This window comes from Bacillus sp. CIS52, from assembly GCF_053545315.1.
In genome coordinates, this window is record NZ_JBIUFR010000003.1 from 226,362 (window position 1) to 281,927 (window position 55,566).

At 45.0% G+C, this 55,566-nt stretch carries 63 protein-coding genes, 1 other RNA gene and 2 pseudogenes (2 of these 66 running past the window's edge); 46 read left to right on the forward strand and 20 right to left on the reverse strand.

All coding sequences use genetic code 11. The features are described 5' to 3' along the window. The 8 genes from ACH32G_RS14025 to ACH32G_RS14060 form a co-directional block, all read left to right on the forward strand. On the forward strand, positions 1-306 hold the 3' end of the coding sequence (locus tag ACH32G_RS14025; RefSeq protein WP_188154153.1) for a CoA transferase subunit A. The gene continues 384 nt to the left of window position 1, outside the view; 306 of the gene's 690 nt are visible here — the last part of the coding sequence; the start codon falls outside the window, past its left edge; the stop codon is at positions 304-306. Continuing rightward, positions 291-986, forward strand: a complete 696-nt coding sequence (locus ACH32G_RS14030; protein ID WP_448814462.1) for a 3-oxoacid CoA-transferase subunit B — start codon at positions 291-293, stop codon at positions 984-986. The genes ACH32G_RS14025 and ACH32G_RS14030 overlap by 16 nt, the downstream gene beginning before the upstream one ends. After that, on the forward strand, positions 958-2,259 hold the full coding sequence (locus ACH32G_RS14035) for a peptidase (protein ID WP_448814463.1): 1,302 nt from the start codon (positions 958-960) through the stop codon (positions 2,257-2,259). Before ACH32G_RS14030 ends, ACH32G_RS14035 begins: the two co-directional genes overlap by 29 nt. After that, positions 2,237-3,079, forward strand: a complete 843-nt coding sequence (gene ablB / locus ACH32G_RS14040; RefSeq protein WP_448814483.1) for a putative beta-lysine N-acetyltransferase — start codon at positions 2,237-2,239, stop codon at positions 3,077-3,079. Before ACH32G_RS14035 ends, ablB begins: the two co-directional genes overlap by 23 nt. Positions 3,080-3,091: 12 nt before the next feature. Then, positions 3,092-4,513, forward strand: coding sequence for a lysine 2,3-aminomutase (kamA, locus tag ACH32G_RS14045; RefSeq protein ID WP_049628641.1), 1,422 nt, complete (start codon positions 3,092-3,094; stop codon positions 4,511-4,513). Beyond that, complete coding sequence (locus ACH32G_RS14050) at positions 4,510-4,788, forward strand: YokU family protein (RefSeq protein WP_016936641.1); 279 nt, start codon at positions 4,510-4,512, stop codon at positions 4,786-4,788. The genes kamA and ACH32G_RS14050 overlap by 4 nt, the downstream gene beginning before the upstream one ends. A 74-nt stretch (positions 4,789-4,862) precedes the next feature. Next, complete coding sequence (locus tag ACH32G_RS14055; protein ID WP_016936640.1) at positions 4,863-5,087, forward strand: YozE family protein; 225 nt, start codon at positions 4,863-4,865, stop codon at positions 5,085-5,087. Positions 5,088-5,234: 147 nt separating this feature from the next. Beyond that, the gene (locus ACH32G_RS14060; RefSeq protein WP_016936639.1) at positions 5,235-5,915 is read left to right on the forward strand and encodes a hypothetical protein; all 681 of its coding nucleotides are present in this window, start codon (positions 5,235-5,237) and stop codon (positions 5,913-5,915) included. Here the strand turns inward: ACH32G_RS14060 and ACH32G_RS14065 are convergent. Then, positions 5,912-6,055 carry a hypothetical protein gene (locus ACH32G_RS14065; protein WP_014418137.1) on the reverse strand — a complete coding sequence of 48 codons (144 nt, stop codon included), beginning with the start codon at positions 6,053-6,055 and terminating at the stop codon, positions 5,912-5,914. The two genes, ACH32G_RS14060 and ACH32G_RS14065, sit on opposite strands and share 4 nt — an antisense overlap. A 119-nt stretch (positions 6,056-6,174) precedes the next feature. Between ACH32G_RS14065 and ACH32G_RS14070 the strand changes: the two genes are divergently transcribed. The 3 genes from ACH32G_RS14070 (at position 6,175) to ACH32G_RS14080 (ending at position 7,414) form a co-directional block, all read left to right on the forward strand. Then, a complete protein-coding gene (locus ACH32G_RS14070) occupies positions 6,175-6,348 on the forward strand; it encodes a YozD family protein (RefSeq protein ID WP_013352563.1) in 174 nt (57 codons plus the stop codon). A 74-nt stretch (positions 6,349-6,422) separates the two neighbouring features. Next, complete coding sequence (locus ACH32G_RS14075; protein ID WP_095241682.1) at positions 6,423-7,034, forward strand: phosphatase PAP2 family protein; 612 nt, start codon at positions 6,423-6,425, stop codon at positions 7,032-7,034. 59 nt (positions 7,035-7,093) lie between these two features. Continuing rightward, positions 7,094-7,414, forward strand: a complete 321-nt coding sequence (locus tag ACH32G_RS14080; protein WP_064778110.1) for a YodL domain-containing protein — start codon at positions 7,094-7,096, stop codon at positions 7,412-7,414. Positions 7,415-7,454: 40 nt separating this feature from the next. Here ACH32G_RS14080 and ACH32G_RS14085 read toward each other — a convergent pair whose 3' ends face one another. Beyond that, positions 7,455-7,580, reverse strand: a complete 126-nt coding sequence (locus ACH32G_RS14085; RefSeq protein WP_003153701.1) for a hypothetical protein — start codon at positions 7,578-7,580, stop codon at positions 7,455-7,457. Between the two features lie 136 nt (positions 7,581-7,716). Here ACH32G_RS14085 and deoD point away from each other — a divergent pair, with 136 nt between their 5' ends. Both deoD and ACH32G_RS14095 read left to right on the forward strand, forming a co-directional pair. Further along, positions 7,717-8,415 carry a purine-nucleoside phosphorylase gene (gene deoD / locus ACH32G_RS14090; protein ID WP_016936636.1) on the forward strand — a complete coding sequence of 233 codons (699 nt, stop codon included), beginning with the start codon at positions 7,717-7,719 and terminating at the stop codon, positions 8,413-8,415. 83 nt (positions 8,416-8,498) lie between these two features. Next, positions 8,499-9,317, forward strand: a complete 819-nt coding sequence (locus ACH32G_RS14095) for a M15 family metallopeptidase (protein WP_045926154.1) — start codon at positions 8,499-8,501, stop codon at positions 9,315-9,317. 47 nt (positions 9,318-9,364) lie between these two features. Here the strand turns inward: ACH32G_RS14095 and ACH32G_RS14100 are convergent, their stop codons facing one another. Both ACH32G_RS14100 and ACH32G_RS14105 read right to left on the reverse strand, forming a co-directional pair. Continuing rightward, on the reverse strand, positions 9,365-9,619 hold the full coding sequence (locus ACH32G_RS14100; protein WP_016936634.1) for a hypothetical protein: 255 nt from the start codon (positions 9,617-9,619) through the stop codon (positions 9,365-9,367). Positions 9,620-9,711: 92 nt separating this feature from the next. Beyond that, entirely contained in the window at positions 9,712-10,413 is a 702-nt protein-coding gene (locus ACH32G_RS14105; RefSeq protein ID WP_366970904.1) for a class I SAM-dependent methyltransferase, read from the reverse strand. Between the two features lie 146 nt (positions 10,414-10,559). Between ACH32G_RS14105 and ctpA the strand changes: the two genes are divergently transcribed. Further along, positions 10,560-11,966 (forward strand): carboxy-terminal processing protease CtpA, encoded by a 1,407-nt coding sequence (gene ctpA / locus ACH32G_RS14110; protein WP_047474598.1) that lies wholly within the window; start codon positions 10,560-10,562, stop codon positions 11,964-11,966. 54 nt (positions 11,967-12,020) lie between these two features. Here ctpA and ACH32G_RS14115 read toward each other — a convergent pair whose 3' ends face one another. Continuing rightward, positions 12,021-12,746, reverse strand: coding sequence for a GntR family transcriptional regulator (locus ACH32G_RS14115; protein ID WP_016936631.1), 726 nt, complete (start codon positions 12,744-12,746; stop codon positions 12,021-12,023). Between the two features lie 241 nt (positions 12,747-12,987). On the opposite strand from ACH32G_RS14115, the gene bglA reads away from it, so the two are divergent. After that, a complete protein-coding gene (gene bglA / locus ACH32G_RS14120; protein ID WP_448814464.1) occupies positions 12,988-14,430 on the forward strand; it encodes a 6-phospho-beta-glucosidase BglA in 1,443 nt (480 codons plus the stop codon). 100 nt (positions 14,431-14,530) lie between these two features. Continuing rightward, entirely contained in the window at positions 14,531-16,009 is a 1,479-nt protein-coding gene (locus ACH32G_RS14125) for a glycoside hydrolase family 30 protein (RefSeq protein WP_448814465.1), read from the forward strand. 34 nt (positions 16,010-16,043) lie between these two features. Here ACH32G_RS14125 and ACH32G_RS14130 read toward each other — a convergent pair whose 3' ends face one another. Together ACH32G_RS14130 and ACH32G_RS14135 are read right to left on the reverse strand one after the other, a co-directional pair. Continuing rightward, positions 16,044-17,534 (reverse strand): sodium:solute symporter family protein, encoded by a 1,491-nt coding sequence (locus tag ACH32G_RS14130; RefSeq protein ID WP_448814466.1) that lies wholly within the window; start codon positions 17,532-17,534, stop codon positions 16,044-16,046. Then, a complete protein-coding gene (locus tag ACH32G_RS14135; RefSeq protein WP_003153716.1) occupies positions 17,534-17,734 on the reverse strand; it encodes a DUF3311 domain-containing protein in 201 nt (66 codons plus the stop codon). Before ACH32G_RS14135 ends, ACH32G_RS14130 begins: the two co-directional genes overlap by 1 nt. A gap of 185 nt (positions 17,735-17,919) precedes the next feature. On the opposite strand from ACH32G_RS14135, the gene ACH32G_RS14140 reads away from it, so the two are divergent. Beyond that, entirely contained in the window at positions 17,920-18,843 is a 924-nt protein-coding gene (locus tag ACH32G_RS14140; protein WP_448814467.1) for a ring-cleaving dioxygenase, read from the forward strand. A 2-nt stretch (positions 18,844-18,845) separates the two neighbouring features. Further along, on the forward strand, positions 18,846-19,448 hold the full coding sequence (locus tag ACH32G_RS14145; RefSeq protein WP_049628636.1) for an alpha/beta hydrolase: 603 nt from the start codon (positions 18,846-18,848) through the stop codon (positions 19,446-19,448). 44 nt (positions 19,449-19,492) lie between these two features. Here the strand turns inward: ACH32G_RS14145 and ACH32G_RS14150 are convergent, their stop codons facing one another. Continuing rightward, entirely contained in the window at positions 19,493-20,101 is a 609-nt protein-coding gene (locus ACH32G_RS14150; protein ID WP_448814468.1) for a nitroreductase family protein, read from the reverse strand. 129 nt (positions 20,102-20,230) lie between these two features. Between ACH32G_RS14150 and ACH32G_RS14155 the strand changes: the two genes are divergently transcribed. Next, on the forward strand, positions 20,231-20,575 hold the full coding sequence (locus tag ACH32G_RS14155) for a winged helix-turn-helix transcriptional regulator (RefSeq protein WP_016936623.1): 345 nt from the start codon (positions 20,231-20,233) through the stop codon (positions 20,573-20,575). A 38-nt stretch (positions 20,576-20,613) separates the two neighbouring features. Here the strand turns inward: ACH32G_RS14155 and ACH32G_RS14160 are convergent. Then, positions 20,614-20,949: pseudogene (locus ACH32G_RS14160) on the reverse strand (hypothetical protein); the annotation flags it as partial. A 103-nt stretch (positions 20,950-21,052) separates the two neighbouring features. On the opposite strand from ACH32G_RS14160, the gene ACH32G_RS14165 reads away from it, so the two are divergent. Continuing rightward, positions 21,053-21,289, forward strand: coding sequence for a hypothetical protein (locus tag ACH32G_RS14165; protein ID WP_049628635.1), 237 nt, complete (start codon positions 21,053-21,055; stop codon positions 21,287-21,289). A 34-nt stretch (positions 21,290-21,323) separates the two neighbouring features. Here the strand turns inward: ACH32G_RS14165 and ACH32G_RS14170 are convergent, their stop codons facing one another. Beyond that, positions 21,324-21,788 carry a hypothetical protein gene (locus tag ACH32G_RS14170; RefSeq protein ID WP_016936621.1) on the reverse strand — a complete coding sequence of 155 codons (465 nt, stop codon included), beginning with the start codon at positions 21,786-21,788 and terminating at the stop codon, positions 21,324-21,326. A 97-nt stretch (positions 21,789-21,885) separates the two neighbouring features. On the opposite strand from ACH32G_RS14170, the gene rarD reads away from it, so the two are divergent. The 4 genes from rarD to bshB2 all read left to right on the forward strand — a co-directional run bounded on the left by rarD (position 21,886) and on the right by bshB2 (position 24,158). Further along, on the forward strand, positions 21,886-22,782 hold the full coding sequence (rarD, locus tag ACH32G_RS14175) for an EamA family transporter RarD (RefSeq protein ID WP_095241680.1): 897 nt from the start codon (positions 21,886-21,888) through the stop codon (positions 22,780-22,782). A gap of 67 nt (positions 22,783-22,849) precedes the next feature. Beyond that, positions 22,850-23,128 carry a hypothetical protein gene (locus tag ACH32G_RS14180; protein WP_049628634.1) on the forward strand — a complete coding sequence of 93 codons (279 nt, stop codon included), beginning with the start codon at positions 22,850-22,852 and terminating at the stop codon, positions 23,126-23,128. Continuing rightward, positions 23,125-23,475, forward strand: a complete 351-nt coding sequence (locus ACH32G_RS14185) for a YojF family protein (RefSeq protein WP_016936618.1) — start codon at positions 23,125-23,127, stop codon at positions 23,473-23,475. Before ACH32G_RS14180 ends, ACH32G_RS14185 begins: the two co-directional genes overlap by 4 nt. Before the next feature lie 17 nt (positions 23,476-23,492). Then, positions 23,493-24,158, forward strand: coding sequence for a bacillithiol biosynthesis deacetylase BshB2 (gene bshB2 / locus ACH32G_RS14190; protein WP_015417637.1), 666 nt, complete (start codon positions 23,493-23,495; stop codon positions 24,156-24,158). 38 nt (positions 24,159-24,196) lie between these two features. Here the strand turns inward: bshB2 and ACH32G_RS14195 are convergent, their stop codons facing one another. Further along, a complete protein-coding gene (locus tag ACH32G_RS14195; protein WP_016936617.1) occupies positions 24,197-25,033 on the reverse strand; it encodes an STAS domain-containing protein in 837 nt (278 codons plus the stop codon). Positions 25,034-25,046: 13 nt separating this feature from the next. Continuing rightward, the gene (locus ACH32G_RS14200) at positions 25,047-26,408 is read right to left on the reverse strand and encodes an MATE family efflux transporter (protein ID WP_095241679.1); all 1,362 of its coding nucleotides are present in this window, start codon (positions 26,406-26,408) and stop codon (positions 25,047-25,049) included. 277 nt (positions 26,409-26,685) lie between these two features. Here ACH32G_RS14200 and cdaS point away from each other — a divergent pair, with 277 nt between their 5' ends. The 9 genes from cdaS to ACH32G_RS14245 all read left to right on the forward strand — a co-directional run bounded on the left by cdaS (position 26,686) and on the right by ACH32G_RS14245 (position 38,895). Then, on the forward strand, positions 26,686-27,312 hold the full coding sequence (gene cdaS / locus ACH32G_RS14205; RefSeq protein ID WP_016936614.1) for a sporulation-specific diadenylate cyclase CdaS: 627 nt from the start codon (positions 26,686-26,688) through the stop codon (positions 27,310-27,312). Between the two features lie 118 nt (positions 27,313-27,430). Further along, a complete protein-coding gene (locus ACH32G_RS14210; protein ID WP_415305320.1) occupies positions 27,431-28,642 on the forward strand; it encodes a macrolide family glycosyltransferase in 1,212 nt (403 codons plus the stop codon). 321 nt (positions 28,643-28,963) lie between these two features. Beyond that, a complete protein-coding gene (locus tag ACH32G_RS14215; RefSeq protein ID WP_188154147.1) occupies positions 28,964-30,205 on the forward strand; it encodes a C40 family peptidase in 1,242 nt (413 codons plus the stop codon). A gap of 79 nt (positions 30,206-30,284) precedes the next feature. Continuing rightward, positions 30,285-30,875: a superoxide dismutase family protein gene (locus tag ACH32G_RS14220; RefSeq protein ID WP_448814469.1), complete on the forward strand. Its 591-nt coding sequence runs from the start codon at positions 30,285-30,287 to the stop codon at positions 30,873-30,875. A 77-nt stretch (positions 30,876-30,952) separates the two neighbouring features. Beyond that, a complete protein-coding gene (locus tag ACH32G_RS14225; protein WP_016936610.1) occupies positions 30,953-31,843 on the forward strand; it encodes an AAA family ATPase in 891 nt (296 codons plus the stop codon). Between the two features lie 10 nt (positions 31,844-31,853). After that, positions 31,854-33,770: a vWA domain-containing protein gene (locus tag ACH32G_RS14230; RefSeq protein ID WP_415305318.1), complete on the forward strand. Its 1,917-nt coding sequence runs from the start codon at positions 31,854-31,856 to the stop codon at positions 33,768-33,770. A gap of 207 nt (positions 33,771-33,977) precedes the next feature. Next, the gene (gene sucA, locus ACH32G_RS14235) at positions 33,978-36,812 is read left to right on the forward strand and encodes a 2-oxoglutarate dehydrogenase E1 component (RefSeq protein WP_448814470.1); all 2,835 of its coding nucleotides are present in this window, start codon (positions 33,978-33,980) and stop codon (positions 36,810-36,812) included. A gap of 15 nt (positions 36,813-36,827) precedes the next feature. Beyond that, positions 36,828-38,075, forward strand: a complete 1,248-nt coding sequence (gene odhB, locus ACH32G_RS14240; protein ID WP_047474626.1) for a 2-oxoglutarate dehydrogenase complex dihydrolipoyllysine-residue succinyltransferase — start codon at positions 36,828-36,830, stop codon at positions 38,073-38,075. Between the two features lie 73 nt (positions 38,076-38,148). After that, the gene (locus ACH32G_RS14245) at positions 38,149-38,895 is read left to right on the forward strand and encodes an MBL fold metallo-hydrolase (protein ID WP_415273105.1); all 747 of its coding nucleotides are present in this window, start codon (positions 38,149-38,151) and stop codon (positions 38,893-38,895) included. A 26-nt stretch (positions 38,896-38,921) separates the two neighbouring features. Here ACH32G_RS14245 and ACH32G_RS14250 read toward each other — a convergent pair whose 3' ends face one another. Beyond that, positions 38,922-39,893 (reverse strand): bile acid:sodium symporter family transporter, encoded by a 972-nt coding sequence (locus tag ACH32G_RS14250; protein ID WP_448814471.1) that lies wholly within the window; start codon positions 39,891-39,893, stop codon positions 38,922-38,924. A gap of 204 nt (positions 39,894-40,097) precedes the next feature. Here ACH32G_RS14250 and ACH32G_RS14255 point away from each other — a divergent pair, with 204 nt between their 5' ends. Continuing rightward, complete coding sequence (locus ACH32G_RS14255) at positions 40,098-41,435, forward strand: sodium-dependent transporter (protein ID WP_047474630.1); 1,338 nt, start codon at positions 40,098-40,100, stop codon at positions 41,433-41,435. Positions 41,436-41,474: 39 nt separating this feature from the next. Here the strand turns inward: ACH32G_RS14255 and ACH32G_RS14260 are convergent, their stop codons facing one another. The 3 genes from ACH32G_RS14260 to ACH32G_RS14270 form a co-directional block, all read right to left on the reverse strand. Beyond that, on the reverse strand, positions 41,475-42,320 hold the full coding sequence (locus tag ACH32G_RS14260; protein ID WP_047474633.1) for a superoxide dismutase: 846 nt from the start codon (positions 42,318-42,320) through the stop codon (positions 41,475-41,477). Then, positions 42,317-44,200 carry a terpene cyclase/mutase family protein gene (locus ACH32G_RS14265; RefSeq protein WP_366970888.1) on the reverse strand — a complete coding sequence of 628 codons (1,884 nt, stop codon included), beginning with the start codon at positions 44,198-44,200 and terminating at the stop codon, positions 42,317-42,319. Before ACH32G_RS14265 ends, ACH32G_RS14260 begins: the two co-directional genes overlap by 4 nt. 95 nt (positions 44,201-44,295) lie before the next feature. Continuing rightward, positions 44,296-45,783, reverse strand: coding sequence for an aldehyde dehydrogenase family protein (locus ACH32G_RS14270; RefSeq protein ID WP_045926171.1), 1,488 nt, complete (start codon positions 45,781-45,783; stop codon positions 44,296-44,298). 182 nt (positions 45,784-45,965) lie between these two features. Here ACH32G_RS14270 and ACH32G_RS14275 point away from each other — a divergent pair, with 182 nt between their 5' ends. After that, entirely contained in the window at positions 45,966-46,169 is a 204-nt protein-coding gene (locus ACH32G_RS14275) for a DUF6501 family protein (protein WP_007407979.1), read from the forward strand. 379 nt (positions 46,170-46,548) lie between these two features. Next, on the forward strand, positions 46,549-46,893 hold the full coding sequence (locus tag ACH32G_RS14280; RefSeq protein ID WP_003153783.1) for a PH domain-containing protein: 345 nt from the start codon (positions 46,549-46,551) through the stop codon (positions 46,891-46,893). A 44-nt stretch (positions 46,894-46,937) separates the two neighbouring features. Here ACH32G_RS14280 and ACH32G_RS14285 read toward each other — a convergent pair whose 3' ends face one another. Both ACH32G_RS14285 and ACH32G_RS14290 read right to left on the reverse strand, forming a co-directional pair. Further along, positions 46,938-47,171 (reverse strand): hypothetical protein, encoded by a 234-nt coding sequence (locus ACH32G_RS14285; protein WP_003153785.1) that lies wholly within the window; start codon positions 47,169-47,171, stop codon positions 46,938-46,940. Then, the gene (locus ACH32G_RS14290) at positions 47,168-47,440 is read right to left on the reverse strand and encodes a hypothetical protein (protein WP_016936599.1); all 273 of its coding nucleotides are present in this window, start codon (positions 47,438-47,440) and stop codon (positions 47,168-47,170) included. Before ACH32G_RS14290 ends, ACH32G_RS14285 begins: the two co-directional genes overlap by 4 nt. A gap of 73 nt (positions 47,441-47,513) precedes the next feature. On the opposite strand from ACH32G_RS14290, the gene ACH32G_RS14295 reads away from it, so the two are divergent. Beyond that, a complete protein-coding gene (locus ACH32G_RS14295; protein ID WP_049628622.1) occupies positions 47,514-47,996 on the forward strand; it encodes an Hsp20/alpha crystallin family protein in 483 nt (160 codons plus the stop codon). On the opposite strand, the gene ACH32G_RS14300 is transcribed toward ACH32G_RS14295, so the two are convergent. Next, the gene (locus ACH32G_RS14300; protein WP_045926173.1) at positions 47,983-48,216 is read right to left on the reverse strand and encodes a hypothetical protein; all 234 of its coding nucleotides are present in this window, start codon (positions 48,214-48,216) and stop codon (positions 47,983-47,985) included. The genes ACH32G_RS14295 and ACH32G_RS14300 overlap by 14 nt on opposite strands. A 92-nt stretch (positions 48,217-48,308) precedes the next feature. Between ACH32G_RS14300 and ACH32G_RS14305 the strand changes: the two genes are divergently transcribed. The 7 genes from ACH32G_RS14305 (at position 48,309) to ACH32G_RS14335 (ending at position 53,988) form a co-directional block, all read left to right on the forward strand. After that, complete coding sequence (locus ACH32G_RS14305; protein ID WP_045926174.1) at positions 48,309-48,689, forward strand: hypothetical protein; 381 nt, start codon at positions 48,309-48,311, stop codon at positions 48,687-48,689. An 88-nt stretch (positions 48,690-48,777) separates the two neighbouring features. Beyond that, positions 48,778-49,269: a TraR/DksA family transcriptional regulator gene (locus ACH32G_RS14310; RefSeq protein ID WP_045926175.1), complete on the forward strand. Its 492-nt coding sequence runs from the start codon at positions 48,778-48,780 to the stop codon at positions 49,267-49,269. Positions 49,270-49,414: 145 nt separating this feature from the next. Next, positions 49,415-50,041: an FMN-dependent NADH-azoreductase gene (locus ACH32G_RS14315; RefSeq protein WP_003153791.1), complete on the forward strand. Its 627-nt coding sequence runs from the start codon at positions 49,415-49,417 to the stop codon at positions 50,039-50,041. A gap of 223 nt (positions 50,042-50,264) precedes the next feature. Further along, positions 50,265-50,450: non-coding RNA, 6S RNA (ssrS, locus tag ACH32G_RS14320), on the forward strand. A gap of 102 nt (positions 50,451-50,552) precedes the next feature. Beyond that, complete coding sequence (gene recQ / locus ACH32G_RS14325; RefSeq protein WP_448814472.1) at positions 50,553-52,331, forward strand: DNA helicase RecQ; 1,779 nt, start codon at positions 50,553-50,555, stop codon at positions 52,329-52,331. A 235-nt stretch (positions 52,332-52,566) separates the two neighbouring features. Then, positions 52,567-53,433 carry a 3D domain-containing protein gene (locus ACH32G_RS14330; protein WP_188154140.1) on the forward strand — a complete coding sequence of 289 codons (867 nt, stop codon included), beginning with the start codon at positions 52,567-52,569 and terminating at the stop codon, positions 53,431-53,433. 162 nt (positions 53,434-53,595) lie between these two features. After that, positions 53,596-53,988: a hypothetical protein gene (locus ACH32G_RS14335; protein WP_095241665.1), complete on the forward strand. Its 393-nt coding sequence runs from the start codon at positions 53,596-53,598 to the stop codon at positions 53,986-53,988. A gap of 33 nt (positions 53,989-54,021) precedes the next feature. On the opposite strand, the pseudogene ACH32G_RS14340 reads toward ACH32G_RS14335, so the two are convergent. Then, positions 54,022-54,207: pseudogene (locus ACH32G_RS14340) on the reverse strand (LD-carboxypeptidase); the annotation flags it as partial. Between the two features lie 230 nt (positions 54,208-54,437). On the opposite strand from ACH32G_RS14340, the gene ACH32G_RS14345 reads away from it, so the two are divergent. Together ACH32G_RS14345 and ACH32G_RS14350 are read left to right on the forward strand one after the other, a co-directional pair. Continuing rightward, positions 54,438-55,379 carry a DUF6973 domain-containing protein gene (locus tag ACH32G_RS14345; protein ID WP_095241664.1) on the forward strand — a complete coding sequence of 314 codons (942 nt, stop codon included), beginning with the start codon at positions 54,438-54,440 and terminating at the stop codon, positions 55,377-55,379. Positions 55,380-55,403: 24 nt separating this feature from the next. Continuing rightward, positions 55,404-55,566: the 5' portion of a hypothetical protein gene (locus ACH32G_RS14350; RefSeq protein ID WP_095241663.1), read on the forward strand. 104 nt of this gene lie beyond the right edge of the window; 163 of the gene's 267 nt are visible here — the first part of the coding sequence; its start codon is at positions 55,404-55,406; the stop codon falls past the right edge of the window.

The window sequence follows — 55,566 nt, forward strand, 5'->3', positions numbered from 1 at the left end:
ATCGTTTGCGAGAACAAAGAAACCGTAACGATTGACGGAAAGCCCTATTTAGTTGAAAAAGCACTGACGGCTGATTTTGCTTTTGTGTCGGCACATACTGCTGATGAATTCGGGAATCTGACATATGACAAAACGGCGCGCAACATGAATCCTCTGATGGCGGCTGCGGCTGAGAGAACCTTTGCTGAGGCGTCAGAGATTGTGCAGACCGGCGAACTTGACAGCGAGCATATTGTAACACCGGGCGTTTTTGTGGAGGGTGTCGTGCAAAGTGAAGGAGTGAAATGGAAATGGGCTTGGGAATAGCGGAAAGAGAGAGTATCGCAAGGCGGGCCGCCAGTGAAATTACCTCAGGCATGATTGTCAACCTGGGGATCGGCATTCCTTCTTTAGTGCCGAACTTTCTGCCGGCCGGCATGGAGGTGATGCTGCAGGCGGAAAACGGCGTTCTTGGGATAGGAGGAAGTCCCGAGCCCGGAGCAGAAGATGAACTCTTATGCAATGCCGCCGGATTTCCCGTCAGCACGGTAAAGGGAGCCTCATATTTTGATTCAGCTCTGTCTTTTGCCATGATCAGAAAAGGGCTGATTGATATTACCATTTTAGGCGCATTACAGGTCAGCCGGACAGGTGATCTCGCCAACTGGCTCGTCCCGGGGAAAAAAGTGCCGGGAATGGGCGGGGCAATGGAGCTTGCCCAAGGTGCGAAAAAAGTGGTTGTCGTCATGAGGCACACCGATCAGAAAGGCCGGCCGAAATTAGTCGAAACCTGTTCATTGCCGCTTACGGCCTCGGGCTGTGCAGACCTCATTATTACAGAGAAAGCCGTCATCAGCATAAAGGAAGGGACTTTTGTTCTTGAGGAACTGCTGAATGGTTCGACGATAGACGATGTCATCCAAACGACGGATGCCGAAATCAGATTGGGAGAATGTTTTCTGAAAAGGGGGCCTGTCCATGGAGCAATTAGAAAAGAAAATTACTGAGTGGGCGGAAGAAAATGCGGCAAAAGCGGTAAGTCTGCTGAAACGGCTGATCGGAGAAAAAAGCACGTTCGGACATGAATTTAACGCACAGGCAGTCGTTTTAGAAAAACTGAGACAGTTTGACATGGATATTGATGTGTGGGAACCGAATGTCAAACAATTGAAAGAGCATCCTTATTTTGTATCCGAACGCAAAGACTTTCATGAAAGCCCGAATATCACCGCCGTAAAGAAAGGAGCCGGCGGCGGAAGATCACTGATACTGAACGGACATATTGATGTTGTCCCGGAAGGAAATCCCGCCGCATGGACGTATGAACCGTTTACCGCTGTTGAAAAGGATGGCAAAATTTACGGCCGCGGTTCAACGGATATGAAAGGCGGCAATACAGCTCTCTTGTTTGCATTAGAAGCGCTTGAAGCCTGCGGGGTTACGTTAAAGGGAGATGTTCTGTTTCAAAGTGTCGTAGATGAAGAGTGCGGCGGCGCAGGAACGCTTTCGGCGGTTATGAGAGGCTATAAGGCTGACGGGGCGCTTATTCCGGAACCGACTAATTTAAAACTGTTTGTGAAGCAGCAAGGGTCTATGTGGTTCCGCATTACGGTAAGAGGATTGTCCGCACACGGCGGCACTCGCTATGAAGGGGTGAGCGCGATTGAAAAAAGCCTGCATGTCATCACAGCACTTAAAGAGCTGGAACACGTCCGCAACGCCCGCATCACTGACCCGCTCTACCGGGATGTTCCGATTCCGGTTCCCATTAATATCGGCACCGTCCAAGGCGGAACGTGGCCATCTTCGGTCGCTGACCGTGTCGTGATAGAAGGCAGGTGCGGGATAGCTCCGGATGAAACGCCTGAAGCCGTAAAAGAAGAGCTCGCAAGCTGGCTCAAAGATTTGGAGTACCGGGATGAGTGGTTTAAACATCATCCGGCGGAAGTTGAATGGTTTGGAGCTCAGTGGCTTCCGAACGATCTCCCGGATGACCATCCGCTGATTTCCGCTTTGGAATCATCTTTTGAGAAAATGAAAGGGGAAAAACCGATACGTGAAGCGTCTCCGTGGGGAACGGACGGGGGGCTTTTGCATCATGCGGGGCAGACGCCGGTCATTGTTTTCGGGCCGGGAGAAGTCAAAGCGGCGCACCAGGCAAATGAATATATTGAAGTCCGGGCGTTAATTGATGCCGTCAAAATCATTTCTCTTTTTATGATGGAATGGTGCGGGGTGGCAGATGGGGGTGGCAAAGCTGATAAAGGAACTGAGGGCTGAAAGCGGATCGGCCGAGATTGATGCAGACCGTTTCAACGAGCGGATCAGGGTCATTCGTTATGACGGGCAGCCCGAGGCGCTTATTCCGGCTGTTTTGGCAGAAGCGAAGCAAGAAGGGGCCCAAAAGGTGATTTTCTTTGCCAAGCGCGGTGATGAGCCGGAACTTGTCAAGCATCTCTTTATTCATGAGGGGGTTATAGACGGATATTACAATGGGCATGAGGCTGCTGTGATGGTGCGTTATTTATCAGAGAAACGGAGACAGTCAGATTCATATGTATCGGAAGATTCGACTGTTGACCGTTTATATGAAACACAACGGCGGAAACTGACCGAGACAGAAAGCAAGCTCATATTCAGAAAAGCGGATGAAGATGATGCAGACCGCTTATCGCACTTATATAAACATGTTTTTCTCACCTATCCGACTCCCGTCTTTAACCCCCTTTATATAAAAAAAACAATGAGAGAAAACACCATCTATTATGCAGCCTTCGATCAGGAACGTCTTATCGGCGCGGCAAGCGCGGATCTCAATCCCGTATTGGGGCACGCTGAAATGACCGATTGCGCAGTTCTGTCAGATTACAGAGGAAATTCCGTAACGGCACACCTGTTTAAAGCCTTGGAGCAGGAACTTTCGGGCCGGGGAATCATTCATCTTTTTTCCTTGGCCCGTGCAGCCTCTTACGGGATGAATGCCGTTTTGTATCATGCGGGATACGGCTACAGAGGCAGGCTTGTGAACAACTGCCGGATTTCAGAAGGGCTCGAAAATATGAATATATGGTGCAAGACATTACGTTTCAGCCATTCATAAGGAGGAATTCGTTTGACAAATAAGTGGTTTCAGCCGAAGCGTCATTGGAAGGAGATTGAATTATGGAAGGATGTGCCGGAAGAAAAGTGGAATGATTGGCTGTGGCAGCTCACTCATACTGTAAGAACCGTCGATGACCTGAAAAAAGTCATTCATTTGACCGAAGAGGAAGAAGAAGGCGTCAGAATGTCTGTAAAAACGATTCCTCTGAACATTACGCCTTATTATGCTTCCTTAATGGATCCCGATAACCCGAGATGTCCGATCCGTATGCAGTCCGTGCCGCTGTCAGAAGAAATGCACAAAACGAAATATGACCTCGAAGATCCGCTGTTTGAAGATGAAGATTCGCCGGTGCCCGGCCTTACGCACCGCTATCCCGACCGCGTTCTTTTTCTCGTGACAAACCAATGCTCGATGTACTGCCGGTATTGCACCAGAAGGCGCTTTTCCGGGCAGATCGGGATGGGCGTGCCGAAAAAACAGCTTGATGCGGCGATCGCTTATATTCGGGAAACGCCTGAAATACGTGACTGTCTCATTTCCGGCGGTGACGGGCTTTTAATTAACGATCAGATTCTCGAATATATTTTGAAAAACCTTCGCGACATTCCTCACCTCGAAATTATCCGGATCGGAACGAGAGCGCCTGTCGTTTTTCCGCAGCGGATAACGGATAACCTTTGTCAGATTCTGAAAAAATATCATCCGGTCTGGCTGAACACTCATTTTAATACGAGCATCGAGCTGACGGAAGAATCGGTTGAGGCGTGTGAAAAGCTTGTCAACGCAGGTGTTCCGGTCGGAAACCAGGCCGTTATTTTGGCGGGCATTAACGATTCGGTGCCGATTATGAAAAAGCTCATGCATGATTTAGTGAAAATCCGCGTCCGCCCGTACTATATTTATCAATGTGATTTGTCAGAGGGAATCGGCCATTTCAGAGCGCCTGTGTCAAAAGGGCTGGAAATCATTGAAGGGCTGAGAGGCCATACAACTGGCTTTGCCGTGCCGACTTTTGTCGTCGATGCCCCGGGCGGAGGCGGAAAAATTGCCCTGCAGCCGAACTATTTGCTCTCCCAAAGTCCGGAGAAAGTTGTGATCAGAAACTTTGAAGGGGTGATTACATCTTATCCCGAACCGGAAAACTATATCCCGAATCAAGCCGACGACTATTTTGAATCTGTTTTTCCGGGAACGATGGCAAAACGCGAACCGGTCGGACTAAGCGCTATTTTCGCGGATAAAGAGGTCTCTTTCACACCGGAAAATGTATCGAGAATCAGCAGGAGGAAAGCGTTTACGTCTAACCCTGATCATGAAACGCTGAAAGACCGGAGGGAAAAGAGAGATGAATTAAAAGAAAAGAAATTTATAGCACAGCAGAAGAAAGAGCAAAAAGAAGGCTCGGAAGTCGGAGGTGAATCGCCGTGAAGCCATGCGAGTGGTGCGGCAATCAGAAGGCGTCAGCTTGTCAGTCGGCTGTATACTGGGAGCTTCCTGACGGTACGAGGGCCATAGAAATTACAGACACACCCGCGTTCGCTTGTTCTTCCTGCGGGATGACGTATCAGGAGGAAGCGGTCATAGGCGAAATCGAAAATCAGCTTTTTTTAGTCGACGCCAAAAAATTACCGGAAACACTCACATATCAAGAGCTGATGCAGACAGAACGGATATTGAAACGGAATTATTTTGACTTCTCCTAGTCTTCTTTTGTTGTAATTTCACTTTTGAAATGTATAATAGTACAACAAAAGACAGTCATCAGGAGGGGAAACCCATGAAATCCTTTTACCACTATTTAATGAAATACAGGCATCCTAAGCCGCAGGACGCAATCAGCCGATTTGCGAATCAGGCATATGAAGACCATGGCTTTCCGAAAACGTCAAGCGATTATCATGAGCTCAGTTCGTATTTAGAACTGAGCGCCGATTATTTAGAAACGATGTCGACATTTGATGAGGCTTGGGAAAAATATGAGACCGAGGTGCATCACGCCTGACGAAAAACCGCACATGACATTGTGCGGTTTTTTTGACATGTTGAACAGGTGCAGAAATGGATATTTCCTGTGGTTTTCATGCCCATGCGAAATAATGACGGCCGGCATACGATAGCGTATGACAGTCCGCGGCAAGGGGGAGACAGCATGAAGCCAAATAAACCGAAATTTCAAGTGGGAGATATCGTGGTCGTCGTGATGTACGGAACCGTCGGCACCATTACGAAGGTTCATCAAATTGATAAACATTATCTTTACGAAGTCAATCATAATGAAGTGCTTTATTTTGAATCGTCTATCCAGCTTTATAAAGATTATGAGGGCGTAATTGTTGATATGGAAAAATTGGATATTGAATATGAGTTTCTGATCGGCGACGTCGTATATGTAAAGGACTACGGAAAAGAATTATTCCGTATCATCGGTCACAGAACTGAAATATGGAGATATTTAGAGGATGGCTGGGAGGATATTATTTATGAGCTGACTCGGCTGAAAGACGGAGAGTGGCTTGAAACGGAGGAAGAGGATCTCACGCTGGTTCTGAGAAAATATGAAATGGATCAGTTTGTGCATCAGCTGCTGTTTGTCCACTATGTTGGGGAAGCATCTCATGAGATCGGCGAGGATACCGCCGCGTCCGCTCTTCTTCAGTTTGAAGGCGATGCTGATGATCTTGATACTCTGCATGTGCTGGCGGTATCGATTGTAGATGAGCTCCTTGATATTTATAACGATTATAAGATTCTTTATGATATGTTCGGTGACGAAGAATATAAAGATATGATGAATTTTGTGCTGGAAAGCCTGCGGGAGCATTTCAGCTAGCCGGCAAAAAAACGGACGGTGACATATAAAAACCAGGGCAGACAGCCGGCAAAGATTACAAATGACATTCCTTTCAGCACTTTTTCCAATACGATATCAAATCCATCTCCGTCCAAAAAAGCCATCATTTTCGTCATCATCTTTTCTCCCTCCGGGGGCTTGTTTTTTAAAAAGTATATGAGCGGACAAAGCGTTTAGAACTTTCGGGTATAATTTGAAGGTTTTTTTCATAAAACATAAAAAAGGAGGCGGTGTTTGCATGAAAGAAATAGATCTTGTGATTGACACAGAAGAGATAGCCGATTTTTTTTACAGTCAGCTTGCTATGCGCGGGTACATACCGAGTGAAGAGGAGATCTTTGAAATAGCCGACATCACCTTTGATTATTTATTAGAAAAATGTATGATAGACGAAGAGCTTGATGAAGACTGAAACTGCGGAACCGAAGTGAAAAAAGCTTCGGTTTTTTCAATCGGCTCGGGAGAATGAAAAATGGGGGGAAAACGTTGTACAAGCCAGCAGGTCTTTTCGCATTGTTTATTCTGCTCGCAGCAGCCATCCGGATCGATGCTGTCCGGGTTTTTGACGAGAGGGTGATAGAAGCGGCGGTCAGGATCAGGGCTGCCTGGCTGAATGAATTGATGTTATGGATAACAGAGCTCGGCACGACTGCGGTGCTTTTACCGCTTCTTCTTTTGACGGGAGCGGCCCTGTATATGTACAAAAAAACGCCTGATGTTGTGTTTTTGCCGCTTCTCTTCCTCATTGAACGAATAATAAACATAAAAATAAAAGAATTGATCGAAAGAGCCAGACCCGCTTTTGAGCCGCTCGTCCATGAAACCTCATACAGCTTTCCGAGCGGCCACTCCATGAATTCGGCAGTGATGTATCCCGTCATCGCCTACTTTTTAATCAAGCACGTTTCTTTCTTCACGAAAAGAAAGCGGGCCGTCTCCGTTTTTACCGGAGTTCTCGTCATCCTGATCGGGCTCAGCAGAATTTATTTAGGCGCGCATTTTCCGACGGATGTTCTTGCCGGATTCAGTCTCGGACTTTGCCTCGTCTCTCTATTTGCGCTCTTTGACGAAAAGTATCACCCTTTTCGACAAAAATAGAGACAGGAAAAATGAGAAAAAACGCTAATACTATTAAGAAATAAGAGGGAGGGATCTTGATGCTGTTATCGCTGCCCGTGTTTAAAAAAAAGACTTGTGCCTATGATGTGACGATTTTTCAAACACCCCGCTACGGCGAGAAAAAGGGATACAGGGTCGTCTATCGGACAGAGCTGGCCGCTGACAATCATCAAGACGCACTGGAAAGGGCATTTTCTGTTTTTAATGTGCCTGATACGGTTCCAAACGACTATCGAGCCAGATTCATAGCGACCGGAGATGTCATACTCATAGACGAAGGAAGAAAAGGAAAGACCTATTACAGGCTTAACCCTGCGGGATGGAGCAAAATCAACCGTTTGCTCGTCCAGCCGAGGTAAGACGGAGCCGGCTGAATGTTCAGCCGGCTTCCGTTTTGTTTTAAGGCTTCCGTTTAGCAGCGGAATGCTCTTTTCCATGCGCTTCATCAGCCGCAATCACGTCTGAAACGGGTACGTGATTGTTCTTTTTCTGGCCGGTCACCCGGTTGCGCTGTTTTTTGCCCATTTATGCTCACTCCTTTTCCTTAGGCTGTCATCCCGCATATTCTGCCCAAGATCGCTCTGATCAATGCTGATGATTGTCTCTTACCGTTATTCAGTGTACAATGGGTGGGAGTTTGAATAGGCAGGAGGAAATGGAAATGAGTGTACATATAAACGCAGAAAAAGGTCAGATTGCGGATACAGTGCTTTTGCCGGGAGATCCGCTGAGAGCGAAATTTATTGCGGAAACTTACCTTGAAAATGTGGAATGCTATAATGAAGTCAGAGGAATGTACGGATTTACGGGTACATATAACGGTAAAAAAATATCAGTGCAAGGCACCGGCATGGGTGTTCCGTCTATCTCTATATATGTGAATGAACTGATTCAAAGCTATGATGTTCAAAATCTGATCAGAGTCGGTTCATGCGGAGCCATCCGTAATGACGTGAAGGTGCGCGACGTGATTTTGGCTATGACGTCTTCAACCGATTCACAGATGAATCGTGTCGCTTTCGGAAGTGTGGATTATGCGCCTTGCGCAGATTTCGACCTTCTTCATAAAGCGTACCAGGAAGCGCAAAAAAATAACCTTTCTGTAGCCGTCGGAAGCGTATTCACCGCCGATCAGTTTTACAATGAAGACTCGCAAATTGAAAAGCTTGCGAGATACGGCGTCCTCGGCGTAGAAATGGAAACGACTGCTTTATATACGCTTGCCGCAAAATACGGCAAAAAAGCGCTGTCTATCCTGACTGTAAGCGATCACGTGTTAACGGGAGAAGAGACAACCGCAGAAGAGCGTCAAACGACTTTTCATGATATGATAAAACTGGCGCTGCATACTGTATCGTAAACTTGAGATGAGGGTCATGCTGATAAAAGCAGCCCTCTTCTTTATGCACCGCTCTGATTCGAAAAAAGAAAGGTAAGGGTAAAATGAAGAAATCCACTAAATGGTTCTCGCTTGCTGCTGCTCTCAGCGTAACCGCAATCGTGGGCACCGGCTGCAGCATTTCAGGCGGCGACAGCCATAAGGACACAAAAACAACGGCTCAAACAAAACAATCAGATGACACATCAAGCAAAAAAACAACGAAGACAGAAGACAGCGATTTTGTATTGGAGAGCAAATATTTTAATGACATTAAAGAAGTGAACGGGCTTGAAACCATTCAAAACCCGACAAATACACTTGCGCTCGTGAATAAGACATACACGCTGCCGGGAGATTATAAACCGGAGGATCTCGTCATCCCGAAAGTTGAATTTTCTTTCACTGAGAAAATTGAGAAACGATATATCCGCAAACCTGCCGCCGATGCTTTGGCGGAATTGTTCAACGCGGGGAAAAAAGAAGGCTATGACCTGGTTGCGGTTTCAGGATACCGCTCTTATGACAGACAAAAAGTGATTTTCGATAATGAAGTCAGTCTGAAAGGTGAAAAGAAAGCGAAAGAAGCCGTCGCATACCCCGGGCAAAGCGAACACCAGACGGGGCTTGCCATGGATATTTCCAGCAAAAGCAACGGATATGAGCTGAATGAAGCGTTCGGAAACACGGCTGACGGCAAATGGGTGAAAGACCATGCGTATGAATACGGCTTTATCATCCGCTATCCTAAAGGCAAAGAAAATGTAACAAAGTATGAGTATGAACCATGGCATTTGCGTTATGTAGGCAAAAAAGCGGCAAAAGCCATCCATGACCATCAGTTAACACTTGAAGAATATTTTAATGAAGTAAAGAAAGTATAATAAGAAAAAGCCCGCTTTTAAAAAATAAATGTAGCGGGCTTTCTTTATTACCAGAAGAGCAAACCTCCAAGCGCAAATCCGGTAATTAAACCAAGGCCGATACCGTAGGCTGCTCCCCAGCCTCCCCAGCCTCCTCCCCAATAACCGAATCCGTACCCTCTGTGACGGCCGCCGACAGGGGCGATATACACTTTACTTTTTGTCACCCGTACGATTCTTCCGACGTGGACTCTGCCGTTTCGTTCTGTAATTCTTGCTACTTTTCCATGGTGCTGCCGGCAAAGATGATAATAGTTTTGCATCTTTTCTCCTCCTATCCAACCTATCTTTCTATGTCAGCTTATGATAGAGTGCGTAAAAAAGGTTGGACGAAAACAGGAGGACAATCGCCGTTTTACTTGTAAGCGACAAAAGCGCAGTGTCCCATATATTCACCGTACTTCTGCATAAGTTCGTAATGAGCCGTCAGCGTATCGTAGTGAATCGGCTGGATAACGGGCGATAAATCCATTTCTGTAGTCGGTTCCTGCGCATTGTTTTCATAGAAAGCGGGAATGAAATCCGCTTTTTGAAAGCCTTGCTGAAGCAATCTCTGCTTCCATGCCGCTTCATCCTGCAATACGGTAAAACCGTAGAAATCTTTTAACTGCGTGACAGCGTTTTCCGGCAGGGGTTTTTTCAAAGCTGCCTCAATGCCAATCAGCATGCCCCCGGGTTTAAGGACCCGCAGTATTTCAGACAGCGATGAATCAAGCTTTGAAAAGGTGAGAACTGATTCAGAGAGAACGGCAGAAAACTGATTTTCAGTAAACGGAAGCCGCTCAAGCTCCGCCAAATAGCTTTGAATGGTTAAGCCTTCAGCGGCAAATCGCTTTGCTGCCTTTTCAAGCATAAGGGGATCCTTATCAACACAGGTGACGGGATACAGCAGGTGGCTGAGATAAGCGGCCGTCTGTCCCGTTCCGCAGCCGGCGTCAAGGATCGGCTCGCCAGGAGGAGGAGCCGCTTTTGCGAGAACGGCTTTAGAAAAAGCGAGTCCGCCGGGGTGAGCCCCTCCGACTCCGAATAAGGACAGCATTTCTAAATATTTGCTCAAAGTCCGAATCCTCCTTTCTTCCTCAGCATATGTTGGGAGAAAAGCATAGGTTTGGGTAAACGGGAAAGAAGGGCGCCTCACGTTTGAAGTTGACGAATGAGCGTTCGTCTATGATAATAATGTAAGAATAAAAAGGTGGTGTTTTCTTGAAGCGGCAATTTAAACTGTTTTTTATCATATTGATCACTGCGGTCGCAGCCTCGGCGCTTACGCTGTTTATTACGGGCAATACGACCATTTTCGGACAAGGCTCGGCTGCTTTGACGAACAGCAAATTTGAGAAATTCAATAAAGCCTATGAGCAGATTAAAAGTGATTACTATCAAAAAACAGATGACAGCAAATTAGTAGACGGAGCGATAAAAGGCATGATCAGTTCCCTGGATGATCCGTATTCTTCTTATATGGACCCTCAGGAAGGAAAGTCATTTGAAGAAACAATTTCCGCTTCGTTTGAAGGTATCGGCGCACAAGTGGAAGAAAAGGACGGCAGCATTCTGATCGTATCGCCGATCAAAGGATCTCCTGCGGAAAAAGCGGGGATTAAACCGAATGATCAGATCTTGAAGGTTGACGGCAAAAGCGTCAAAGGCCTGAATGTAAACGAAGCCGTCGCGTTAATCCGCGGCAAAAAAGGGACAAGCGTCAAGCTTGTGCTGCACAGAGCGGGTGTCGGCGATCTGAACCTGTCGATCAAACGTGACACCATTCCGGTTGAAACGGTGTACTCTGAAATGAAAAAAGGAGACATCGGCGAAATCCAAATCACGTCTTTCTCCGAATCGACGGCAAAAGAGCTGAATTCAGCCATTGACAAACTCGAAAAACAAGGAGCGAAAGGATACATTCTGGATTTAAGAGGCAACCCGGGCGGCCTGATGGATGAAGCCATCAAAATGAGCAACATGTTTATCGATAAAGGGAAAAATATTATGCAGGTCGAATACAAAGACGGCACGAAAGAGGTCATGAAAGCAACGAAAGAGCGAAAAGTGACAAAACCGACAGTCGTCCTCGTCAATGACGGCACCGCGAGCGCAGCGGAAATCATGTCAGCTGCGCTGCATGAATCATCGGGCATTCCGCTGATCGGAGAGAAAACGTTCGGAAAAGGGACCGTTCAGACGGCAAAGGATTACAGCGACGGTTCAACCGTTAAACTGACAATCGCAAAATGGCTGACAGCGGACGGAGAATGGATTCATAAAAAAGGCATCAAACCGCAATATCAGGTTAAGCTGCCTGATTATGCGAACCTGCCGTTTTTAGATGCGAAAAAAACGTACAAATACGGGGATTCCGGAACGGACGTCACCAATGCGCAAAAAATGCTGAAAGCGCTGGGATACAGCGTGAATGTAAACGGCACATATGACAAAGCATTTGAACAGGCCGTCAAACAATTTCAGGCAAAAGAGAAACTGAAAGAAACAGGCATTTTAACAGGAGACACAACGGCAAAATTGATGACAGATCTGCAAAAACAGCTTTCAGACAACGATACACAAATGAAAAAAGCCGTTGAAACATTAAATCAGAACATGAAGAAGTAAAAAAACACCCAGTGCGTCTGTCACGCATTGGGTGTTTTCTGTTTGCAATCCTGCTTACGTCGTTTCCTGTTCAAAAAGGTAGCTGTTCGCCTGAATGAAAAACTGCGATTGTTCATAGTGATAGGTGACTTTTGAAAAGTCGAACGGCTGGCCGTTGGTTAAATGAAAAATCGTTTCAACGCAAAGTTTAGGCGCTCCTGTAAACAGTCCTAAGTACTCCGCTTCTTCTTCATTTAACATCCCCGCATACAAATATAGATCCGAAAAACCGCGCTTCAATCCGAGACCTTCCCTAATATAATCAAATATTGATTCTGATACGATCTCTTTATTCAAATACGGAATAATCGATTTGTTATAAAATGATTCCTCGATACATAATGTCTTCCCGTCAATATACCGGATACGTTTGACATAATACACCTCGCCGTCAGACGGCATATTCAGATTTTGCGCAGCCTCAGGTGTGGGCTTTCTCACTTCCAGCGCCAATAATTTGGAGGTGACATTAAAATCTTCAAGCGATTCTTTAAATCCCTGATTAGAAAGCAGGCTGATATACCCTTTTCTTTTATTCCGCCTGACAAAAATGCCGCTTCCTCTGACTTGAAACACAATTCCCTTTTTTTCTAATAGATCCAAGGACTTTGTGATCGTGCTTTTGCTCACGTTAAACTGGGTCATTAAGGTTTGCAGCACAGGAAGTTTATCCCCTTGCTGAAGCTGATGCTCTTCTATGTATTTTTCAATATCCATCGCGATTTGCTGGTATTTTAACATATACATTCCTCATTCATTTATTGTCCCGCTTCTTTCAGAATTATAGCATAATCGTTTTGAAAAGCCATTTTGTGAAATAAATATGATTGTTTATGCATTGATAAATTGTACCGGTACAATTATAATGTTAATGTATAATGAGAAAACTGACTTTTCATGTAAATGCAAAGCATTCTTCCAATCTTGCAAAGCGGATCTATTCGGCGTAACAAGCGGCGGTCAAAAAAGGAGGACATGAATGATGGGAACATTGCCAAAAGACTTTTTATGGGGAGGCGCTCTAGCCGCCCATCAATTTGAAGGGGGCTGGAACAAAGGCGGTAAAGGGCCGAGTGTAGTGGACGTTATGACGGCGGGCGCGCATGGTGTGCCCCGGAAAATAACTGAAACAATTGAAGAGCGGGAATTTTACCCGAATCATGAAGCCATAGATTTTTATCATCGTTATAAAGAGGACATCGCATTATTCAGCGAGCTGGGACTGAAATGTTTAAGAACCTCTATCGGCTGGAGCAGAATTTTTCCTAAAGGTGATGAAACGGAGCCTAACGAGGAAGGATTGGCTTTTTACGACCGGGTGTTTGATGAATTGCTGAAGTATGGGATTGAACCGGTGATTACGTTGTCGCATTTTGAGATGCCGCTGCATTTGGCGAGGGAATACGGGGGTTTCAGAAGCAGAAAAACAATCGGCTTTTTTGTAAAGTTCGCTGAAGTGTGTTTTGAACGCTATAAACATAAAGTGAAGTATTGGATGACGTTTAACGAAATCAACAACAAGATGGATGTGAATAATCCGATCTTTTTATGGACGAACTCAGGTGTCGCCGTCAAAGAAAACGAAAACGCAAAAGAAGTCATGTACCAGGCCGGCCACCACGAATTGCTGGCAAGTGCATTGGCTGTTTCAAAGGGAAAGGAAATCAACCCCGATTTCAGGATCGGAGCGATGGTATCACATGTCCCGATTTATCCTTACTCATCCAATCCGGAAGATGTGATGCTGGCTGAGGAAACGATGAGGCAGCGCTTTTTCTTCCCGGATGTGCAGGTTCGCGGATATTATCCGAGTTATGCATTAAAAGAGTTTGAAAGAGAGGGCTACCGGATTCGCTTTGAAGACGGTGATGAAGAGATTTTGAAAAACGGCAGGGTGGATTATCTCGGATTCAGTTATTACATGTCCACTACCGTAAAAAGTGACGTGATAAACGATAATACCGGGGATGTCGTAAACGGAGGATTGCCAAACGGTGTGGAAAATCCCTATATTACAGCGAGTGATTGGGGCTGGGCGATTGACCCGACCGGTTTACGGTACACATTAAACCGCTTATACGACCGCTATCAGATTCCGTTATTTATCGTGGAAAACGGATTCGGCGCTATTGACACGTTAGAAGAGGACGGTTCAATCCATGACACAGCGAGAATTGAATATTTAGCGTCACATATAAAAGCTTTGGAAAAAGCGGTCACATATGATGGTGTGGATGTAATGGGGTATACACCATGGGGAATTATCGATATCGTATCATTTACAACCGGTGAAATGAAAAAACGCTACGGTATGATTTATGTTGATCGGGATAATGAAGGCAATGGGTCAATGAAGCGATTCAAGAAAGACTCATTTGAATGGTATAAAAAAGTGATTGAAACAAACGGCTCATATGTATTCTAAAGGTGTATGTTAAAAGAGAAGGCTTCACAAACTGTGTGAAGCCTTCTGTTTATCAGTATATTTGAAAGCGCATTCATAAACCAGGAAGGGAATGATGATAATGTTTTTTAAAAAAGGTCTGTCCATTACGGTTGTTTTTCTTTTGCTTTCCTTTCTATTTTCAAGCAGCTTGGAAACCGAAGCACATGCGGCTGATCGGAATGCTCCGGACAAAAATAAAGTCAGGGTGTGGTACAGCTCGGAAAAAGATCCGGCTTCCCGTACGTGGTATGACGGGCCGCTAGAAGTGAATTATGCCTTAGACGAACAAACACCCCTGACATTGACAAAAAAGAAGCCTTCTGACTCCGCTGCCGTGTATATTGATCCATCGCACCGTTATCAAAGTGTGTTAGGCATAGGATCATCTTTGGAAGAATCGACCATCCATAATTTATCGAAAATGTCTCCCGGAAAAAGAAAAGAAGTGTTAAAAAAACTGGTTGATCCCAATGAAGGCATCGGCATGGACGTCATGCGCATAACGATAGGGACATCAGATTTTACGGCACAGGAATTTTACACATATGACGATATGCCTGAGGGCCAAAAAGATCCACAACTCAAAAATTTCTCGATTCAAAAGGATATTGATTTACACATTACATCAACAATCAAAGAAGCGCTGGCGATCAATCCGAAGCTGAAAATCATTGCCTCACCGTGGAGCCCGCCGGCATGGATGAAAACGAATGAAAACCTCAAAAGGGGAAAGCTGAAAGATCAATATATTGGTGAGCTGGCCGTTTACTTCCGCAAATTTATTGAAGCATACGAAAAGCAGGGAATCCCGATTTATGCGATGACCCTTCAAAATGAACCTTTGCTGGAAATCGACTATCCGAGCATGTACATGCCGCCGTCTCAGCAGCGCAAACTGGCGATAGCCGTGAAAAAAGAATTGAAAAAACACGTAATTGACACGAAAATTTGGATTTATGATCACAATGCAAGCGGGGCGTGGAACTATATTCCGCCGATTTTAGATGATAAAAAAGGAAATCAGGCGGCAGACGGCATTGCTTTCCATGATTATGACGGAGACCTTTCCGTTATGTCGGAAATCGGAAGAAGGTACCCCGATAAATCCATTCACTTAACGGAGCGGTCCGTCTGGGGGACGGCAGGGGCGGACCGGATCGCGCAGTATTTCCGCAATGGCGCGTCCAGCTACAATGCGTGGGTGACGATGCTCGACAGTCAAATCAAGACGCACCATTGGATAGGCACCCCGGACCCGACGCTGTTTATTCAGGATGCTAAAAACCCTGACCGCTATTGGAATATCCCGATCTATCATATGACGGGCAATTTTTCAAAATTTGTCGAGCGCGGAGCCAAACGGATAGAAAGTAATTACGGCTCCAAAAACACCGTCACGAATGTCTCGTTCCTTAATCCAGATCAATCTATTGTGACAGTCGTCATCAACCAGTCATCCGCTGACCAAAAATTCCACATTGTTTCAGGGAACCGGCAGTTCGAAGCCGTCATCCCGGCAAAAACCGTCGCCACCTACAAATGGCAGCACAAAAAGTAAAAAAGCCGGCACATCAATGTGCCGGCTTTTTTTGTTAAGTGCCTTTTTGATTCAGTTTATCAGAGGGCGTTTTTTTGAATAAACCGTCTTTGACGGCGTTTGAAGCCGCTTTTTTTACAAAAAACGGGTTAAGGATAATAACGGCTGCCATGTTAGCGGTCAAACCCCAAAAGCCTTCATATATACCGTGGGCGGATTGGGTGATATTTACGGTGAATGTCACGATAAGACCGACGAGAAGGCCGATAATTGTCGCTTCTTTCGTTTGATTCTTCCAAAACAGACTGACGGCGATCGCCGGAAAGATCTGCACCATGCCGGAAACGCCGAGAAGCTGAAGCGTAACGAGCGCAGTCGGGAACAGCATGCCGAATAAAAGCGCGAGCCCGATGACGACAAATACCATTGAACGGGTGATCATCGTCAGCTTGTTTGGTGACACATTCGGGTGAATCAAATCCCGATATAAGTTATTCGCAAATAAGTTTGATGCTCCGATCGCCATAATAGAGCAGGGAATCAAAGACGCAAGAGCGATCGTGGAATAAGCAAAGCCTTGGGCGACCCCGCCGTATGACGTTTGAATCAGCTTCAATAAAGCGAGCCGCGGATTAGTATCTTCCGGCAGGACAAGAAATGCGATAAAGCCGAGAAAAATAACAAGAATCAAAACAATATTATAAAGCGGAAGAAACATGCTGTTTTTGCGGACGGCATCCGCGCTTTTAGCCGTGAATACACCAGTTGCCGCATGCGCCCACATAAAGAGCGCCAAGGCAGATACGATGGAAGCGGTGATAAACCAAGGAATTCCTTTCGGCCCCGAGTCTGGGATCGTCAGCATTTGCGGCGCTTTTTCCGCCAAGGTGTGAATCATCGGCGTCCACCCGTGAAAATGGATCAGCGGGAGCGACACGACCATAAACAGCATAATCACCCACACCAGAATGTCTTTAATAATTGCCGTAAACGTCGGTCCTTTAATTCCGCTGAAAAAGGTATACAGCGCTACAAGAATAAAGGAGATGATAACGACCATATTAACATTAATGACACCCGTTCCGGCCACCTGAAGCGTATCCTGAATGCCGCTCAGCTGGAGACAGATATAAGGAATGAGCATAAGAACGCCGACAATGGCGACAAGACTGGCCAAAAGCTTACTGTCAAAGCGCTCACGGGCGTAATCGGCAAGCGTCGTTAATTTATGGATTTTTGCCACTTTCCACAGCTTCGGCAGAAAGAAATAAGCAATAAAATACGCCAAAACAGAATACGGAATTGCAAAAAAAGCTACGCTTCCCCCTGTGTAGGCGGTGCTTGTCAAGCCTAAAAACGTATAAGCCGTATAGAGGTCCGCGCCGACTAAAAACCAGACGAGCAGCCCGCCGAACCGTCTGCCCCCCACAGACCATTCTTCAACAGAAGTGCGTGATGATTTGTCTCTCCCGGCTATAAAGCCGATGCAGACAACGGTTAAAACGATGACGGCTGTAATGATCAATGCTGTTATATTTGCGGGCATCAGTCCAGTCCTCCTTGTTTCTTCTGCAGTCTATAAATAAGAAACGAACATAATGGAGTGACTGCGATCCATAAAAGCAGCCAGAAATGAAAAAACGGCAGCCCGATGATGATCGGATGAACCCGATTAGCGACTGACAAAAGAGCCAGCTGGCTGAAAGGGATTAAAATAAGAACGAAAATTAGTGCTTTTCTGACCATTTACTTTCCTCCTGAAACCTGATAATGCTCCTTATCATAGCAGTTGTCAGATAAGATCACAAGATATTTTTCAGAAAAAAAAGAATTCTATTACTTTTTTAACCGAAACACTTTAGTTGCAACTTCATTCATAGTAAATTAGAATGGTTAATATCTCGAAGTCAAGATATTTAGGAGTGAATACAATGAATACTCAAGGATTGCACCATGTTACCGCATTTGCGAAAGATCCTGCTGAAAATCTGCGGTTTTATACTGAAGTATTAGGCTTGCGGCTCGTTAAAAAAACCGTTAATTTTGATGACCCGGCCACATATCATTTTTATTTCGGCAACCAAAACGGAGAACCCGGCACGATTATTACATTTTTCCCTTTTCAGGGCAGCCGCCCGGGCACCGTGGGAAAAGGGCAGGCCGGAAGAATTTATTTCTCTGTGCCGAAAGGAGCACTCGCGTTTTGGCAGCGCCGGCTTGAAGAAAACGGCATACCTGTAAAAGAGCAGACTATGCATTCTGAACAAGTGCTTCTCTTTGATGATACAGAAGACCTGCCGCTTGCCATAATGGAAGATGAAAGAAGCGGACAGAGTGAATGGACTCCTGCGGGCATTACTGAAAAAGAAGCGATTACAGGCATGAGGGGTGTTCTGCTGTACTCGTACCGTCCTGAAGCAACCATTCAATTTCTAATGGAACGCTTCGGCTATTCAAAGACAGGGGAAGAAAATCAGATTGTCAGACTGCAATCGAAGGCACGGATCGGACATATCATTGATGTTGACCTTGCACCGAAAGAAGCAGGTGTCGGCGGTTACGGGACAGTTCATCATGTCGCTTTCCGCACCACTAAAAAAGAGCAGGCGGAATGGAAGAATATTCTTACTGATTCTCATCTTGCTTCATCTGACATTCTTGACAGATCTTACTTTACATCAATCTATTTCAGAGAAAGCGGCGGCATTTTATTTGAAATGGCAACCGATGAACCGGGATTTATGACGGATGAATCCTTTGAAAATCTCGGTACAGAGCTGAAACTTCCGGAATGGCTGGAAGAGCACCGCGGTCAAATAACCGCTATTCTTCCCAAAATGGAGAAAGGAGAATGATGATGAAACATGTATTTGAACAAGGAACGTCAGAAAATGTTTTGCTGCTTTTGCACGGAACGGGGGGAAATGAACACGATCTTCTGTCGCTCGGACGTTTTATCGATCCGAAAGCAAGCTTGCTCGGGGTCAGAGGATCAGTGCTTGAAAACGGCATGCCCCGTTTTTTTAAGCGGCTGAAAGAAGGCGTATTTGACGAGGAAGATTTAATTGAACGGACGGAAGAATTAAAGAATTTTATTGATGAAGCGGCGCAAATGTACGGATTCAGCAGAGAAAACGTGATTGCTGCCGGCTATTCAAACGGCGCCAACATTGCGGCAAGTCTTTTGTTTCATTATAAAGACGTACTGAAAGGGGCGGTTCTTCATCATCCGATGGTGCCGATTCGCGGAGTGAAGCTCCCTGATATGGCAGGGCTGCCTGTTTTTATCGGTGCAGGGAAGCGGGATCCGCTTTGTACAAAAGAAGAATCGGAGGAGCTTTATCAATATCTGACTGCTGCTGGTGCATCCGTTTCTCTTGTTTGGCAGGAGGGCGGCCATCAGCTCACACAGCAGGAAGCCGAGCAGGCACGAACCTGGTACAGTGAGCGATTCCTATAAAAAAACCCTTAGTCTGCTTAAGCGGACTAAGGGTTTTTTTCATCTTACAGCCAAGTTGACACTTGTGATACAGGGATCCGGTTGCTTTTGTGCGCAGGCTTAACGGCTTTACCGATTGAAATCAGCATGACGGGAACGAAACGTTCGCTCACGTCGAATTCCTTCACGAATTGCTCTTTATTGAATCCGCCGATCGCGCAAGTGTCATAGCCTTTAGCTTTAGCAGCAATCATCAGCTGCATCGCCGCTAAAGAAGCGTTTAAAAATGCTGAATCACGGGCAAACTGTTCATTTTGGTATGCACCGTTAATCTGGCTTAACAGCGTCTGTTTGATTTCTTCTGTAATATTGCCTTGCTCAGCCAGTTCAGCATAAACGTCTTCACCATTTTCGTTTGCTTTTAAGTCGCCTAATACGGCAATGACAGCTGAAGATTCAATAATCTGTTTTTGATTAAAGGCAAGCGGAAGCAGGGCAGCTTTTGCCTCATCACTGTGGAATACTTGGAAATGCCAATGCTGAAGGTTCCAGGCGGAAGGGGCTTGCGTTGTAATGTCCAGAAGTTCTGTTAATTCCTCTTTTGTAATGACCGCATCTTTATCGTATTCTTTAACGGATGCGCGTTCTTTCAAAACGTCTAATACGGATGTCATCTTGTTTCCTCCTTCGGATAAACGTGTTATTATAATAGAAAAGTTAGAAGCTTACTAAATGTAACTTGAGAACTAATTTTAATGGATTACAGAAAACTTGTCAATTCATAGATGAAGGGATGAACTCACATGGGATATACAATGTGTCCTAAAATGGAATCCGCTTTTTCTCTTTTGGGAAAGCGCTGGAACGGTCTCATTATCCATGTACTGATAGACGGGCCGAAACGTTTTAAAGATATGACCGAAACCATACCGACGATCAGCCAAAAAATGCTCGCGGAGCGGCTCAAAGAGCTGGAACAAAATGAGATCGTCGAGCGCCAGGTGCTGCCTGAAACGCCTGTCAAAGTCATTTATAAGCTGACTGATAAAGGCATGGCCCTGCAAGCCGTTTTTCAGGAAATGCAAAAATGGGCAGACAGTTTTTGCGAGCCCGGGGGGCCTGTCAAAGACGAATCATGTCATGAATAACAAAGGCTGCCCAAGGCAGCCTTTTCTTAATGAAATAGTCAATCTTTGTCAAAACCATTGATGTCAAAATTGCTCAGATCGAGATTTAAGCCTTTTAATTGCCTCAATAAAGCATCGAATGTAAGGGAATGACCATTTTTACATTCCGCCGGAACATCATCTGGAGAAAATAATCTCATCCCTCTTTCAATCCACTGTTTCCGGTACAATTGAAATGTCGCTTCAAGTAAATGATCAGGCGTTACAATAAACCCTAATCTTACATCATGGTCCTCACTGTAGCCGAACTCAAACCCGCAGCAGGAGCAAATATCAAATGTTTTATGATATACGCCATTGCAAACAGGACTTTCCTCTAATCCTTTAAATCCGCATTACAACTCACTAACCAACATCCATCACTTTTATCTATCGCCCAATCAATTTCCGCACTTTATGAATACCTTTAAGAATAAGCAGACATAAAGGAGGAAAAACATGTACCCTCGTCATGCGTTGTATCGCGGGAATTTCGGACCTGCCGGATTTCCGGTGAGAAGTCCTTTTTTGTTCGGCGCTCCTTTATTCGGCGGATTTTTAGGCGGTCTTCTAGGAGGCGTGATTGCCACAGGTTTTACGAGACCCCGGTATCCGTACGGTTTCGCCGGTTACGGATACGGAGGCCCATATGGCGGTTTCGGGCCGGGAGTCGGCGGTTACCCGCCATTTTATTAAAGAAAAAACGGCCTGCATCACGCGGGCCGTTTTTTTATCTTAAAATCTCCACTTCCGATAAATTGTAGTCTTCCAGTTTTGAAAACATGACTTCAATCATCCCGTCTTTATAGACTGCCTTTGTTCCTTTCCGTTTGACGAGGCTCGGAAGAACAATTTCTTTTTTTCCTTCCGCCAGACTGCTGTTCTCTACCACGAGGCTGTGTGACGTATGCTTAATCCTAATCCGGTCGAGTTCATCCTGCTCAGCGGGAATTTTCGCAAAAACATGATCGGATGTTTCAAACAGGTCAATTTCCGGCTTGGGCGGTTCTGCTTCGACCGGCTCGGCCTTTTGGGACATCGGGTCGCGAAAAGGGAACTGCCCGGCATAACCGGCGCCGAATACACTTTCCATTACTCGGTTGACATATGTCTCCACATCTTTCGGATCTGCATTTTTAAACGTTTCTTTAGAGAACTGATTTTGGAAGGGAAAATATCTGTTCCAATCAAACACGGCATCTCACCCTTTCTTAACGGACAACATAGTATATGCCCGCCGTAACCTTCCCGTGATATAATATAATCTGTTTACAGAAAGGAAGGGGAAGGCCGTGCAAGGGAATACCGTAAGAAAAGGGATCATTTATACCGCTTGTTCATTTGCCATGTGGGGGCTGTTTCCGGTCTATTGGAAGCTGCTTGAACATATACCCGCATTGGACATTTTAGCTCACAGAATTATATGGTCGTTTGTTTTCATGTGTGTGCTTTTAACTGTGCTTAAAAAGTGGAAAACCGGATGGCGTGAACTGTGTCTTTTAAAATCTGAAGGGGGCCTGCTGGCGCTTTTTTTCGCTTCTGTTTTAATATCCATTAATTGGTTTGTGTACATATGGGCAGTTAACCACGGCTTTTTGCTTGAAGCAAGTCTCGGTTACTATATTAATCCGCTCGTTTCCGTTCTTTTGGGCATCCTATTTTTTAAAGAAAAGCTGAACAGACTGCAAATAGCAGCTGTTTCGATTGCCGGAGCGGCCGTGATCATATCGGCGTTTCAGTATGGCGCAGTTCCTTATATCGCGTTGCTGCTTGCGTTCAGTTTCGGCCTGTACGGCCTCTGCAAAAAAAGAACCCGCATGTCCAGCACAATCGGACTGACTTTGGAAACGCTCCTGATTACTCCGGCTGCTCTTATTTATTTAGGTTATGCGGCTGACGGGAGCACTTCCGGGTCCTTGGGTGCAGAAACATGGGCGCTCCTTTTTTTCGCAGGCGTATTTACAGCCCTGCCGCTGTTACTGTTTGCAGAAGGGGCAAAGCGACTGCCGCTGTATCAAGTCGGCATTTTGCAATATATATCGCCCACCATTACCCTTATGCTCGGCGTATTTGTATATCATGAGCCGTTTTCCGGGCAAAAAGCGTTTACCTTCATTTGTATATGGGCAGCATTGCTCTTGTTTACCTTTTCACAGATAAAATGGAAACGGCCGTTAAAAAGCCGCTAAGCCTTTCGCTTTCCAGTGATAGCTTAAATTATGTATAATCATTACGAGTATGTAAAGGAGCTGTACAATGGGCACTGATAAACACATCGTAAAAGCCTATCAGGCGCTGTGGAACAATCGCACACTCCCGGCTTCAACCCTTGAAGAAGCGGAGAAGGCAATTGATCTGGAACTGCTTGATCAAAGAACACATCCGAGGCTCCGAAAGACGCCCGAGGAAAAATTTGCTCTGGCGGTGCAGCGAATTGTAGATTCCCGGCTGCAGCCGATTGAGAAATATGAATTGGTTGAACTACATACGAAGCGATTGCAATTTTTAAAAGAAGAAAGAGGGGAGCAGCTATGAAAGCGATCATAAAAGAAGATGTGCAAACTTCTTTAGAACGATTTGCCGATCGTCCTGTATATATCCATTTGGAAACAACGACCGGTTCTTATTCAGCGCATCTGAATGAGAAAAACATGACGGTTGTAGCCTATATACGCAATGCAAAAGTGACGTACCATCAGGCGAAAATCAAAGGGAACGGCCCGTACCGCGTCGGTTTGAAAACTGAAGAGGGCTGGATTTATGCAGAAGGCCTGACTGAATATACAGTAGATGACGAAGACCGTCTGTTAATGGCAGGGCATCTGCCGGGCGGAAAATTGGCGATTTCGCTTCAAATCAGCGAAAAGCCGTTTACAGTTTAAAGAAAAGGGTGAAAATCATGAAAGAACACGTACTCGTCATCCTGCCTCACCCTGATGATGAATCATACGGAGTGGCAGGGCTGATTGCTTTACACAGACAAAAAGATATTCCCGTTACGTATGCATGCGCAACGCTTGGAGAAATGGGCAGAAACATGGGGGATCCCTTTTTCGCAAACCGTGAAACATTGCCGCTGTTAAGAAAGCAAGAGCTGATAGACGCATGTAAAGCAATGGACATCACTGACCTGAGAATGCTTGGGCTTCGTGATAAAACACTTGAATTTGAAGATGACGAGTGGCTTGCGGATATGATGGAAGAGATTATCGATGATGTAAAACCGAGTCTGATTGTCACATTCTATCCGGGACACGGCGTCCATCCGGATCATGATGCATGCGGCGAAGCGGTCATCAGAGCGCTTTACAGAAAGAAAAAAGAGGACCGCCCGCGCACGCTTTGCATGGCCATCACCCGCAACAGGGAGGAAGCCGTCGGCAAGCCTGATGTCATTCTTGATATTAAAGAGGTCGCCGATATTAAAATGAATGCCTTAAAAGCGCACCGCACTCAAACAGAAGGTATGCTGAGAGAGCTGGAAGAAAAAATAAAAAATAACGAGCCGGTTCTCCAAACCTGGTTTGAAGAAGAAGTGTATTGGACATATCCGTGGAAAGACTGATAAAAAAAGGGATAAGGCGTTTCAGCCTTATCCTTTTTTTATGTCAGATCGGAAGCGATCGCTTCTGCAAGCGAAGACCGTATTGATAAATTTGAAAAACTCAGGCCGAGCTGCACCGCGGTTTGGGCGATTTCAGGCCGGATTCCGGATAATGTCGCTTTCACGCCGAGCATTCCGAGTGATTCAATTAAAGTGAAAAGCTGTTGGGCAACCATCGTATCAATCATGGCCACGCCTGATAAATCAATGTACAGCTGCGTGATCCGTTTCTCTGAACATTGGTGCAGCGTATTTTCTAAGATCATTTTGGCTCTTGCCGTGTCAATATCCCCGATCAGCGGCAGCAGTCCGACATTGTCAAAAAGCACTATGACAGGCGAACTCAGCTCGGTGATCAACTCCTTTTGCGCTTCAAGCTGAATGTGTGTGTTTTTATACATCTCTTCTATGAAAATATGAATGACCACATCAAATGATTTAATCAGCGTATGGAATATATCTTCAGCATCTTCTTCTGTGACGGTGTCTGAATGCAGTTTGGTAAACTGCTTTACATGGCCGACATACAAATCACGAACTCTGATAAACTCGCGAATGATGTAATGGATAGGAGTTTTTAAATGTTCTTTATCCTGTGCGGCTTCGAACGCCCACTTCTCCAATGCCGCTGTATAAACTTCCTTCTTCTCAGAAAAAATCCGATTGATTTGATAATTAAACGTCAGATTTTGTTTTTTCAGATTCGTGATTACCGCCGGGTCAGAAGAAGCATAAACAGAATCAGGATCCGTATCATGAAGGGTATCAAACCATGTCTGACTGATTTCCTCCGCCCGTTCGGTTAAATAATCGTACAGCAGTTTATGTGTTGGCAATTCTGTTCCTCCTCTATGAAATCATCATTTTTTTCACATCACGCTTTTGCAGCTTGAGCAGTCTGAAGAATAATCCGACAGCTCCTGCGGCGAGTCCCGCAATTAAACCGATCCAGTAGCCGTATGCCCCGAGGCTCGTATAAGTGCCGACTGCATAACCGAGAGGAAGCCCGATGATCCAATACGAAACAAAAGCCGCACCGAGTGTATAATTGACATCCTTATATCCTCTCAGAGCGCCTTGGATCGGAGCTGCCACGGCATCAGAAAGCTGGAAAAACAAAGCATAGATTAAAAAGTGCTGCGTCAACATAAGCACGTCCGGTTCTGATGTATACATTCCGGCGATTTGCGGTCTGAACAGCAAAATGAAAGCAGCCGTGCATAAAGCAAAACAAAGGGCCATCACAATGCCGATATAGCTGTATGACCGGGCATCCCTGTAGCGTTTTGCCCCTGCTTCAAAGCCGACTAATATGGTCAGCGCCATGGATACGCTGAGCGGCAGCATATACAAGAGGGAAGCAAAATTCATTGCCGCTTGGTGGGCTGCAATCGTCACCGTCTGGAAATGGCTCATAAGCAGTGTGACAGCCGCAAAAATGCTCGTTTCAAAAAATACGGCAAAACCGATAGGCAAACCGATTTTCAAAAGCTTTCTGCATTCAGACGGAGAAAATCGGTACAGTTTCCGGAATACAGAGTATCCGGCAAACGGCTCAAATCTTGAGACGATAAAAAAGCTGATAGCGCAAATACACCAGTAAGTCAGGGCGGAAGCAAGCCCCGCACCGACTCCGCCCAATGCCGGCATGTTGAATTTCCCGAAAATAAACACATAATTCAAGACAAAATTGATGGGCAGTGAGCAGAGCGTAATAAGCATAGTGACTCTCGTTTTGCCCAGTGCATCGATAAACGAGCGCAAAACGGCGTACACAAACAAAGGGAAAATGCCAAGGGATAAAAACCCTAAAAAGTGTTTGGCGATCGTCCGGACACGAGGTTCCAGGCCCAAATGTCCCAAAATCACATCAACAGTGAAAAAGCCGATAAGGATGACCGCCGCACTGAGAATGGCCGCTACGTAAACGGCCTGAATGACGGAAAACGGCGCTTCCTTTTGTCTGCCTGCGCCTAACAGCTGCGACACAACGGGCGTAACGGCCATCAAAATTCCTGCCAGTCCCGTATAAACCGGTGTCCACAGGCTTGAACCGATTGCAACGCCGGCTAAATCCGCGGCGCTCACTTTCCCTGACATCACCGTGTCCAAAAAGGTAATCAAAGAAAGACCGACCTGTGTAATCAAAATCGGAATGAAGATATGTAACAGCTGTCTGACCTTTTGGCCGATCGTGTTCGTTTCTCTCAAGTTAGGTTCCCCGTTTCTTTATTTTAACGAGAGAAATTATAACATTTTATGTATAAAAAGCAATGAAACCCGGCCTACTCTTTTTTATCCGGTTTCGGCTTTTTAAACATTTTGGCATAAATGAATGAAAGTGAAATGACACCTAAAAAGGTGCAGATATACTGCAGCAGCTTTGTGAGTTCCATACAAATCCCGCCTCCTTTCTTGATTATCGTGCGCATTGAGGCGCATATCCATGCGCGGGATGCAGAAAATAAGGAAAAGGAGCTGATGTGACATGCGCCACACTCAAATGACGGAAAGTGCGTTTACCGCTGCCGTCCAAACGTATCTGAAACAAATTACGGAGGATGCCGCAATGATACTGCGGACATTGGATGAAAAAGATCAATGCCTGCTTTGCGAACTAGATGAACTTGGACATACGTTTCAGGAAATGCAGGCTGTCGCTTCGTCATTTTACCTGCAGACATATATCGAACATTTCACGCCTTCTTATACAGAGCTGGCGAGAGCCGTGCAGCACCTGGCAGAAGAGAAGCACGGAGCGCTGATTGTGATTGAACGGGCAGATCCGCTGGACGGAATGATACAAAAAGGGACAAGTCTGCATGCTGAAATCAGTTCAGCTTTAATTGAGAGTATTTTTTACCCCGGTAATCCGCTTCACGACGGGGCCGTATTGGTCAGAGAAAACCGGGTTATATCGGCGGCCAATGTGCTTCCGCTCACAACAAAAAATGTCGGCGTCAAATACGGGACACGCCACAGGGCCGCGATGGGTCTTTCGGCCGTGACTGATGCGCTCGTGCTCGTTGTTTCAGAAGAAACGGGGAAAATGTCCTTTGCTAAAGACGGCGGGCTGTATCCGCTTGTTTCGCCGCGGGCGCTTCATACGAAATAATAAGAAAATGGGAATATTGTACCCATTTAATATTAATAAGGTGAACATCTTTACCTTTTTCTGTATTGGTGTTATCGTTTAAATATACATAAAATTTAAAAGAATAGGGAGTGGGAAGATGGCACATGTATTGATGATCGGCTTTCCGGGAGAAGGCCATATCAATCCGTCTTTAGGCGTCGTAAAAGAATTGAAGGCAAGAGGGGAACATGTCGTATATTACGGCGTGAAGGAATATGAGAATAAAATCGTGTCAAGCGGAGCGGAATTCCGTGAATATGAGGATTTCCGAAAAGATGAATTCGGAAAAAACGCAACGGGTGATGAACAGCGGGACGCTACAGAGTTTTTACTATTAATGATTGAGACTTCCAAAAAAGCCGCACTCCGCATTCTTGAGGATGTAAAAGATGAATCCTATGACTACATCATATACGATCATCATTTTCTGGCAGGCAGGCTTGTGAGAAACATGCTGAAACTGCCGGCATATTCACTTTGTACGACATTTGCGATGAATGAAGCATTTATTAAAGAAGTCTTCTCAAATATAAACCTCGTATCAGAGGAATCATCCCATTATCCGGCTTATACCGAAGCGGTCAGCCAGCTCAACGAAGAATTCAGCACAGACATTAATACGCCGTATGATATTTTCTCAAATGACGGCAGAAAAACCATCGTGTTTACTTCAAGAGCGTTTCAGCCGAAAGAAGAAGAGTTCGGAGATTCTTATCTCTTTGTCGGTCCGTCCATAACCGACAGGGAGGCGTCCCATGATTTCCCGTTTGAACAGCTTGAAGGGGATAACGTCCTGTTTATTTCAATGGGAACTATTTTTAACAACCAGAAAGAATTGTTTAATAAATGCTTAAAAGCAGCCAGAAGCTTTAACGGGAAAGCCGTCATGTCAATCGGCAAACATCTTGACCCGGCTGAACTGGATGAAATTCCGGAGAATGTCATTGTAAAGCCTTATGTTCCGCAGCTTGAGATTTTAAAGAGAGCGGACTTATTTATCACGCACGGCGGAATGAACAGTACGAGCGAAGGCCTTTACTACAAAACCCCGATGATCGTCATTCCGATGGGCGCAGATCAGTTCGCCGTCGGAAGCCAAGTGGAAAACACGGGAGCGGGCAAGATGTTTAAAAAAGAAAATGTGACAGTGGAATTGCTTACTGAAGCAATAAAAGAATTGAGTGAAAATCCCGAATATCAGAAAAAAGCTGATGAAATCGGAGAATCCCTGAAAGCGGCCGGCGGAGCACAGCGTGCAGCGGAATTGATATTAGAAGACGTGAAAACTGCCGTGACCCGGGTGCTGTAATCGCTCATTACCTGCTTCCTTTAAAGGAAGCGGGCTTTTTTTGCTTGCTTTTCGGGAGGATTTTTCCTGCCGCAAAGAGAATTGTATGAAAAACAGACAAGAAAGGTGGAATGTCGCGGAAATAAGCCATGTTATGAAAATGATTCCAAAGTCTTTTGTGAAATGGTCTCTATTTATGTAAAATGTGTGGCATTAGTGATGATTTAAGGTGTAAATGAAACGGAAATGATGTCGACTTCTGCATGAATCCTGTATAACAGGCGGCGTTTGAAGAAAAGGAATGCCCCTTTCAGTAATGATAAATAGGAGGTTTTTCGTTATATGAAGAAAAAAATCGCAGCCGGTCTGGCTGTATCTGCAGTAATGACTTCAACCTTCGCCGTGCATCCCGCTGAAGCAAAAACCATTCAAGTAAAAAACGGCGATTCTCTTTGGAAGCTTTCCCGACAATATCATACAAGCATTTCAGCCCTCCAGGCGGAAAACAAATTGAAATCAACGATACTTTACCCCGGACAGCGGCTGAACATTCCTGACGGCAGCAGCACACATAAAACAAATCAAAAGAAAAAACGAAGCACGGGCGCTTACACGGTTACATACGGAGATTCCTTATGGGTGATCGCAAAAAAATACCGCATGAGTGTTTCGGAGCTGAGAAGCCTGAACCGTTTGAGCTCAGATGTCATCTATCCCGGCCAAAAACTGAAAATTAAAGGGTCTGCCCCCGGCACGGACAGAGGCGGCAAACAGACCAAACCTGATAAAGCCGCATCAGGGACTTACACTGTAAAACCGGGTGATTCGCTGTGGAAAATCGCCAATCAAATCGGCATCACCATCGCTGAACTGAAAAAGCTGAATCAATTAACGTCAGACTTGCTGTATCCGAACCAAGTGTTAAAAACCAAAGGCTCTCCACATAACGGAAACAGCGGCACGACACCGCCATCTCATCCAAACCCTTCTGAGAAGCCGTCCACATACAAAGTAAAAGCAGGCGATTCCCTCTGGAAAATTGCCAATCGGTTCGGCATCACCGCCCAGCTCATCAGAGAAAAAAATAAACTGACAACTGATGTGCTGCAAATCGGACAAGTTCTCGTGATAAACGGGACGGAAAAAACAGAAGACCCTGTGCGCCAGCCGGAAAACAAGCCGGCAAAGCCAAACAAACCTCATACTCCCGAACCTCCGGTGACAGGGTCGAAGATTGACAGAATGATAGGCGAAGCAAAAAAATATGTCGGCGTGCCTTACCGATGGGGAGGCAATACGCCTGCGGGATTCGATTGCAGCGGCTATATCTATTACCTTTTAAATAAGGTAAGCTCTGTTTCCCGTCTGAGCACCGCCGGATACTGGAATACAATGAAACAAATCAGCCAGCCGTCAGCAGGCGACTTCGTCTTCTTTACGACATATAAATCAGGTCCTTCTCATATGGGAATATATTTGGGCGGAGGAGATTTCATTCACGCAAGTTCCTCCGGGGTTGAAATTTCAAACTTAAGCAATCCATATTGGAAAAAAGCTTATTTAGGAGCGCGCAGTTATTTTTAAAAAAGCCTTTCGGGGCTTTTTTTGTTTACCATATTTATGTTTTGACAAGACTGATTGATAAAAATAAGGGGGAGAAAGCATGAACCGTCTCTTGCTTTTTCTCATGCTCGCATCAATCACGCTTGGCGGCTGCGGAGGCAGGCCCGCTCCAGTTCCGCCCAAAAAACATGAAGAAAGCCGCGCATTGGAGGCGTCAGCATACCGCGAGCATGCCGGACTCATCAATCAAAAAGGTAAAAACATCGGATATATTGAAGTGAAAGATTCTGATGAGGAAGGGTCAGACATCCATATATCAGCAGGACATCTGCCGCCGGGCGCTTCTCTCGGGTTTCATATTTATGATAAAGGGGTGTGCAAGACACCTGATTTCGAATCAGCCGGCGGCCCGTTCAACCCTTTGAACAAAGAGCACGGCTTCAACAATCCGATGGGGCATCACGCCGGGGATCTCCCCAATCTTGAAGTGGGGGCTGACGGTAAAGTAGATGTCATAATGAACGCGCCGCAGACTTCTTTAAAAGAAGGAAGCAGACTCAGCCTGCTTGACCGGGACGGGAGCGCGTTCGTCATTCATGAACATACGGATGATTATTTAACAAACCCGAGCGGAAATTCCGGAGCCAGAATCGCCTGCGCTCCTCTGACAAAAAGCGCCCGCAGGGAATGAGCCCTTTTGTATTGAGTATACAAGGGCTTTTTTAGTATACTCGGTTATGGAATATGAATGGAAAGGAAACATCACCTATGACTTCAGAATTACAGCACTTATCACTGCCCCAAGATATACAAAACAAACTGCAAGCTTATCAGAATCATCCCGTTTCCCAAGAATTTCAGGATTTAATCGGATCCTCGGGCTATGAGGCCGAAGATAAAGCGATTATATTCGATGCGATCATCGCTTTGACAATGGGAAAAAATATCTTATTAAAAGGACCTACGGGTTCAGGGAAAACAAAATTGGCGGAAACGCTTTCGAACTATTTTCATAAACCGATGCACAGCGTCAACTGCTCCGTTGACCTTGATGCAGAAGCGCTTGTCGGTTATAAAACGATTGAAAATGAACACGGAAAGGCGACAATTGAATTCGTTCCCGGACCGGTAACAACGGCAATGAACGAGGGGCATTTTTTATACATTGACGAAATCAATATGGCAAAGCCTGAAACCCTTCCGATTTTAAACGGCGTGCTTGATTACAGAAAAATGATGACGAATCCGTTTACAGGAGAAGTGATTAAGGCGAGCGAAGGATTCGGTGTCATCGCCGCCATTAATGAAGGCTACGTCGGCACCGTGCCGCTGAACGAAGCCCTTAAAAACCGCTTTGTCATTATTGATGTTCCGTATATTAAAGGAAGCCTTCTGAAGCAGGTTCTGACTTCTCAGTCTGTTTTAAAAGATGAGAAATTAATTGAACGTTTCATGACATTGTCTTCTGATTTAATCGCACAAGCGCATAACGGACAAGTGTCAGAGGAAGCGGCGTCAATCAGGGCTCTCATTGATACGTGCGACTTGGCTGCGTATATTCCGCCGAAACGGGCGATTGAAAGAGGCATCGTGGAAAAGCTTGATGACGACAGAGAGAAAGCCGCTGTCAGAAATATTGCAGAAACGCTGTTCGAATGAGGGATATACAATGAAGTTTATCAAATTTAACGACAGCACGATCGATTCATTTTTGTTCATGATGCTGACTGATCTGGCCAAAACACTGACCAGAAGCAGTGAAGTGGAAGTAGAATACGGCGTGCAGTCTTACTACAATCCCTTTGAAAAAAAAATTTACATGAGCCACTTTTGGAAAGACAGATCAGCCGGGGATATGGAAGCCGGCTTGAAAAGCGATGTGTATTTGCGCGCTGTCGGCACACGCAGCAGCTCATTCCGTGAATTTGCCGGGTTTTTAAATGACGTCCGCCGGCACTTCACCCGCCAAAGCTTTGCAAAGCAGCTGTTCATGCTGCTTGAAGATATCAGAATTGAAGAGCTGATCAAAAAAGAGCGGCCGGGAACGAAACGTGTATTTCAGAAGCGGAGAGAAATGTACAGGAAATACTTCACAACACAGCTGACATTGAACTTGGAACGGAGTATTTTCACCGACGCTTTGTATTGCGCGATGTTTGTCAAACTGACGGCTGAGTCTCCGCTTGAAGGCATTCCCTCCATGCAGGAAGATATTAATATGATGATACCGTATATTGAACGACAGCTTATCCGGGTTTATGAGGCCGAATCTACGCAACAGATCGCAAAAATAACAGAAGACCTCATGGAAGGCCTTGATGAAGTGCTGGAGAAAGATATGCTGAACACCTATTTCTTTCTGCCGGAACTTGATTACGAGAAAGCGGCTGAAGAGCCTTTATTCGAAAGCATCAAAAGAGCGCCGTCATTAAGCGACGATATCACGCTTCCTGAGTCTTCCGACGGAGATGAAGATATCCATGAAGAGAAAATGAATACGTGGCACCGGGAAACTGAAGCGCCGTCAAAAAGTTTCCTTCAATTTGATATTGAACACGGCGCGAAATCAGACCTTGGGAATGACGCCGCTAGAGAAGGCGATGACGGTGATCAGGCGCTCGGCTCCGTTCAAGGCTCAGCACGCCAGACGAAAAGAGAGGATTATTCGCAACTGGAAGCGCTTGAATCCAGACAGGATGAACACGGGGGAGCGGGACTGGCTGACGGAAAAGAAAACAAATTTGCCTTCCCGGTTTACCAAACACCGCACAAAGCGTCTCTGGAAGATGAACAGTCTTATAAAGAGCAGGCGAAAACGATAGAATCATATCAAAAGCGCCTGAAGCAGATGATACAAAAAACACTTGAGCACAAAAAAACGCTCCCGCGGACCGATCTTCATGCAGGCAGGCTGAACCGCAAGCTGCTCCGCTACTTTACGGAACGGAATCCGCGCCTTTTCTATAAAAAGCAGGATCCGTCTTCAGAAATTGACGCTGTGTTTACATTGCTTGTCGATTGTTCGGCCAGCATGTTCGACAAAATGGATGAAACAAAGAGAGGGATCGTCCTTTTTCATGAAGCATTGAAATCAGTGTCCGTTCCGCACCAGATCGTCGGTTTTTGGGAGGATACAAACGAAGCGACCGAAACGAGCCAGCCGAACTTCTTCAATACGGTGATTCCGTTTGAAGAGTCGCTGCTGCAGGCGGCGGGTCCTTTGATCATGCAGCTTGCGCCTGAGGAAGATAACAGAGACGGATATGCCATCAGACAAATGACAAAACAGCTGATGAGGCGTAGTGAGGCACAAAAATTTTTAATCGTGTTTTCAGACGGGGAGCCCGCAGCGTTCGGCTACGAGCAAAACGGCATCGTCGATACGAGCGAGGCTGTCATCGAAGCGAGAAAAAGAGGGATAGAAGTCATAAATGTTTTTCTGTCCAATACCGCGATAGAAGAATCCCAGATGAAAACCATTCAGGATATGTACGGAAAGTACAGTATTTTTGTTCCGGATGTCGATCAGCTCCCCGATGTGCTGTATCCGCTCTTGAAAAAACTGCTTCATAAAAGCATAGGATAAGCTTTTTATTTTAAAATGATTTAATTTTTTCGTTATGGATCTGTTTTTTTTACTATTTTGTGAACAATCAAGGTAGAATCCAAACGCAATCAGTGGTAAAATATCCTTGGAAGCGTTTTTATTACATAATTTTGGGCACAGTGTTCAAAAGTTATTTCAAGATAGTGAAATGATCACTTGATTATCTAGGTTGGGGGTAATATTCAAATGTTTCAAAATAATATGAAACAAAGAATGAATTGGGAAGATTTTTACGGACCGAACCTCGGCTACGCACTGGAGCTGTACGACCAATATGCTGAAGATCCAGACAGCATTGATCCGGATCTGAAAGACATGTTTGACGAACTCGGCGCTCCGCCAAGCCAGATAAAAGAGGCATCGGGAACAAAGGAACAGGGACGCGTCACCGCAGATCTGATTCAAAAGATCGCAGCAGCAGTTAAACTTGCAGAAGATATTCGAACCTATGGCCATCTGAACGCTTCCGTCAATCCGCTCAGAAAGGATCAAAAAAAGAGCGAGCTCTTTCCGTTATTCGAGTACGGGCTTACAGAAGAAGAACTGAAAGCAATACCCGCGTCTGTCATCTGTAAAGACGCACCTGCCAATATAACGAACGGCTTAGAAGCCATCCAGCATTTACGCAATACGTATAAAAGAACCATCTCCTTTGAATTTGATCATGTGCATGATTTCGAAGAGCGCGCATGGATTACAAAAATGGTCGAATCCGGAGAACTCTTCCGGAAAAATTCACCGGAAAAACTGTCAGCCGTTTTAGAAAGACTGACGGAAGTAGAAGGATTTGAACAATTTTTACACCGGACATTCGTCGGTCAGAAACGTTTCTCAATTGAGGGATTAGACGCGCTTGTGCCGGTTCTTGACGACATTATCGCCCAGTCTGTGAAAGCAGGCACAACCAATGTCAATATCGGAATGGCGCACAGAGGCCGTTTAAATGTCCTCGCGCATGTACTCGGAAAACCATATGAGATTATTTTCTCAGAATTCCAGCACGCGCCGAATAAAGATCTTGTACCGTCTGAAGGCTCGACCGGAATCAGCTACGGCTGGACGGGAGATGTAAAATACCACCTCGGTGCAGACAGACAGCTTCAGGATGCCGAAACCAAAAGCGCGCGGATTACGCTTGCGAATAACCCGAGCCACCTGGAATTCATCAATCCGATTGTTGAAGGAAGCACGCGGGCGGCACAGGAAACAAGAACGCAAAAGGGGTACCCGGTTCAAGACGAAACAAAATCGCTCGCCATTTTAATACACGGTGACGCAGCGTTCCCGGGAGAAGGAATTGTCGCTGAGACGCTGAACTTAAGCTCTCTGAAAGGCTATCAGGTCGGAGGGGCCATTCATATCATCGCCAATAATATGATCGGCTTTACAACTGAAAGCGATGAATCCCGTTCTACAAAATATGCCAGTGATTTGGCGAAGGGCTATGAAATCCCGATCGTTCACGTCAATGCGGATGATCCTGAAGCATGCCTGTCAGCCGTTAAGTTTGCGGTCGAATACCGGAAGCGTTTCAATAAAGATTTCTTAATCGATTTAATCGGGTACAGACGGTACGGCCACAATGAAATGGATGAGCCGTCCACGACACAGCCGATGCTGTATGACGCCGTCAGAAAACACCCGACTGTCAAGCGGATCTTTGCGGAAAAACTCGTAAGTGAAGGCCTGATCAGCGAGGAAAAAGCGCAAAACATTGAAACGGCAGTGACAAAACGCATTGAAGACGCCTATAAAAAGGTGCCCGCCAAAAAAGAAGACGCCGTACGGGAAATCGAATTGCCGGAGCCGGTGTCCAACGGTTTTCCTGACGTTGACACAGCCATAGATTTTGATGTTCTCCGCAAGCTGAACGGCGAACTCATCAACTGGCCGGAATCCTTTAACGTGTTCGGCAAGCTGAAAAGAATTTTGGAAAGACGCGCCAAAGCGTTTGATGATGATCGTAAAGTGGAATGGTCATTGGCTGAATCGCTTGCGTTTGCTTCCATTTTGAAAGACGGCACGCCGATCCGGCTGACCGGACAGGATTCAGAGCGCGGAACGTTCGCTCAGCGAAACCTTGTGCTGCATGACAGCGAAACAGGAGAAGAATTTGTTGCACTCCATCATTTAGACGACTGTGCTTCTTCATTTACGGTGCATAACAGCCCGCTTTCTGAAGGGTCGGTTCTCGGCTTTGAATATGGGTACAACGTGTATTCACCTGAAACGCTCGTGATGTGGGAGGCGCAGTACGGGGACTTTGCCAATGCGGCTCAAGTCTATTTTGATCAATTCATCTCTGCAGGACGGGCAAAATGGGGACAAAAATCAGGATTAGTCATGCTGCTCCCTCACGGTTACGAAGGACAGGGGCCTGAACACTCCAGCGGCCGCGTCGAGCGGTTCCTGCAGCTGGCGGCAGAAAACAACTGGACGGTGGCCAACCTGACAAGTGCGGCTCAATATTTCCATATTTTAAGAAGACAAGCGAAAATGCTGCTTCGTGAGGAAATCCGCCCGCTTGTGATCATGACGCCGAAGAGCCTGCTGCGCAATCCGAATACGGTATCTGAAGTGCAGGAACTGAGCGAAAGCAGATTCAAGCCGGTCTATGAGCAATCCGGTCTTTCCCACGCTTACGAAAAAGTGACTCGCGTCGTGTTATCAAGCGGAAAAGTGTCAATTGACATCAGCGATCACTTTAACAAAATGGAAGGCGATAAAGATTGGCTTCATATTGCCAGAATCGAACAGCTGTATCCGTTCCCGGCAAAAGACACGAAAGAACTTTTCGCCAAACTGCCGAACCTGCAAGAGATCGTTTGGGTTCAGGAAGAGCCGCAGAACATGGGGGCTTGGAGTTATATCAGCCCGTATCTGACGGAAATCGCGCCGAAAGGAGTAAATGTTCAATACATCGGCCGAAGAAGACGATCCAGTCCCGCAGAAGGAGATCCGACAGTCCACAAAAAAGAACAGGAACGCATTGTATCTGATAGCTTGACTCGCAAAAACTAAGGGGGAAATGTAAAAATGGCGGAAATTAAGGTACCTGAATTAGCAGAATCAATCTCAGAAGGAACGATAGCCCAATGGTTAAAGCAGCCCGGTGACTATGTAGAACAGGGTGAGTATTTGCTTGAACTGGAGACGGACAAAGTAAATGTTGAATTGACAGCAGAAGAATCGGGTGTTCTAAAAGAGGTATTGAAAGATTCGGGTGATACCGTCCAAGTAGGAGAAATTATCGGCACCATTACAGAAGGCGCTGGCGAAAGTTCTGCACCTGCCCCTTCAGAAAGTGCTCCAGCCAATGAACAAACGAAAGAGGAAGCAAAAGCTGAACCGGCTGCTCAAGAAGTCAGCCAGGAAGCACAATCAGAAACAAAATCAAAAACGGTTGCGTCTCCGGCTGCACGCAAGCTGGCAAGGGAAAAAGGAATTGACCTTTCACAAATTCCGACGGGGGACCCGCTCGGCCGCGTACGCAAACATGATGTGGAAGCTTATGAAAAGCCGGCTCCAAAACCTGCGGCACAGCCGAAACAGCAGGCTCAAAAAACACAGCAAAGCTTTGACAAACCTGTAGAAGTTCAAAAAATGTCCCGCCGCCGACAAACGATCGCGAAACGATTGGTTGAAGTGCAGCAGACTTCTGCAATGCTGACGACGTTTAATGAAGTGGATATGACGGCCGTTATGAATTTAAGAAAACGCCGTAAAGACCAATTCCTTGAGCAAAATGAAGTAAAACTTGGTTTCATGTCTTTCTTCACAAAAGCCGTCGTGGCAGCATTGAAAAAATATCCGCTCCTTAACGCTGAAATTCAAGGCGATGAGCTGATCGTGAAAAAGTTTTATGATATCGGTATCGCTGTCGCGGCTGAAGAAGGGCTTGTCGTCCCAGTCGTGCGTGACGCTGATCGTCTGACATTCGCCGGCATTGAAAGAGAAATCGGCGAGCTTGCGAAGAAAGCGCGAAACAATAAATTAACATTAGGTGAGCTGCAAGGAGGCTCCTTCACGATCACAAACGGAGGTACATTCGGCTCGCTTATGTCAACACCAATCCTAAACAGCCCTCAAGTCGGAATCTTAGGTATGCATAAAATTCAGCTGCGCCCAGTAGCGATTGATGCCGAGCGCTCTGAAAACCGTCCGATGATGTACATCGCTTTATCATATGATCACAGAATTGTAGATGGCAAAGAAGCGGTCGGATTCCTTGTCACCATTAAAAACCTGCTTGAAGATCCGGAGCAGCTGTTGCTGGAAGGATAATTAGTGTCAGATAAAAAGTACACTGCTTTTACAAGCGGTGTACTTTTTTTATTGAGGAAGGGGAGAAATGCAGATGAAAAACTGTTATCCGCTTGAGATTGAATTTGAACATAATGGAGAAGGGCATTCTATCACGCCGGTTCTTCTGCAAGACGAACATGACACGATTTTAATAGACTGCGGATATCCCGGTTTTACAAACCATCTTCAACATGCTGCTGCCCGGCACGGTATGCCGCTTCATTCATTGACAAAAATCATTGTAACGCATCACGACATAGACCATATCGGCTCACTCGCTGCATTGCTCCGATTGTATCCGGATATCAGTGTGACAGCACACGAACATGAAGCGCCGTATATTGACGGCTCCAAAAAATCTTTACGGCTGGAGCAGGCTGAATCAACGTTTTGTTCATTGCCGGAGGAAGCAAAACCTCATGCAAAACAGTTCATCCGCTCGCTTCAATCAGCCGAATCGGCTCCGGTTCACCGGACAGTTACTGACGGCGAGCTGCTTCCTTGGTGCGGAGGCATTCGCATTGTGGCCACGCCGGGTCATACACCGGGCCATATCAGCCTTTATCTGCCTGCCGAAAAAATAATGATCACAGGCGATGCGGTCGTTATTGAAGACGGAAAGCTGAATCTTGCTCATCCCGGCTATACGTTACATATGGGAGATGCGGTCCGTTCCGTAGAGCGGCTGCTCGATTATGATATCAGCCAATTGATTTGTTATCATGGAGGTTTATTTCAGGGGAATGTAAAAAAAGCGCTTTTGCGCCTGTTTCGTGATCTGCAGAAAAAACAAGGATAGAGCGGCAGCCGCCTATCCTTGTTCAGTTATGAAAGCGGAATCTTTGCCGTTTCATCCTCTTCTGCGCTGTTTTTCCCTTTTTTCTTAGACCAGTAGGTGGCAAGAGCAGATCCTGACAGATTGTGCCATATACTGAAAATCGCACTCGGTACGGCTGACAGAGGGGAGAAGTGTGCTGTCGCAAGCGCCGCGCCCAGTCCGGAGTTTTGCATCCCGACTTCGATCGCAATCGCTTTTTGCGAAGCATAATCCATTTTGAACAGCTTTGCGGTCAGGAATCCTAACAAATATCCGATTCCGTTATGTAAGATGACGACTGTCACAATCAGCAGTCCTGATTGAAGCAGATGTTCACGATTTACGCTTACAACAGAGGATACAATCGCTACGATGCCGATTACCGACACGAGAGGAAGCGCGTGAACGGCTTGGCCGACTTGTTTTTTGAAGAGCAGCTTCACAATTACACCGAGGATGATCGGTAAAAGCACGGCTTGCATAATGGAAACAAAAAGTGAGCCGAAAGAAACAGGGAGCCATTCTTTTGCAAACAGCATAATAAGTGCCGGCGTTACAATAGGAGCAAGCAATGTTGAGATTGTAGTGACCGCAACTGAAAGCGCCGTATTGCCTTTTGCCAAAAAGGTCATGACATTTGAGGCGGTGCCGCCCGGACAGCATCCGACCAAAATGACGCCCGCTGCAATTTCTGCGGGGAGGCGGAGCGCGGCTGATAAACAGAAAGCCGTAAGCGGCATAATCGTAAACTGAGCAACGACCCCGATGATGACATGCCAAGGTTTCCTGATTAACTCCTTAAAATCGTCTGTTTGAAGAGTAAGCCCCATTCCAAACATAATAATACCTAGAAAAACCGTCATATAAGAACTGATCCAAGAAAACAAATCAGGATAGGCAAATCCTAAACCAGCAAAGACGATCACCCATAAGCCGAAAGTTTGTCCCGCAAACCCGCTTATTTTTTTCATCCATTCCATAAACACAGCTCCTTTTTCATCCAATCAATCAAGTCAGAAAATCTGACTGACTTTTCTGTATTCCATTATAAATAATATTCTGAATAATTCAATATTAAATATAAGTTTTTCATAATTATATTATGTCAACTAATATCTTCTTGACTATTCAGACATATATTCTTACAATTGATTTTTATACTGAAATGAATTGGGAGTGCTGAAGTGAAAGAAGCTAATCAATGGTCATCTAAGCTGGGATTTATTTTAGCTACGGCCGGCTCTGCAATCGGGCTCGGCGCAATATGGAAGTTCCCTTACGTAGCGGGAACCAGCGGAGGCGGCGCTTTTCTGCTCGTTTTTATTTTATTTACGATTTTAATCGGACTGCCGCTTCTGCTTGCTGAATTTATTATCGGCAGAAAAACGCAAAAAAACGCCGTTGAATCTTATAAGGCGCTTGCGCCGGGGAAAAAGTGGCATTGGATCGGATATCTCGGAATCATTACGTGTTTTATTCTATTATCCTTCTACAGCGTAGTGGGGGGATGGATATTAATCTATATTATAAAGGGCTTTACAGGCGGTTTATCGCTCACATCCGGATTTGATACGTTATTTATCGATACCATTTCAAACCCTTATGCAGCGGTTTTCGGCCAGCTGCTGTTTATCGTGCTGACGATTTTAGTTGTTGCAAAGGGGGTAAGCAGCGGCATCGAAAAAGTAAGCCAGGTGCTGATGCCTGCTCTGTTTATTCTCTTTATTCTTTTAATGATCCGTTCCGTTACGCTTCATGATGCAGCGAAGGGGTTAAAATTCTTCTTTATGCCCGATTTCGGCGCGATGGACGCCAATACCATTTTATATGCGATGGGACAGTCATTTTTCTCGTTAAGCGTCGGAGTATCCGTAATGGTTACATACAGTGCGTATTTAGAAAAAGAAGAAAATATTGTTCAATCCGCTGTATCAGTGACGGTATTAAATGTCCTTGTTGCCGTGATGGCGGGCGTGGCGATTTTTCCGGCGGTGTTTTCATTCGGCCTAAAGCCGGATCAGGGTCCGCAGCTTTTGTTTAACGTGCTTCCGACCGTCTTTAACCATATGCCGTTCGGTATCGTGTTTTTACTCGCCTTTTTGCTGCTGTTTTTATTTGCGACGCTGACATCGGCTTTTTCAATGCTTGAGATTTTGGTTGCCGTTTTGTCAAAAGGCGATTCGGCAAAACGAAAGCGGTATGCATGGATTGGGGGACTTGCCATCTTTATTGTCGGCGTGCCTTCTGGGCTGTCGTACGGAATGTTGAGTGATGTTTCAATTTTTCACCGCAGTATTTTTGACGCCGCGGACTTTCTCGTCAGCAATGTCTTAATGCCGCTTGGCGCGCTTTTAATTGCCGTGTTCGTCCCGCTGAAAATTCCGAAACAGGCGCTGTTTGATGAACTGAAAAGCGGTTCAGGAATTAAACGGAAATGGTTTGCAGTCTGGCTCCTGTTAATCCGTTATGTGTCTCCTGTAGCCATTATTATTGTTTTTCTGCACGTGCTCGGTATTTTTTAAATGAAAAGAAGCAAGCCCCCGTTCAAAACGGGGGCTTTTTTAATAAAGCGGCCACATTACACGGTGCGCTTGCTCGAACCGTTTCTCCGCCTCCCGCCAGTCAACGACATTCCACCATTGATCCACGTAAGCCGCGCGGTCATTTTTATATTGTAAATAATAGGCGTGTTCCCATACATCTAAAGGGAGCAAAGGAATGACGTCCCATTGGCTGTAAAGCTGATGCTTCTCAGCTGCCAAAATCTCCAGCCGCCCCGAGCGCGGCGCCCAGACAAGGATAGCCCAGCCGACGCCTTCGACTTTTTTAGCTGCCTGAGAAAATTGTTCTTTAAAAGCAGAATAGCTCCCGAATGATGAGTCAATCATTTGAAAGAGAGCGCCCGTCGGCCGTCGTTTTCCGTTTGGGTTCATGGAAAACCAGAAAATACTGTGCAAATAATGGCCGGCGCCGTGAAACGCCAATTGCCGCTCCCAATGCGCCACTAAGTCGTACTGTTTCATCTGCCGCGCTTTTTTCAGCTCCAGTTCAGCATGATTCAGGCCGTCAACATAGCTCTGATGGTGTTTTGTATGGTGAAGTTTCATGATTTCCCTTGAAATATACGGTTCCAGTGCGGAATAACTGTAAGGCAGCTTAGGCAGTACATGCTTGCCGATCGGCACAAAAGCTCTGGGCTCATCCGGCTCTTCCGATTGGGTAATGTCCCGGTAAAGTCCTGATGCCTGTTCGTACCATTCCGCCTCCGTTAATCCGTCATCCTGAAGAGTGTGAAAAATCCGGTCGATTTGTGCCGCGAAGCGATCGAACCGGCCTTGCTGAATGACTTGTTCCTTCAAGGTTTCACACCAATTCAGCATCTCGGTTTGATAAGCGTGCCGTTTCATTTTTCTTCCTCCTTTTCACTCACTTTCATAAAAGTGCTGAGCGCAAGCAAAGAAAATACATACGGGTAGCTGTGATACTTGATGTAAAATTGTTTCGGAAGGCCGATTCCAGTCGGATAGCTGAAAGGAGATCCCTCGTAATGCCGGTTTTCAATAAGAAAAGATATGCCTTTTGTGATGGCCTGGTGATGTGGTTTTTCGTATTGCAGCAAGGCTTCCGCAGCCCATGCCGTCTGTATAACCGTTCCGTAAGAAAGGGGGACATAAGTTTTGATTTCTGCGCTTTTACAGGATTCTCCCCAGCTTCCATCCTCATTTTGAATAGACTTCAGCCAGCGGATCGCTTTTTTTACGGCCGGGTGGTTTTGGCTGACACCGCAAGCTTTCATGCCCGTCAGCGCAGCCCATGTTCCGTAAATATAACAGACACCCCATCTGCCGTACCATGAACCATTCTCTTCTTGATGGCGGAACAGCCATTGGACGGCTTTTTCAATCTGGGGGTGATCAGAAGAAAGCCCCGCTTCCCCTAAACAGTGAAGCACCCGTCCGGTTAAGTCGCTTGTTGAAGGGTCAATGGCAGCTTCCTCAGCCGATTCAAGCGGGAGCAGGCGGATCAGCGGATGATTGACATTTTTCTCAAAAGCAGAGAAGCCCCCGTCACTGTTTTGCATGGACAAAAGCCAGCTCAGTCCGCGTTCCCATGAGCCGGGATAAAGTTTTCGCGGGATGGCTTTGAGCACTGCCGCTGTGTCATCACAATCAGGATTATTCGTATTGATGTTTGAAAAACCCCATCCTCCCGGTTCTGCATGCGGGTTGTGGACGGCCCAATCCGCCACTTTCGTCTGCTGCCGTTCACGCAAAAAGCGGGCGGCGCTTGTTATCATCTGATCGTTATCTGAAATGCCGCTTTTTATGAGCGCATAGTTGAGAAGCGCCGTATCCCAAACGGTCGATGTTGAATTTTCCAGATACGGTATATTGCCGCAAGACGTGAGTAAGGCTTTCGTGCCGGCAAGCGCTTTTCTGATAACGGGGGAGTGGCGTGATACACCGAGAGCGAGCAGGCTGTACACCATAAAAATAGTGGCGCTCGCATAGCTGTACAATGTGCCGTCTTCTTCAATCCGGTCAAGCATATACGTTTTGGCCGTACGGAGACCAAGCTGGTGAAAAGCGGCGGGAATCTGTAAAAGCCGTTTCCAATGCGCAAATAGAGAAGAGAGATCTCTGTCATCTTCCTGATCGGAACGAAGCCATGTAAACGGATTTTTGGTCATATGCGGATCTAAGTGCGCGAGAGACGGAACGTTGGGATTTTTCAGTGAAAATCTTTTATTAAGCGTCACAGCCATCGGCACAAAATGGATCCGCGCGTATGTACTGAACTGATAAAAATGCAGCGGGAAAGAGGGGGGAATCACTAAGAAAGATAATGGCAGGTGCAGTGCGGGCCACGGATAAAGGCCGTTTGCCGCAAGCATCCACTTTGTCATGAAATGTACGTTCCGCAAGCCGCCGTTAGAGATGATAAAACGTTCGGCCTGAATCATATGCGCTTCAGAACGGTTATATAAGCCGGAAGCCAGCAAGCCGACATAGCCCTGTACAGTGGCGGTCACATTTCCCTTCCATTCATCGGGATAATTGGCAAATGTTCCGTCCGGACGCTGCTTTGCGCGGATGCCTTTTGCAAGCTCAGCGATCAGTTCTTTATCATTGTCTCCGAGAGAAGTGAGAAGGAGGATCAGAAAGGCGTTTGTCAAAATCGGGCCTTCAAAACAAAATGACCATGAGCCGTCAGCATTTTGCTTTTTTCTTAATAGGGAGATGGTTTTCTTTTGGCGGCTTCTGACTTTTTCACGAATTGTGCTCACACTCGCTCAACTCCTTCAGAAGCATATATATTCATATGCAAAAGGCGGCATGACACAAAAAAGAAACTGCTGGCAGGCAGCAGTTTCTCGTTTTATTAATCTTCCAGACTGATCCAGACGCTTTTCACTTCTGTATAATTATCCAGCGCGTAAGAGCCCATTTCCCGTCCGAGGCCGGATTGCTTATAGCCGCCGAAAGGAGAGGCCGCGTCGAATACATTGTAGCAGTTGACCCAGATGGTGCCGGCCTGGAGACGGTCAGCAATGTAATGGGCGTTTTTTACATTCTCAGTCCAAAGTCCGGCTGCAAGGCCGTATTCCGAGCGGTTCGCACGCTCAATGACTTCATCTACCGTATCATACGGAATAGCGGCTAAAACCGGGCCGAAAATTTCTTCTTTTGCGATGGCCATGCTGTCATCCACGTCCGCAAATACTGTCGGGGAGACAAAATACCCTTCTTCAAACGGACAGCTTCCGCCTGTAACGGCTTTGGCGCCTTCTGCTTTTCCTTTTTCAATATAAGAAAGCACGCGTTCATGCTGTTCCTTACTGACGAGCGGACCGATTTGCGTATCTTGGTGAAGACCGGCTCCCTGCCGAAGTGATTTCGCATATGAAACCATTTCGCTTACGACCTCATCATATTTATCTTTGTGAATGAAGACACGGGAGCCGGCACAGCATACCTGCCCCTGATTAAACATGACCCCGTTTAAAGCGCCGGGAATGGCTTTTTTCAAGTTGGCGTCAGGCAAAATGATGTTAGGTGACTTACCGCCAAGCTCCAGCGTTACGCGCTTGATACTTTTCGCGGCCTTCTCCATAATCTTTTTGCCGATTTCTGTAGAACCGGTAAAAGCGAGTTTATCGACATCGTCATGGTTGGTCAGCGCTTCCCCGGCCGTCTCGCCGAACCCGGGAACAATATTGATGACGCCGTCAGGGAAGCCCGCCTGATCAATTAATTCAGCTAAATAGAGGGCGGTCAGCGGTGTCTGCTCCGCCGGTTTCAAAACGATTGTACATCCTGTGGCAAGGGCGGCGCCCATTTTCCACATCGCCATAAGGAGCGGGAAGTTCCAAGGGATAATTTGCCCCACGACGCCGACAGGCTCATGGCGGGTGTAATTAAAATATGAGCCGGCGACCGGAATCGTTTGTCCGGTTATCTTTGTGGACCACCCGGCATAATAACGCATATGCTCAATTGCCAGCGGAATATCTCCATTCGTCGTTTCATTAATCGGTTTTCCGTTATCAAGTGTTTCAAGCTGCGCGAGTTCAGTCTTGTGCTCTTCCATTAAATCAGCAAGCTTATACATCAGCCTGCTTCTGGAAGCGGCCGGCATTGTGCGCCATTCGCCGTGATCAAAGGCTTTGCGTGCCGCTTTCACTGCACTGTCAATGTCTTCTGCCTGTGCCTCGTAAAGCGTCATCAAAGTTTCTCCGGTTGCCGGATTCGGTGTGACAAAGGTTGATCCTGAAGCGCTCGGAACAAATTTTCCGTCAATATAAAGCTTCTTCGTGCCTTGCAAAAATGTTTCCAGCCTTTTTGTGATCTGCATCGTTAAAGAACTCATTCGTAACAAACCTCCCGAAATTTTTTATGGTCTGTTTTGAGCATCTTGATGTCCGCGCAAAGTAAGCGCATACAGTCATTCTATAATACAGACCCAGGTAAAATCAATTGATAACCGTTATTGCAATTCACAAGAAAAAACAGCTACAATAAGCTTATCGATGAAGAAAAGGAGTTTTACAGATGATTCATAATAATTGGCAGACAAAAGAAAGCGTTAAAAAGGTAAAATGCGTACATACAGATGCGAAAAAATACATTGTCAAAAACGTACTGACGCCCGGCAAAGAGTATGAGGTCAAAAATGAAACAGAAGAATTTATTTTTGTCGTGGACAACACAAATAAAGTCGGCGGCTTCTACAAAGAGTATTTTGAAGAAGTCTAAAGCTGAATGAATTTATTTTGCTAAAAGCTTTAGCATGTTCAGAAAAAGGCACGGACAAATAAGGAACAATTGAAGATACAGATCGTTGATGTTTTGTTGAAACCGCGGCATTCAGAGGCCGCGGTTTTTTACAGCGATAAGAAAAAACTGACTTTTCGAAAAAAATATGGTTTTCTTGAAACCTTTTCTTCTGCAAAACCGTATTACTTCATAACAGAGCACCTTTCGCGAAAAGGCTTATCCGATGAACGTTCTGAAAATGTAATCTGTTCGTAATGGTTTAAATGCTGTCTATGTCGTATTCTTATATAGGGATAAAGAACTTATTTTTTATGTATTTGATAAAATATAGTATAGAAGCAGAAAGTGGGGTTCTTCATTGGGAATTTTTTCTGTCAGCAGATCAACCGACACAAAAAAGCTGGAGGCTTTGCTCGTTGAGGGAGAACGGATTGAAACGATCTATAAACTGCGGGTTGACCAAATATGCTTTACAAATAAACGAGTGATTTTCTTTGATAATAAAATGTTCTCCAAAAAGAAAGTGCGCGTCTTCCTTCCATATAAAACAATTGAAAGCTTCGCCATTCAAGAAGCAGGGATGTTTGATCCTGATACGGGCCTCGTATTAATGACAAGGGGAAAAACATTCGAATTGGAATTTGCAAAAGAAACGGACTTGACCGAGGTTCAAGCCATTTTAACAAAATACTTATGCAGCTAAATATGACATAAAAGCCATCCGAATGCAGGCGGATGGCTTTTTTATTAGATAATGCTTGTTTTTCCGGAGTTCGAATCAATGAGATCCGGATCAGCAATAGAACTGATGGGGATATAAATCGGCGCCAAATCACCGTTTTCTTCACCGAAGCCATAGTTAATCTTATTGGATAAAAAATAATCGATTTGCTGATACGGGCCGATCGTAATGGAAGAGCCGCGGTCGACCGCATTCACTTTAAAGCCTCCTACATTTACCAAAACCGGCGAAAACATCATAATGGGTCTCCTTTCCCGGCGGGGATTTTGCCGCATGCTGACTCGAAGGTAGACGGAGCATCAATTTGATCTCTGTCATCCACTTTCCCATTCGTGCCGAAAAAGCCGCTAGCATCCCCGAAATTCTGTCCGTACCCCTGATTCTTTTTATCGGAATTCTGCCATTCCGCCAGTAAATTCTGTCCGACATTCACCGCTGAAGCATTTTCAAAGGAATTAATTTTCAACATGAAAATATTAATATTGATATATGGAGTTGGTTGAACCACAGGCAAACCTCCTTTAATACAGGTGTATGCCGGCTGTTATGACCGTATGCTTAGACAGGAGGACGATAAAAAAATGGATTTCGACAAGATGAAGCAATGGATGGAAATGGCGCAAAACATGTCTGGCGGTGATTTTTGGAAAAACATTTTTGATGATGAGCAATTGAAGTCGTTCCAAAACGGTCATTCTCATTTTCCCTTTCAGCAGGGAGAAGGGCAAATGAGAAGAAATGAGGATGCTTTTCCTCTTATAGATATAGTGGAAACCCATGATGAACTCCAATTTTTGCTGTATCTTCCCGGCTATCGGAAACAAGATGTTCAGCTTTTGTCTTACGGAGAATATATTGTCGTAAAAGGCACGAGAAAATCCTTCTTCAATGAACAGGATTTTAAACAGAAGACCGGAAAATACGGCGATTTCGAAAAAAAACTCGACCTTCCTCATTCCGCTCAGGGAACGAAGGGGATGCAGGCGGTATTCAAAGACGGAATTTTATATATATCAATTGCTAAACATTTGGGGGATGCAAGCCATATTATTATCGAAGGCTGACCTTATTTGCGGTGCCGTCTATCAGATCTGAATCATCAATACTCATGATGGGGATAGCGACTACAGTGCAATCTCCGCTTTGTTCACCATATCCTTCATTTCTTTTATTAGCGGCAGTGCGCCTCAGTATAACGGAAGAACCGGTGTTAAAAGTCGCTCCGCTGCTGATTCCGTTCATTTTTATATGCTCAAAGTTAATAACCGATGGAAAAAACATCATCATTCACCTCCTTTTTGTATACCATGTTTATATATTCGCAATGCGGGACACCTAGAACTTTCCAAGAGTGACGGGGAAAGAAGTGATTTTCTTTGAAAAAAATAATGAAAGAGCTTTTCAAAAAAGTATGTGAAGAAGAATTAGACAGGCTTCAGAAAGTGGAACAGCAGCTTGATGAGCTTCAGAATAAATGTCATTCTGAACCGCAAACGGTTGAAGGGGAAAAAACGTATGTCCATATCGAGAGCGTAAAAGTGGACAAAGTGGAATACAACATTGACTTTGAAAAGCTGAATATAGGAGAGCTGAGCGGAATGCTGAATATCGGCGCCACATACCATACGCCGGAGCACCAACTCAAAAAAGCCTGCCCTGAAGAATTTCGGGACAACCAGGATAATGATCCGGTGAAAGAAAAAAGACAGACAAAACAGCAGACACCGAGTGTCAACATCAGGGGGAGAACACATTGAGACCCATTGTTTCAGCCGCCTTTTTTGAGGGTATGTAATAACTGAACTGAGAGCAGCAGGAATACAGACGAAAAAGGAGATGCTGAATATGTCATTATCAAAAGAACAGCGGGACAGCCTTTACCATAAATTAATCGATTTAAAGGACGGTCTTCAAGGAGAATCAAAAGAAAAACATTCAATGAGCGAAGACACGGGAGAACTGTCAAACGGAGTAGATAATCACTTAGCTGATCACGGAAGCATTTATTTGGACAGGGTTACGAATCAGACCTTGGATGAAGTCGATCAGAATCTTTTAGATGAGGTGAATGCCGCGCTTGAGCGGATGGATAAAGGAACATACGGAATATGCGAAAAAACGGGAAAAGAAATCCCTTATGAAAGGCTTGAAGCCGTTCCATACGCCAGAATGACCGTCGAAGCGCAACGGGAAGCAGAGGGGGATGTGAAAACAGACGCCCCGTCATATGAAAGGGAATTTCACGAGCAGGTGAAAGACCTCTCAAATAAAGAAACCGTTGATCAAAAAAGCTCACAAACTTACGAAATTCTGGATCGCGAGCAGGATTCACAATAATATCAGCAGGTACATTCACATGTACCTGTTTTTTTATTCCATAAAAAAATCTCAGAATCGAAATAAAAACGTTGACTTTATATAAAAAAGAAAGTAACATACTATTTGTAAGTGAATATTAAAAGATTACCGGGAGGAATTTAGAATGTCTCAAGTATTATTTGTAAAATCAAGTGACCGTACGGCTGAAGAAGGCGTATCAGTAAAATTATATGAAGCGTTTCTTGCTGCTTATAAAGAAAACAATCCGAATGATGAAGTAATTGAACTTGATCTTCATAAAGAAAACCTTCCTTACCTCGGAAGAGATATGATTAACGGAACATTCAAAGCTTCAAAAGGAATTGAAATGACAGACGAAGAGAAAAAACAAGCGTCAACGGCTGACATTTACTTAAACCAATTTGTCAAAGCTGACAAAGTCGTGTTTGCATTCCCGCTTTGGAACTTCACAGTGCCTGCTGTGCTTCATACTTATGTTGATTACCTGTCTCGCGCAGGGGTTACTTTCACATACACGCCTGAAGGCCCTAAAGGTCTGATGGGAGATAAAAAAGTAGCGCTCTTAAACGCACGCGGCGGCGTATATTCTGAAGGACCGATGGCATCTCTTGAAATGTCATTAAACTTCATGAAAACTGTTCTCGGCTTCTGGGGAGTTCAAGATCTTCACACTGTTGTCGTTGAAGGCCATAATGCAGCGCCTGATAACGCTCAAGCGATCATTGAAAAAGGATTGCAAGAAGCGAAAGATCTGGCTGCAAAATTCTAATCTAATTGCCGAAAACTCTCACACCCCTATAGGGTGTGAGAGTTTTTTCTATTATATATAGAAGAAACTGGTGACAGCTTTCGCAGCAATCTTATATTGATATATTGATATTTTGTCGAAAAAACAACTTTTATCGAGAAAAAAGCATTTTTTGCACAGAAAAAGGTTTTCTGTAAAAGAATTAACCCCCTTGCCAAAATACGACTGATGGTGTAGGATATAAGAGAAGCTACATTGTTCGTATTGTTAATTAAGTTTTAACCTTTAAGCTGTAATAGGGAGTTTTATATCGAAGCTGGAATGTCATGCCTCCATTGCAGAGGACGACAGGAACGCTTCTGCAAACACCCACTTTGAGGAGTGGTGGTTTAAAACTTTCTTACTTGCGTACGGCATACGTAGCGAAAGCCATTTCCCTTGCGGAGATGGCTTTTTATTTTGACCTTGAACAGCGTACTTTATCAGTATGATAAAATAAAAGAATCAAAGACAAAGTGAGGTTTTACGACATATGCTGGATAAAGCCGAATCCCTTCTGGCGCATTATTTTGGCTACGACAGCCTTCGCGCGGGGCAAAAACAGGCGATACAATCAGTTGCAGAGGAGAGAACAAACACGGTCTGCATTATGCCGACGGGGGGCGGGAAATCAATCTGCTATCAGATTCCCGCACTGCTGTTTGAAGGAACCACAATCGTTATTTCCCCTCTTATTTCCTTAATGAAAGACCAAGTCGACGCGCTTGAAGAAGCGGGTATCGCGGCAGCTTATATTAACAGCACTCAGACAAGCCGTGACATTCATGAGCGCCTGACCGGTTTGAAGGAAGGGGCTTACCGGCTCTTTTACATCACGCCGGAGCGTTTGACTTCTCCTGAATTCATTCACATCCTGCAGAATATTACGGTTCCTCTTGTCGCCATTGACGAAGCTCACTGTATATCGCAATGGGGGCATGATTTCAGGCCGAGTTACCGGAATATCGAAATCCTTTTTAATGAATTAAAAGAGCCGCCCGTCATCATCGCATTAACGGCGACGGCTACGCCTGAGGTTCATGATGATATCTGCAAGCAGCTTCACATTAATAAAGAACAAACTGTGTATACCGGTTTTGCCAGAGAGAATTTAACATTCAAAGTCGTAAAGGGCGAAAACAAAGACCGTTTTATCGAGCAGTATCTGGAAAGAAATAAACACGAAGCCGGCATTATTTATACAGCAACAAGAAAGGAAACGGACCGTTTATATGAGAAATTAAAACGCAGCGGCATCAATGCCGGCCGTTATCACGGCGGATTGGCGGATGATAACAGAAAAGATCAGCAGGAGCGGTTTCTTAACGATCAGATACAAGTGATGGTTGCTACGTCCGCTTTCGGAATGGGAATCGATAAGAGCAACATCAGATTCGTTCTGCACGCCCAGATTCCGAAAGATATGGAGAGCTATTACCAGGAAGCCGGACGGGCAGGGCGCGACGGCCTCAATAGCGAGTGCGTGCTCTTGTTTTCGCCGCAGGATATTATGGTGCAGCGTTTTTTGATAGATCAATCGGCTGCCGGAGAAGAAAAACAAAAGCAGGATCTCAAAAAACTGAGGCAGATGGTGGATTACTGTCATACCGAAGATTGCCTGCAGCGGTTTATTCTGAAATATTTCGGCGAGAATGAGGCGGAAGCTTGCGGAGCATGCGGCAATTGCACTGATACAAGAAGCGCGCATGACGTCACTAAAGAAGCGCAGATGGTATTGTCATGCATCATCAGAATGAATGAGCGTTTCGGAAAAACGATGGTGGCGCAAGTGCTTAGCGGGTCAAAAAATAAAAAAGTGCTGGAAAACGGCTTCAGCAGCCTGTCCACTTACGGCATTATGAAGCATCAAACCGCAGCGGAAATCAGTGATTTTATTGAATTCCTTATTTCAGATGAATATATCAGAATGGCGGACGGCACATTTCCGACGCTTATGGTCACCCAAAAAGGCAGGGACGTTCTGCTTGGAAAACGCGCAGTCGAGAGAAAAGAAGCCTTACAGGCCGCCGCCGTCACCGAAAATGATGAATTATTTGAGCTTCTCCGGCGTCTCCGCAAAGAGATCGCAGCGGAACAGGGCGTGCCTCCATTTGTCGTGTTCTCGGATCAGACGTTAAAAGAAATGTCTGCGAAACTCCCGAAAACGGATCATGATCTTCTTTCCGTAAAAGGGGTCGGGGAACAAAAACGATTGAAATACGGAGCGCTTTTTTTAGAAGAAATCCGAAATTATGTAAGAGAAACAGAGTGAAAAAAAGTTTTTTTAGAAATTTGCACATTGTGTTTTTCATCTGCGCCGGAAAAATCAGAAGCTTGAAAACCCTTGCTGTATCAAGGTTTCAGCAAGACTTACCAAGTGAGAGAAATGTTTCATGTAAAGGAACTGTAATCTAATTCAAATCGTTTTGTTATTGAACTGACATTTTCATATGTTACGATATCACCTGTTAGCCGCCAATAAAAAGCTAACAAGGGAGGATTTACTTATGAAGAAGACGATTATGTCCTTTGTCGCAGTTGCAGCAATTTCAACAACTGCATTCGGAGCTCACGCTTCTGCTAAAGAAATCACGGTGCAAAAGGGTGACACGCTCTGGGGGATCTCGCAAAAAAACGGAGTGAACCTAAAGGACTTAAAAGAATGGAATCAGTTATCTTCTGATTTAATCATTGAAGGAGAGAAACTGACTATTTCTTCAGTAGAAACAACCACATCTGGGCAGTACACAGTGAAGCAGGGCGACAGCCTCTGGAAAATTGCTCAGAAATTCGGAACATCAGTCGGTAATCTGAAAAGCTTGAATAACTTGCAATCAGATATCATTTACGCAGGCACAACATTAAAGGTGAAAGGTCAGGCGCAGGCTGCACAGCCGGCTCAAGCCAGCCAGCCGCAAACTGAACAAAAACCAGCTGCCGAGACAGAACAGCCGAAACAAGAAGCTGTCCAAAAAGAGCAGCCTAAACAAGAACCTGTTCAAGAACAACAACCTAAACAAGAAGTGAAGGCTGTCGAAGCAAAACAGCAGCCTGTTCAATCAAATACAAACCAACAAGAGCCTAAAAAGCAGCTGACAATGACTGCAACTGCTTACTCCGCTAACGACGGCGGCATTTCCGGTGTAACGGCAACCGGTGTTGACTTAAACAAAAACCCTGATGCAAAAGTCATCGCGGTAGACCCTAGTGTTATTCCGCTTGGCTCTAAGGTTTATGTTGAAGGTTACGGAGTGGCAACAGCAGCAGATACAGGCGGCGCAATTAAAGGAAATAAAATTGACGTATTTGTTGCAAAGAAAAGTGACGCTAACAACTGGGGCGTCAGAACAGTAAATGTTAAAGTGTTAGACTAGTTTAATATAGAGATGAAGAACACAAGGCGAAATGCTTTGTGTTCTTTTTTTCTTCCCTTTTTTGTCTGTGTATAATCGTTATATGCTGAAAAAGAAAAAGCGTTCCCCGAATATGATATAGAGAGAATGAGTTTGAAAGCGGCATCTGAAGGGATGAATCGAATGGAGCCGGAACTTATATTGTTGTGGAATACCTTCACAGAATCACCGATATTTCAAGCAGGGATGTACACCGCTTGGGCCATTGTGCTGGTCATCGGATTGTCTATGCCTGCTGTCAGGCTGTTTCAGGCGCTTGACAGAGGGAGAGGAAGGCCAGCCGTTATTGAAAAGGTGAGACATACCGGCGTAATGAATAATGGCAGACACGAGCTTGTACTTATTTTAAACGTAAAAAACCAAGACGGAACGCATGATAAACGTGAACTGACACACGCCGTATATAATGAAGAGATCAGCCATTTTTATGAAGGAGTTTCCGTATGGGTGACGTCAGCGGCTGGCGGACGAATTATGATCGCTCCGCGAACGCCGCGGCATAAGACACCGAAATAATAAAAGACGGGGCGGTTTTCCCGTCTTTATGTATTAATGCCGATCGATCCATATCCGTCCGCCTTCTGAGCCGGCTTCTATTTTGCATGTTCCTCCGATCGGGAAAGTCATCATAGGAGAAGTATGGCCGAAGTCAGCGTTTGCGATAACGGGCATAGACGACAGTTCTTTTTTTGTACGGATGACGGCGCAGAGAGCCTCTTCAGAAGGGTGTTGGAATAGATAGATTAAAAATATTTATATATGAAGTGCTGACAGTCTTTATGAAATAACAATAAAGGCTAATGCTGTTTGAGTTTTTCACTACTTTTGATACTTAATCTAGTTTACTTAACAACATAACTCTTCTGACCAGAGAATCTTAATTTCTGATAAATTCGTTGGGGAATTATTTACTTTCATTAAAAATACATTATAATAGATTTATAACAATAAAAGGAAGTGTAGGAATGAAGTTAAAAAAAATCAAAATAATAGGTATCATTACACTTATAGGGGGCTCTCTACTATCGGTGGGAGGTAAATCTTTATCAGCAGAAGAAATAAAAAAATCTAATATTAATACTGAAACCATTGACAGTGACGTGAAAGAAATTAATAATACAAACATTGTCTCCTTTTCTTCAAAGGAAATGAAAAAAGTTATAACTTCAAAAGAAGCAAAAGAAAAAGCATCCAGCGAAGATTTTTATAAGAATATTAGTAGTAAAATGCAAGACTATTTTAAACGTTTTGAAAAAAAACAAATAACTGAAGATGAGTTAGCTAATCTAATTAAGAAAAATATTTCTCCCTTCTTAAAAACTGAGGATGACCAAACAGCACTTGAAATTAGTGAGGAGAAATCAAAAGAAAATCTTATAACAATTCAAAGTAATTACGTAGAATATTCTCTTGGTAAATTAGGCGTTAACTCTAAAGAAATTAACCTGTTCTCAAAGCATCCGCACAACGCTGCTAAAACAAAAAATATTGCTGATGTAGCCTCACGAGAAGCTGAAAAACGGTATTCAAAATATACATTATGGCAAGGAAATGGAGATGCATATAGACATGCACTTTGGAATGCTTTAATGACTAAAAATATAGGAAGAGACTGGGCGTATCAAGTAGGATATGCTCATGAAAATTTGAAACCTGGAGCTAAAGCGCCTGACCTTGATACAGAGATGGATATCACAAATAATTATCGTGGACGTTTAGATGGTACTACATATAAAAAATACAATGATGTACAATTAACTCAAATTGTTGCTAATACAGTGTCTGACGGTAAAAAAGTTCGAATTCGAACTTATACTTCTGGAAAAGCTGACCGAATATTGGCAGGAGTTAAAACTAAATATGTAGGAAAGTTGGTTAAGACTACATCAGGCGGAAGAAAGAGATAATTATAAAAACAGAGGAATAATTTAATGAAAAAATTATTATTTGCAATGTTGTTGTTGCTTGGAAGCTTAGTTTATATGTTTATAAGACTAACAAAGAGCAAATTATACCTTTCTAAATTTTCTTATCAGGCAGACAATCCTGTAAGTTTCCATTGGAATTATATAGGTATAGACACAGGATTTGTTC

What these genes read in the sequence shown, in the direction of transcription:
- ACH32G_RS14080 (WP_064778110.1), top strand. Translation starts at nt 7,094, where the DNA reads ATGCTGTTATCGCTGCCCGTGTTTAAAAAAAAGACTTGTGCCTATGAT.
- ACH32G_RS14140 (WP_448814467.1), top strand. Translation starts at nt 17,920, where the DNA reads ATGAATACTCAAGGATTGCACCATGTTACCGCATTTGCGAAAGATCCT.
- ACH32G_RS14245 (WP_415273105.1), top strand. Translation starts at nt 38,149, where the DNA reads ATGAAAAACTGTTATCCGCTTGAGATTGAATTTGAACATAATGGAGAA.
- recQ (WP_448814472.1), top strand. Translation starts at nt 50,553, where the DNA reads ATGCTGGATAAAGCCGAATCCCTTCTGGCGCATTATTTTGGCTACGAC.
- ACH32G_RS14295 (WP_049628622.1), top strand. Translation starts at nt 47,514, where the DNA reads ATGGATTTCGACAAGATGAAGCAATGGATGGAAATGGCGCAAAACATG.
- ACH32G_RS14095 (WP_045926154.1), top strand. Translation starts at nt 8,499, where the DNA reads ATGAAGAAATCCACTAAATGGTTCTCGCTTGCTGCTGCTCTCAGCGTA.
- ACH32G_RS14250 (WP_448814471.1), bottom strand. Translation starts at nt 39,893, where the DNA reads ATGGAATGGATGAAAAAAATAAGCGGGTTTGCGGGACAAACTTTCGGC.
- ACH32G_RS14225 (WP_016936610.1), top strand. Translation starts at nt 30,953, where the DNA reads ATGACTTCAGAATTACAGCACTTATCACTGCCCCAAGATATACAAAAC.
- ACH32G_RS14275 (WP_007407979.1), top strand. Translation starts at nt 45,966, where the DNA reads ATGATTCATAATAATTGGCAGACAAAAGAAAGCGTTAAAAAGGTAAAA.
- ACH32G_RS14230 (WP_415305318.1), top strand. Translation starts at nt 31,854, where the DNA reads ATGAAGTTTATCAAATTTAACGACAGCACGATCGATTCATTTTTGTTC.
- ACH32G_RS14185 (WP_016936618.1), top strand. Translation starts at nt 23,125, where the DNA reads ATGAAAGCGATCATAAAAGAAGATGTGCAAACTTCTTTAGAACGATTT.
- ACH32G_RS14345 (WP_095241664.1), top strand. Translation starts at nt 54,438, where the DNA reads ATGAAGTTAAAAAAAATCAAAATAATAGGTATCATTACACTTATAGGG.
- ACH32G_RS14055 (WP_016936640.1), top strand. Translation starts at nt 4,863, where the DNA reads ATGAAATCCTTTTACCACTATTTAATGAAATACAGGCATCCTAAGCCG.
- ACH32G_RS14220 (WP_448814469.1), top strand. Translation starts at nt 30,285, where the DNA reads ATGAACCGTCTCTTGCTTTTTCTCATGCTCGCATCAATCACGCTTGGC.
- ACH32G_RS14300 (WP_045926173.1), bottom strand. Translation starts at nt 48,216, where the DNA reads ATGATGTTTTTTCCATCGGTTATTAACTTTGAGCATATAAAAATGAAC.
- ACH32G_RS14155 (WP_016936623.1), top strand. Translation starts at nt 20,231, where the DNA reads ATGGGATATACAATGTGTCCTAAAATGGAATCCGCTTTTTCTCTTTTG.
- ACH32G_RS14215 (WP_188154147.1), top strand. Translation starts at nt 28,964, where the DNA reads ATGAAGAAAAAAATCGCAGCCGGTCTGGCTGTATCTGCAGTAATGACT.
- ACH32G_RS14145 (WP_049628636.1), top strand. Translation starts at nt 18,846, where the DNA reads ATGAAACATGTATTTGAACAAGGAACGTCAGAAAATGTTTTGCTGCTT.
- ACH32G_RS14135 (WP_003153716.1), bottom strand. Translation starts at nt 17,734, where the DNA reads ATGGTCAGAAAAGCACTAATTTTCGTTCTTATTTTAATCCCTTTCAGC.
- bglA (WP_448814464.1), top strand. Translation starts at nt 12,988, where the DNA reads ATGGGAACATTGCCAAAAGACTTTTTATGGGGAGGCGCTCTAGCCGCC.
- ACH32G_RS14210 (WP_415305320.1), top strand. Translation starts at nt 27,431, where the DNA reads ATGGCACATGTATTGATGATCGGCTTTCCGGGAGAAGGCCATATCAAT.
- ACH32G_RS14315 (WP_003153791.1), top strand. Translation starts at nt 49,415, where the DNA reads ATGTCTCAAGTATTATTTGTAAAATCAAGTGACCGTACGGCTGAAGAA.
- ACH32G_RS14060 (WP_016936639.1), top strand. Translation starts at nt 5,235, where the DNA reads ATGAAGCCAAATAAACCGAAATTTCAAGTGGGAGATATCGTGGTCGTC.
- ACH32G_RS14115 (WP_016936631.1), bottom strand. Translation starts at nt 12,746, where the DNA reads ATGTTAAAATACCAGCAAATCGCGATGGATATTGAAAAATACATAGAA.
- ACH32G_RS14180 (WP_049628634.1), top strand. Translation starts at nt 22,850, where the DNA reads ATGGGCACTGATAAACACATCGTAAAAGCCTATCAGGCGCTGTGGAAC.
- ACH32G_RS14330 (WP_188154140.1), top strand. Translation starts at nt 52,567, where the DNA reads ATGAAGAAGACGATTATGTCCTTTGTCGCAGTTGCAGCAATTTCAACA.
- ACH32G_RS14150 (WP_448814468.1), bottom strand. Translation starts at nt 20,101, where the DNA reads ATGACATCCGTATTAGACGTTTTGAAAGAACGCGCATCCGTTAAAGAA.
- ACH32G_RS14100 (WP_016936634.1), bottom strand. Translation starts at nt 9,619, where the DNA reads ATGCAAAACTATTATCATCTTTGCCGGCAGCACCATGGAAAAGTAGCA.
- bshB2 (WP_015417637.1), top strand. Translation starts at nt 23,493, where the DNA reads ATGAAAGAACACGTACTCGTCATCCTGCCTCACCCTGATGATGAATCA.
- ACH32G_RS14165 (WP_049628635.1), top strand. Translation starts at nt 21,053, where the DNA reads ATGTACCCTCGTCATGCGTTGTATCGCGGGAATTTCGGACCTGCCGGA.
- sucA (WP_448814470.1), top strand. Translation starts at nt 33,978, where the DNA reads ATGTTTCAAAATAATATGAAACAAAGAATGAATTGGGAAGATTTTTAC.
- ACH32G_RS14335 (WP_095241665.1), top strand. Translation starts at nt 53,596, where the DNA reads ATGGAGCCGGAACTTATATTGTTGTGGAATACCTTCACAGAATCACCG.
- ACH32G_RS14270 (WP_045926171.1), bottom strand. Translation starts at nt 45,783, where the DNA reads ATGAGTTCTTTAACGATGCAGATCACAAAAAGGCTGGAAACATTTTTG.
- ACH32G_RS14070 (WP_013352563.1), top strand. Translation starts at nt 6,175, where the DNA reads ATGAAAGAAATAGATCTTGTGATTGACACAGAAGAGATAGCCGATTTT.
- deoD (WP_016936636.1), top strand. Translation starts at nt 7,717, where the DNA reads ATGAGTGTACATATAAACGCAGAAAAAGGTCAGATTGCGGATACAGTG.
- ACH32G_RS14030 (WP_448814462.1), top strand. Translation starts at nt 291, where the DNA reads ATGGGCTTGGGAATAGCGGAAAGAGAGAGTATCGCAAGGCGGGCCGCC.
- ACH32G_RS14130 (WP_448814466.1), bottom strand. Translation starts at nt 17,534, where the DNA reads ATGCCCGCAAATATAACAGCATTGATCATTACAGCCGTCATCGTTTTA.
- ACH32G_RS14125 (WP_448814465.1), top strand. Translation starts at nt 14,531, where the DNA reads ATGTTTTTTAAAAAAGGTCTGTCCATTACGGTTGTTTTTCTTTTGCTT.
- ACH32G_RS14035 (WP_448814463.1), top strand. Translation starts at nt 958, where the DNA reads ATGGAGCAATTAGAAAAGAAAATTACTGAGTGGGCGGAAGAAAATGCG.
- ACH32G_RS14285 (WP_003153785.1), bottom strand. Translation starts at nt 47,171, where the DNA reads ATGATGTTTTCGCCGGTTTTGGTAAATGTAGGAGGCTTTAAAGTGAAT.
- ACH32G_RS14085 (WP_003153701.1), bottom strand. Translation starts at nt 7,580, where the DNA reads ATGGGCAAAAAACAGCGCAACCGGGTGACCGGCCAGAAAAAGAACAAT.
- ACH32G_RS14260 (WP_047474633.1), bottom strand. Translation starts at nt 42,320, where the DNA reads ATGAAACGGCACGCTTATCAAACCGAGATGCTGAATTGGTGTGAAACC.
- cdaS (WP_016936614.1), top strand. Translation starts at nt 26,686, where the DNA reads ATGCGCCACACTCAAATGACGGAAAGTGCGTTTACCGCTGCCGTCCAA.
- odhB (WP_047474626.1), top strand. Translation starts at nt 36,828, where the DNA reads ATGGCGGAAATTAAGGTACCTGAATTAGCAGAATCAATCTCAGAAGGA.
- ACH32G_RS14065 (WP_014418137.1), bottom strand. Translation starts at nt 6,055, where the DNA reads ATGATGACGAAAATGATGGCTTTTTTGGACGGAGATGGATTTGATATC.
- ACH32G_RS14310 (WP_045926175.1), top strand. Translation starts at nt 48,778, where the DNA reads ATGTCATTATCAAAAGAACAGCGGGACAGCCTTTACCATAAATTAATC.